Source organism: Bacillus sp. FSL K6-0138 (genome assembly GCF_037982765.1).
GTDB lineage: Bacteria > Bacillota > Bacilli > Bacillales > Bacillaceae > Bacillus > Bacillus glycinifermentans.
Genome location: NZ_CP150286.1, coordinates 3875858 through 3931164, shown reverse-complemented (window position 1 = coordinate 3931164; position 55307 = coordinate 3875858). Strand labels below are relative to the sequence as shown.

72 protein-coding genes and 1 other RNA gene (2 of these 73 running past the window's edge) are annotated in these 55307 nt (G+C 44.2%); 61 read left to right on the top strand and 12 right to left on the bottom strand.

Annotation, left to right across the window (positions count from 1 at the left end; genetic code table 11):
- The 6 genes from MHB78_RS20760 to eno form a co-directional block, all read left to right on the top strand.
- Nucleotides 1–597, top strand: the 3' portion of a protein-coding gene (locus MHB78_RS20760) for a sugar-binding transcriptional regulator (RefSeq protein ID WP_046131101.1). 444 nt of this gene lie to the left of the window's left edge; 597 of the gene's 1041 nt are visible here — the last part of the coding sequence; its start codon lies beyond the left edge, outside the window; the stop codon is at nt 595–597.
- A 34-nt stretch (nt 598–631) separates the two neighbouring features.
- On the top strand, nt 632–1639 hold the full coding sequence (gap, locus tag MHB78_RS20755) for a type I glyceraldehyde-3-phosphate dehydrogenase (RefSeq protein WP_046131102.1): 1008 nt from the start codon (nt 632–634) through the stop codon (nt 1637–1639).
- A gap of 186 nt (nt 1640–1825) precedes the next feature.
- On the top strand, nt 1826–3010 hold the full coding sequence (locus MHB78_RS20750) for a phosphoglycerate kinase (protein ID WP_046131110.1): 1185 nt from the start codon (nt 1826–1828) through the stop codon (nt 3008–3010).
- Between the two features lie 30 nt (nt 3011–3040).
- On the top strand, nt 3041–3802 hold the full coding sequence (gene tpiA / locus MHB78_RS20745; RefSeq protein WP_046131103.1) for a triose-phosphate isomerase: 762 nt from the start codon (nt 3041–3043) through the stop codon (nt 3800–3802).
- Nucleotides 3795–5330 carry a 2,3-bisphosphoglycerate-independent phosphoglycerate mutase gene (gene gpmI / locus MHB78_RS20740; RefSeq protein ID WP_046131104.1) on the top strand — a complete coding sequence of 512 codons (1536 nt, stop codon included), beginning with the start codon at nt 3795–3797 and terminating at the stop codon, nt 5328–5330. The genes tpiA and gpmI overlap by 8 nt, the downstream gene beginning before the upstream one ends.
- A gap of 22 nt (nt 5331–5352) precedes the next feature.
- Nucleotides 5353–6645 (top strand): phosphopyruvate hydratase, encoded by a 1293-nt coding sequence (gene eno / locus MHB78_RS20735; protein WP_046131105.1) that lies wholly within the window; start codon nt 5353–5355, stop codon nt 6643–6645.
- Nucleotides 6646–6682: 37 nt separating this feature from the next.
- On the opposite strand, the gene MHB78_RS20730 is transcribed toward eno, so the two are convergent.
- A complete protein-coding gene (locus MHB78_RS20730; RefSeq protein ID WP_046131106.1) occupies nt 6683–7075 on the bottom strand; it encodes a hypothetical protein in 393 nt (130 codons plus the stop codon).
- 140 nt (nt 7076–7215) lie between these two features.
- On the opposite strand from MHB78_RS20730, the gene MHB78_RS20725 reads away from it, so the two are divergent.
- Nucleotides 7216–8166: an iron-siderophore ABC transporter substrate-binding protein gene (locus MHB78_RS20725; RefSeq protein ID WP_082094109.1), complete on the top strand. Its 951-nt coding sequence runs from the start codon at nt 7216–7218 to the stop codon at nt 8164–8166.
- Nucleotides 8167–8294: 128 nt separating this feature from the next.
- Nucleotides 8295–10085 carry a zinc-ribbon domain-containing protein gene (locus MHB78_RS20720; protein WP_046131108.1) on the top strand — a complete coding sequence of 597 codons (1791 nt, stop codon included), beginning with the start codon at nt 8295–8297 and terminating at the stop codon, nt 10083–10085.
- A 36-nt stretch (nt 10086–10121) separates the two neighbouring features.
- On the opposite strand, the gene MHB78_RS20715 is transcribed toward MHB78_RS20720, so the two are convergent.
- Both MHB78_RS20715 and MHB78_RS20710 read right to left on the bottom strand, forming a co-directional pair.
- A complete protein-coding gene (locus tag MHB78_RS20715; protein WP_065894138.1) occupies nt 10122–11552 on the bottom strand; it encodes an IS1182 family transposase in 1431 nt (476 codons plus the stop codon).
- A gap of 135 nt (nt 11553–11687) precedes the next feature.
- Entirely contained in the window at nt 11688–12467 is a 780-nt protein-coding gene (locus MHB78_RS20710; RefSeq protein ID WP_046132923.1) for a zinc ribbon domain-containing protein, read from the bottom strand.
- A gap of 148 nt (nt 12468–12615) precedes the next feature.
- On the opposite strand from MHB78_RS20710, the gene MHB78_RS20705 reads away from it, so the two are divergent.
- Both MHB78_RS20705 and MHB78_RS20700 read left to right on the top strand, forming a co-directional pair.
- A complete protein-coding gene (locus MHB78_RS20705) occupies nt 12616–13248 on the top strand; it encodes an NAAT family transporter (RefSeq protein ID WP_046132922.1) in 633 nt (210 codons plus the stop codon).
- Between the two features lie 73 nt (nt 13249–13321).
- Nucleotides 13322–14682 (top strand): IS3 family transposase gene (locus MHB78_RS20700; RefSeq protein ID WP_099047013.1). Its coding sequence is split into 2 segments (ribosomal slippage): nt 13322–13793 and nt 13793–14682, totalling 1362 coding nucleotides; the frame shifts between segments, so codons are not numbered across the junction.
- A 50-nt stretch (nt 14683–14732) separates the two neighbouring features.
- Here MHB78_RS20700 and MHB78_RS20695 read toward each other — a convergent pair.
- The gene (locus tag MHB78_RS20695) at nt 14733–15269 is read right to left on the bottom strand and encodes a GbsR/MarR family transcriptional regulator (RefSeq protein ID WP_046129126.1); all 537 of its coding nucleotides are present in this window, start codon (nt 15267–15269) and stop codon (nt 14733–14735) included.
- Nucleotides 15270–15528: 259 nt separating this feature from the next.
- Between MHB78_RS20695 and MHB78_RS20690 the strand changes: the two genes are divergently transcribed.
- The 4 genes from MHB78_RS20690 to MHB78_RS20675 are packed head-to-tail and all read left to right on the top strand — an operon-like array spanning nt 15529 to nt 18966.
- Nucleotides 15529–16671, top strand: coding sequence for a betaine/proline/choline family ABC transporter ATP-binding protein (locus tag MHB78_RS20690; protein ID WP_046129127.1), 1143 nt, complete (start codon nt 15529–15531; stop codon nt 16669–16671).
- A gap of 12 nt (nt 16672–16683) precedes the next feature.
- Nucleotides 16684–17337, top strand: coding sequence for an ABC transporter permease (locus MHB78_RS20685; protein WP_046129128.1), 654 nt, complete (start codon nt 16684–16686; stop codon nt 17335–17337).
- Between the two features lie 49 nt (nt 17338–17386).
- On the top strand, nt 17387–18268 hold the full coding sequence (gene opuCC, locus MHB78_RS20680; RefSeq protein ID WP_231947514.1) for an osmoprotectant ABC transporter substrate-binding protein: 882 nt from the start codon (nt 17387–17389) through the stop codon (nt 18266–18268).
- Between the two features lie 20 nt (nt 18269–18288).
- Nucleotides 18289–18966, top strand: a complete 678-nt coding sequence (locus tag MHB78_RS20675; RefSeq protein ID WP_046129261.1) for an ABC transporter permease — start codon at nt 18289–18291, stop codon at nt 18964–18966.
- A 46-nt stretch (nt 18967–19012) separates the two neighbouring features.
- Here the strand turns inward: MHB78_RS20675 and MHB78_RS20670 are convergent, their stop codons facing one another.
- Entirely contained in the window at nt 19013–19411 is a 399-nt protein-coding gene (locus tag MHB78_RS20670) for a helix-turn-helix transcriptional regulator (protein WP_046129130.1), read from the bottom strand.
- Nucleotides 19412–19567: 156 nt separating this feature from the next.
- On the bottom strand, nt 19568–19972 hold the full coding sequence (locus MHB78_RS20665; protein ID WP_046129131.1) for a transcriptional regulator: 405 nt from the start codon (nt 19970–19972) through the stop codon (nt 19568–19570).
- A 200-nt stretch (nt 19973–20172) separates the two neighbouring features.
- On the opposite strand from MHB78_RS20665, the gene MHB78_RS20660 reads away from it, so the two are divergent.
- From MHB78_RS20660 to ssrA, 7 genes are all read left to right on the top strand, one after another.
- Nucleotides 20173–20358: a helix-turn-helix transcriptional regulator gene (locus MHB78_RS20660; RefSeq protein ID WP_096892181.1), complete on the top strand. Its 186-nt coding sequence runs from the start codon at nt 20173–20175 to the stop codon at nt 20356–20358.
- Nucleotides 20359–20386: 28 nt separating this feature from the next.
- Nucleotides 20387–20671, top strand: coding sequence for an AbrB/MazE/SpoVT family DNA-binding domain-containing protein (locus tag MHB78_RS20655; protein ID WP_046129133.1), 285 nt, complete (start codon nt 20387–20389; stop codon nt 20669–20671).
- A gap of 159 nt (nt 20672–20830) precedes the next feature.
- A complete protein-coding gene (gene secG, locus MHB78_RS20650) occupies nt 20831–21061 on the top strand; it encodes a preprotein translocase subunit SecG (protein WP_046129134.1) in 231 nt (76 codons plus the stop codon).
- Nucleotides 21062–21178: 117 nt separating this feature from the next.
- Nucleotides 21179–21925, top strand: coding sequence for a carboxylesterase (locus MHB78_RS20645; RefSeq protein WP_046129135.1), 747 nt, complete (start codon nt 21179–21181; stop codon nt 21923–21925).
- Nucleotides 21926–21938: 13 nt separating this feature from the next.
- Complete coding sequence (gene rnr, locus MHB78_RS20640) at nt 21939–24242, top strand: ribonuclease R (RefSeq protein ID WP_046129136.1); 2304 nt, start codon at nt 21939–21941, stop codon at nt 24240–24242.
- 112 nt (nt 24243–24354) lie between these two features.
- A complete protein-coding gene (smpB, locus tag MHB78_RS20635; RefSeq protein WP_046129137.1) occupies nt 24355–24828 on the top strand; it encodes an SsrA-binding protein in 474 nt (157 codons plus the stop codon).
- 115 nt (nt 24829–24943) lie between these two features.
- Nucleotides 24944–25301: a transfer-messenger RNA gene (gene ssrA, locus MHB78_RS20630) on the top strand.
- A 72-nt stretch (nt 25302–25373) separates the two neighbouring features.
- Here the strand turns inward: ssrA and MHB78_RS20625 are convergent.
- From MHB78_RS20625 to MHB78_RS20615, 3 genes are read right to left on the bottom strand one after another with little or no spacing between them, the layout of a single operon-like run.
- Complete coding sequence (locus tag MHB78_RS20625; protein WP_046129138.1) at nt 25374–26438, bottom strand: site-specific integrase; 1065 nt, start codon at nt 26436–26438, stop codon at nt 25374–25376.
- A gap of 48 nt (nt 26439–26486) precedes the next feature.
- The gene (locus MHB78_RS20620) at nt 26487–26930 is read right to left on the bottom strand and encodes an ImmA/IrrE family metallo-endopeptidase (RefSeq protein WP_046129139.1); all 444 of its coding nucleotides are present in this window, start codon (nt 26928–26930) and stop codon (nt 26487–26489) included.
- Between the two features lie 22 nt (nt 26931–26952).
- Complete coding sequence (locus tag MHB78_RS20615) at nt 26953–27369, bottom strand: helix-turn-helix transcriptional regulator (RefSeq protein WP_052948489.1); 417 nt, start codon at nt 27367–27369, stop codon at nt 26953–26955.
- A gap of 159 nt (nt 27370–27528) precedes the next feature.
- Here MHB78_RS20615 and MHB78_RS20610 point away from each other — a divergent pair, with 159 nt between their 5' ends.
- The 5 genes from MHB78_RS20610 (at nt 27529) to MHB78_RS20590 (ending at nt 29323) form a co-directional block, all read left to right on the top strand.
- On the top strand, nt 27529–27720 hold the full coding sequence (locus MHB78_RS20610) for a helix-turn-helix transcriptional regulator (protein WP_046129141.1): 192 nt from the start codon (nt 27529–27531) through the stop codon (nt 27718–27720).
- A gap of 36 nt (nt 27721–27756) precedes the next feature.
- Nucleotides 27757–27963: a helix-turn-helix transcriptional regulator gene (locus tag MHB78_RS20605; RefSeq protein ID WP_046129142.1), complete on the top strand. Its 207-nt coding sequence runs from the start codon at nt 27757–27759 to the stop codon at nt 27961–27963.
- A complete protein-coding gene (locus tag MHB78_RS20600; protein WP_046129143.1) occupies nt 27960–28730 on the top strand; it encodes a phage antirepressor in 771 nt (256 codons plus the stop codon). The genes MHB78_RS20605 and MHB78_RS20600 overlap by 4 nt, the downstream gene beginning before the upstream one ends.
- A 70-nt stretch (nt 28731–28800) precedes the next feature.
- Nucleotides 28801–29046: a hypothetical protein gene (locus tag MHB78_RS20595; protein WP_046129144.1), complete on the top strand. Its 246-nt coding sequence runs from the start codon at nt 28801–28803 to the stop codon at nt 29044–29046.
- Between the two features lies 1 nt (nt 29047).
- Nucleotides 29048–29323: a hypothetical protein gene (locus MHB78_RS20590; RefSeq protein ID WP_046129145.1), complete on the top strand. Its 276-nt coding sequence runs from the start codon at nt 29048–29050 to the stop codon at nt 29321–29323.
- Here MHB78_RS20590 and MHB78_RS20585 read toward each other — a convergent pair.
- A complete protein-coding gene (locus MHB78_RS20585; RefSeq protein WP_052948490.1) occupies nt 29310–29708 on the bottom strand; it encodes a hypothetical protein in 399 nt (132 codons plus the stop codon). The two genes, MHB78_RS20590 and MHB78_RS20585, sit on opposite strands and share 14 nt — an antisense overlap.
- Before the next feature lie 52 nt (nt 29709–29760).
- Here MHB78_RS20585 and MHB78_RS20580 point away from each other — a divergent pair, with 52 nt between their 5' ends.
- The 15 genes from MHB78_RS20580 (at nt 29761) to MHB78_RS20510 (ending at nt 36246) form a co-directional block, all read left to right on the top strand.
- Nucleotides 29761–29991, top strand: coding sequence for a hypothetical protein (locus MHB78_RS20580; RefSeq protein ID WP_046129146.1), 231 nt, complete (start codon nt 29761–29763; stop codon nt 29989–29991).
- A complete protein-coding gene (locus MHB78_RS20575) occupies nt 29984–30841 on the top strand; it encodes a conserved phage C-terminal domain-containing protein (RefSeq protein ID WP_046129147.1) in 858 nt (285 codons plus the stop codon). Before MHB78_RS20580 ends, MHB78_RS20575 begins: the two co-directional genes overlap by 8 nt.
- Nucleotides 30825–31658 (top strand): ATP-binding protein, encoded by an 834-nt coding sequence (locus MHB78_RS20570; protein ID WP_046129263.1) that lies wholly within the window; start codon nt 30825–30827, stop codon nt 31656–31658. Before MHB78_RS20575 ends, MHB78_RS20570 begins: the two co-directional genes overlap by 17 nt.
- A gap of 13 nt (nt 31659–31671) precedes the next feature.
- The gene (locus MHB78_RS20565) at nt 31672–31830 is read left to right on the top strand and encodes a hypothetical protein (protein WP_017475015.1); all 159 of its coding nucleotides are present in this window, start codon (nt 31672–31674) and stop codon (nt 31828–31830) included.
- Nucleotides 31831–31981: 151 nt separating this feature from the next.
- Nucleotides 31982–32530, top strand: coding sequence for a hypothetical protein (locus MHB78_RS20560; RefSeq protein WP_046129148.1), 549 nt, complete (start codon nt 31982–31984; stop codon nt 32528–32530).
- A 104-nt stretch (nt 32531–32634) separates the two neighbouring features.
- On the top strand, nt 32635–32784 hold the full coding sequence (locus MHB78_RS20555; protein WP_128748284.1) for a BH0509 family protein: 150 nt from the start codon (nt 32635–32637) through the stop codon (nt 32782–32784).
- Nucleotides 32785–32856: 72 nt separating this feature from the next.
- Nucleotides 32857–33063: an XtrA/YqaO family protein gene (locus tag MHB78_RS20550; RefSeq protein ID WP_046129149.1), complete on the top strand. Its 207-nt coding sequence runs from the start codon at nt 32857–32859 to the stop codon at nt 33061–33063.
- A 34-nt stretch (nt 33064–33097) separates the two neighbouring features.
- The gene (locus MHB78_RS20545; protein ID WP_046129150.1) at nt 33098–33331 is read left to right on the top strand and encodes a hypothetical protein; all 234 of its coding nucleotides are present in this window, start codon (nt 33098–33100) and stop codon (nt 33329–33331) included.
- A complete protein-coding gene (locus MHB78_RS20540) occupies nt 33328–33579 on the top strand; it encodes a hypothetical protein (protein WP_046129151.1) in 252 nt (83 codons plus the stop codon). Before MHB78_RS20545 ends, MHB78_RS20540 begins: the two co-directional genes overlap by 4 nt.
- 73 nt (nt 33580–33652) lie before the next feature.
- Complete coding sequence (locus MHB78_RS20535) at nt 33653–34462, top strand: DNA adenine methylase (protein WP_046129152.1); 810 nt, start codon at nt 33653–33655, stop codon at nt 34460–34462.
- A gap of 33 nt (nt 34463–34495) precedes the next feature.
- Complete coding sequence (locus tag MHB78_RS20530; protein WP_269081994.1) at nt 34496–34630, top strand: hypothetical protein; 135 nt, start codon at nt 34496–34498, stop codon at nt 34628–34630.
- Nucleotides 34631–34744: 114 nt separating this feature from the next.
- On the top strand, nt 34745–34873 hold the full coding sequence (locus MHB78_RS20525; protein ID WP_099047076.1) for a hypothetical protein: 129 nt from the start codon (nt 34745–34747) through the stop codon (nt 34871–34873).
- Nucleotides 34874–34888: 15 nt separating this feature from the next.
- On the top strand, nt 34889–35329 hold the full coding sequence (locus MHB78_RS20520; protein WP_046129153.1) for an ArpU family phage packaging/lysis transcriptional regulator: 441 nt from the start codon (nt 34889–34891) through the stop codon (nt 35327–35329).
- Nucleotides 35329–35871 (top strand): site-specific integrase, encoded by a 543-nt coding sequence (locus MHB78_RS20515; protein WP_046129154.1) that lies wholly within the window; start codon nt 35329–35331, stop codon nt 35869–35871. Before MHB78_RS20520 ends, MHB78_RS20515 begins: the two co-directional genes overlap by 1 nt.
- A 219-nt stretch (nt 35872–36090) precedes the next feature.
- Nucleotides 36091–36246, top strand: coding sequence for a hypothetical protein (locus tag MHB78_RS20510; protein WP_164918132.1), 156 nt, complete (start codon nt 36091–36093; stop codon nt 36244–36246).
- Between the two features lie 129 nt (nt 36247–36375).
- On the opposite strand, the gene MHB78_RS20505 is transcribed toward MHB78_RS20510, so the two are convergent.
- Together MHB78_RS20505 and MHB78_RS20500 are read right to left on the bottom strand one after the other, a co-directional pair.
- The gene (locus MHB78_RS20505) at nt 36376–36792 is read right to left on the bottom strand and encodes a type II toxin-antitoxin system HicB family antitoxin (RefSeq protein ID WP_046129156.1); all 417 of its coding nucleotides are present in this window, start codon (nt 36790–36792) and stop codon (nt 36376–36378) included.
- A gap of 48 nt (nt 36793–36840) precedes the next feature.
- Nucleotides 36841–37023 (bottom strand): type II toxin-antitoxin system HicA family toxin, encoded by a 183-nt coding sequence (locus MHB78_RS20500; protein ID WP_043054107.1) that lies wholly within the window; start codon nt 37021–37023, stop codon nt 36841–36843.
- 361 nt (nt 37024–37384) lie between these two features.
- Between MHB78_RS20500 and MHB78_RS20495 the strand changes: the two genes are divergently transcribed.
- From MHB78_RS20495 to MHB78_RS20400, 20 genes are all read left to right on the top strand, one after another.
- Nucleotides 37385–37609, top strand: a complete 225-nt coding sequence (locus MHB78_RS20495; protein WP_046129157.1) for a hypothetical protein — start codon at nt 37385–37387, stop codon at nt 37607–37609.
- Between the two features lie 2 nt (nt 37610–37611).
- On the top strand, nt 37612–37857 hold the full coding sequence (locus MHB78_RS20490) for a hypothetical protein (RefSeq protein WP_046129158.1): 246 nt from the start codon (nt 37612–37614) through the stop codon (nt 37855–37857).
- Entirely contained in the window at nt 37845–38474 is a 630-nt protein-coding gene (locus MHB78_RS20485; RefSeq protein WP_046129159.1) for a hypothetical protein, read from the top strand. The genes MHB78_RS20490 and MHB78_RS20485 overlap by 13 nt, the downstream gene beginning before the upstream one ends.
- Before the next feature lie 305 nt (nt 38475–38779).
- Entirely contained in the window at nt 38780–38989 is a 210-nt protein-coding gene (locus MHB78_RS20480) for a hypothetical protein (protein ID WP_046129160.1), read from the top strand.
- Entirely contained in the window at nt 38986–39357 is a 372-nt protein-coding gene (locus MHB78_RS20475; protein WP_340033090.1) for an HNH endonuclease signature motif containing protein, read from the top strand. Before MHB78_RS20480 ends, MHB78_RS20475 begins: the two co-directional genes overlap by 4 nt.
- Before the next feature lie 77 nt (nt 39358–39434).
- On the top strand, nt 39435–39839 hold the full coding sequence (locus MHB78_RS20470; RefSeq protein WP_043054550.1) for a P27 family phage terminase small subunit: 405 nt from the start codon (nt 39435–39437) through the stop codon (nt 39837–39839).
- Entirely contained in the window at nt 39836–41590 is a 1755-nt protein-coding gene (locus MHB78_RS20465) for a terminase TerL endonuclease subunit (RefSeq protein WP_099047075.1), read from the top strand. The genes MHB78_RS20470 and MHB78_RS20465 overlap by 4 nt, the downstream gene beginning before the upstream one ends.
- Nucleotides 41591–41602: 12 nt before the next feature.
- Nucleotides 41603–42781, top strand: coding sequence for a phage portal protein (locus MHB78_RS20460; RefSeq protein ID WP_046129162.1), 1179 nt, complete (start codon nt 41603–41605; stop codon nt 42779–42781).
- Nucleotides 42774–43364, top strand: coding sequence for an HK97 family phage prohead protease (locus MHB78_RS20455; RefSeq protein ID WP_046129163.1), 591 nt, complete (start codon nt 42774–42776; stop codon nt 43362–43364). Before MHB78_RS20460 ends, MHB78_RS20455 begins: the two co-directional genes overlap by 8 nt.
- Complete coding sequence (locus tag MHB78_RS20450; protein WP_046129164.1) at nt 43361–44662, top strand: phage major capsid protein; 1302 nt, start codon at nt 43361–43363, stop codon at nt 44660–44662. Before MHB78_RS20455 ends, MHB78_RS20450 begins: the two co-directional genes overlap by 4 nt.
- Nucleotides 44640–44930, top strand: a complete 291-nt coding sequence (locus MHB78_RS20445) for a head-tail connector protein (protein WP_335496492.1) — start codon at nt 44640–44642, stop codon at nt 44928–44930. The genes MHB78_RS20450 and MHB78_RS20445 overlap by 23 nt, the downstream gene beginning before the upstream one ends.
- The gene (locus MHB78_RS20440; protein WP_340034063.1) at nt 44893–45249 is read left to right on the top strand and encodes a phage head closure protein; all 357 of its coding nucleotides are present in this window, start codon (nt 44893–44895) and stop codon (nt 45247–45249) included. The genes MHB78_RS20445 and MHB78_RS20440 overlap by 38 nt, the downstream gene beginning before the upstream one ends.
- Nucleotides 45227–45640, top strand: a complete 414-nt coding sequence (locus tag MHB78_RS20435) for an HK97-gp10 family putative phage morphogenesis protein (RefSeq protein ID WP_052948491.1) — start codon at nt 45227–45229, stop codon at nt 45638–45640. The genes MHB78_RS20440 and MHB78_RS20435 overlap by 23 nt, the downstream gene beginning before the upstream one ends.
- The gene (locus MHB78_RS20430) at nt 45637–46020 is read left to right on the top strand and encodes a hypothetical protein (RefSeq protein WP_340033089.1); all 384 of its coding nucleotides are present in this window, start codon (nt 45637–45639) and stop codon (nt 46018–46020) included. Before MHB78_RS20435 ends, MHB78_RS20430 begins: the two co-directional genes overlap by 4 nt.
- The gene (locus MHB78_RS20425; RefSeq protein WP_340033088.1) at nt 46017–46655 is read left to right on the top strand and encodes a major tail protein; all 639 of its coding nucleotides are present in this window, start codon (nt 46017–46019) and stop codon (nt 46653–46655) included. Before MHB78_RS20430 ends, MHB78_RS20425 begins: the two co-directional genes overlap by 4 nt.
- Nucleotides 46655–47017 carry a hypothetical protein gene (locus tag MHB78_RS20420; protein WP_043054118.1) on the top strand — a complete coding sequence of 121 codons (363 nt, stop codon included), beginning with the start codon at nt 46655–46657 and terminating at the stop codon, nt 47015–47017. Before MHB78_RS20425 ends, MHB78_RS20420 begins: the two co-directional genes overlap by 1 nt.
- A gap of 203 nt (nt 47018–47220) precedes the next feature.
- Nucleotides 47221–51540 carry a phage tail tape measure protein gene (locus MHB78_RS20415; RefSeq protein ID WP_340033087.1) on the top strand — a complete coding sequence of 1440 codons (4320 nt, stop codon included), beginning with the start codon at nt 47221–47223 and terminating at the stop codon, nt 51538–51540.
- A complete protein-coding gene (locus MHB78_RS20410) occupies nt 51537–52364 on the top strand; it encodes a phage tail domain-containing protein (protein ID WP_046129169.1) in 828 nt (275 codons plus the stop codon). The genes MHB78_RS20415 and MHB78_RS20410 overlap by 4 nt, the downstream gene beginning before the upstream one ends.
- Nucleotides 52365–52387: 23 nt before the next feature.
- Entirely contained in the window at nt 52388–54265 is a 1878-nt protein-coding gene (locus tag MHB78_RS20405) for a prophage endopeptidase tail family protein (protein ID WP_340034113.1), read from the top strand.
- A gap of 20 nt (nt 54266–54285) precedes the next feature.
- A protein-coding gene (locus MHB78_RS20400; RefSeq protein ID WP_340033086.1) for a peptidase G2 autoproteolytic cleavage domain-containing protein crosses the window boundary here: on the top strand, nt 54286–55307 show its 5' portion. 1546 nt of this gene lie beyond the right edge of the window; only the first 1022 of its 2568 coding nucleotides appear in the window; it begins with the start codon at nt 54286–54288; its stop codon lies beyond the right edge, outside the window.

Below are 55307 nucleotides of genomic sequence, written 5' to 3'. Positions count from 1 at the left end.
GGAGGCACGACCCTCGAAGCTGTGGCTGAAATGATGACGCCTGACTCGAAAAATCGCAAACTGCTTTTTGTTCCGGCAAGAGGCGGACTCGGCGAAAACGTCAGAAATCAGGCGAACACGATTTGCGCCCATATGGCTGAAAAAGCTTCCGGTACATACAAACTGTTATTCGTGCCGGGGCAGCTGAGCAAAGAAGCCTATTCTTCTATCATCGAAGAGCCTTCCATCAAGGAAGTGCTGCAAACGATTCGATCATCCAGTATGGTCATCCACGGTATCGGGGATGCTAAAACAATGGCTGAACGAAGGAATACGCCGGAGGAAGATTTGCGGAAGATAGAAGAAAACGAAGCTGTTGCAGAGGCGTTCGGCTATTATTTTGACCGCCACGGAGAAGTCATTCACAAGGTGCACAGCGTGGGCATTCAGCTTGAGGATCTCGATTCGATCCCGAACATCATCGCGGTGGCGGGAGGCTCATCAAAGGCGGAGGCCATTGAGGCCTATTTTAAAAAGCCGCGCAACACGGTTCTGATCACTGACGAAGGAGCCGCAAAACAGTTATTAAGGGAAGTTTCTTCCCTCAATATAAATTAAAATATCTCTTACTTACTTAAAGGAGGAAATCATCATGGCAGTAAAAGTCGGTATTAATGGTTTTGGTCGTATTGGACGCAACGTATTCCGTGCAGCGTTAAATAATCCTGATGTTGAGGTTGTGGCGGTTAACGATTTAACAGACGCTAACATGCTTGCTCACCTATTACAATATGATTCAGTTCACGGCAAACTTGACGCAGAGGTGTCTGTTGACGGAAACAACCTTGTTGTTAACGGTCAAACGATCCAAGTAACAGCTGAACGCGACCCTGCTAAATTAAGCTGGGGAGAAAAAGGCGTTGAAATCGTCGTTGAATCAACTGGTTTCTTCACAAAACGCGCTGATGCAGCTAAACATTTGGAAGCTGGCGCGAAAAAAGTCATCATCTCAGCTCCTGCGAGTGAAGAAGATATCACAATCGTTATGGGTGTTAACGAAGATAAATACGATGCTGCAAACCACCATGTCATCTCTAATGCATCTTGTACGACAAACTGCCTTGCGCCGTTTGCAAAAGTGCTTAACGACAAATTCGGCATCAAACGCGGTATGATGACAACTGTTCACTCATATACTAACGATCAGCAAATCCTTGACCTTCCGCACAAAGACTACCGTCGTGCGCGCGCGGCAGCAGAAAGCATCATTCCGACAACTACTGGTGCTGCGAAAGCCGTTTCTCTTGTACTGCCTGAACTGAAAGGCAAACTGAACGGCGGCGCAATGCGCGTTCCGACTCCAAACGTATCACTTGTTGACCTTGTTGCGGAACTTGATAAAGAAGTAACAGCAGAAGAAGTAAACGCAGCGCTTAAAGAAGCAGCAGAAGGCGAACTTCAAGGCGTTCTTGGCTACAGCGAAGAGCCGCTTGTTTCTAAAGACTACAACGGCAACACAAACTCTTCTACAATCGATGCCCTTTCTACAATGGTTATGGAAGGCAGCATGGTGAAAGTCATTTCTTGGTATGACAACGAAAGCGGCTACTCTAACCGTGTTGTAGATCTTGCAGCTTACATTGCAAAACAAGGTCTTTAATAAAATAGAATCGGACTTGGTTCTTTAAGAGAGAAGCGCTATAATGAAAGCGGACAAGGGAAGGGGACAGACACTCCCTTTCCCTTTTTCCGTATGCGGCGCCTTGGAAGTCGAATGAAAACGCCGCATTTGGGGATTTCCGTTTTCGGGCTTGTAAATCAATCAAAGGAGGATCTCCTAAAAGCCATGAACAAAAAATCAGTAAAAGACATTGATGTAAAAGGCCGTGTTGTTTTTTGCCGCGTTGACTTCAACGTGCCGATGAAAGACGGGAAAGTGACGGATGAGACGAGAATCCGCGCCGCACTTCCGACGATTCAATATTTGACTGAGCAAGGTGCGAAAGTTCTTCTCGCAAGCCACCTCGGCCGTCCAAAAGGACAGGTTGTGGAAGAGCTTCGTTTGACTCCTGTGGCGGCCCGCCTCGGAGAACTGCTTGGCAAAGAGGTGAAAAAAGCGGATGAAGCATACGGCGACGCCGTAATAGCGCAAATTTCCGAAATGAAGGACGGAGACATTCTCGTTTTGGAAAACGTACGCTTCTATCCGGGAGAAGAAAAAAATGATCCCGAGCTGTCAAAAGCGTTTGCCGACCTTGCGGATGTATATGTCAATGACGCATTCGGAGCGGCCCACCGCGCCCATGCTTCAACAGCAGGAATCGCTGAGCACCTTCCGGCTGTGGCAGGCTTCCTGATGGAAAAAGAGCTTGAAGTGCTTGGAAAAGCCCTTTCAAACCCTGATCGTCCGTTTACAGCGATCATCGGCGGAGCGAAAGTAAAAGACAAAATCGGCGTGATCGAAAGCCTTCTTGAAAAAGTCGACAATCTGATCATCGGCGGCGGTCTTGCTTATACATTCGTCAAAGCGCTCGGCCATGAAGTCGGAAAATCCCTTCTTGAAGAGGACAAAATTGACCTGGCCAAGTCGTTCATGGACCGCGCCAAAGAAAAAGGCGTGAATTTCTACATGCCTAAAGATGTGCTTGTTGCCGACGATTTCTCAAATGACGCCAATACGAAAATCGTTCCGATCAGCGAAATCCCAAGCGACTGGGAAGCGCTCGACATCGGTACTGAGACTCAGAAAACGTATGCCGACGTCATCAAAAACAGCAAGCTTGTCGTTTGGAACGGACCGATGGGCGTATTCGAACTCGATGCGTTCGCTAAAGGAACAAAAGCTGTCGCTGAAGCTTTAGCAGAGGCAAAAGATACATACTCTGTCATCGGCGGCGGAGACTCTGCAGCTGCAGTTGAAAAGTTCGGTCTTGCTGACAAAATGAGCCACATTTCAACAGGCGGCGGAGCTTCTCTTGAGTTTATGGAAGGAAAAGAACTTCCTGGCGTCAAAGCTTTGAACGACAAGTAAGCAAAACACACAGCATAAGGAGTGGAGCACATGAGAAAACCAATTATAGCCGGTAACTGGAAGATGCATAAAGTGCTTTCAGAAGCTGTCAGCTTCGTTGAAGAAGTGAAATCTTCCATTCCCGCAGCAGATAAAGCAGAAGCCGTTGTCTGTGCGCCTGCGCTGTTCCTTGAAAAGCTGACATCAGCTGTAAAAGGCACCGACCTGAAAGTCGGCGCGCAAAACATGCACTTTGAAGAAAGCGGCGCTTTCACCGGAGAAATCAGCCCTGTTGCTCTGAAAGACATCGGGGTTCAATATTGCGTGATCGGCCACTCTGAGCGCCGCGAAATGTTCGCCGAAACCGACGAGACCGTAAACAAAAAGGCGCACGCAGCCTTCAAACACGGAATCGTGCCGATCATCTGCGTAGGTGAAACGCTTGAAGAGCGTGAAGCCGGTAAAACAAATGCCCTTGTTGCAGATCAAGTGAAAAAAGCGCTCGCCGGACTGACGGCTGACCAGGTGTCTGCTTCTGTTATCGCTTATGAGCCAATCTGGGCGATCGGAACAGGCAAATCTTCAACAGCACAAGACGCAAACGAGGTGTGCGCACACATCCGCAAAACGGTCGCTGCAGAATTCGGACAAGCGGCAGCCGACAGCATCCGCATCCAGTACGGCGGCAGCGTAAAACCTGCGAACATTAAAGAATACATGGCCGAGTCTGATATTGACGGCGCTCTTGTAGGCGGCGCAAGCCTTGAGCCTCAGTCTTTCGTTCAATTATTGGAGGCAGGTCAATATGAGTAACAAATTAGCCGCACTCATCATTTTGGATGGGTTTGGACTAAGAAACGAAACTGTCGGAAACGCAGTAGCCCAAGCGAACAAACCGAATTTTGACCGCTATTGGAACAAGTATCCGCATCAGACGCTGACAGCTTCAGGCGAAGCGGTCGGACTTCCCGAAGGGCAAATGGGAAACTCTGAAGTCGGCCACTTGAATATCGGCGCCGGACGGATCGTCTATCAAAGCCTGACGCGCGTCAACGTAGCGATTCGCGAAGGCGAATTTGAGCGGAACGAAACATTTCTGAACGCGATGAAGCACGTCAAAGAAAAAGGCACAAACCTTCACCTGTTCGGACTGCTGTCTGACGGCGGGGTTCACAGCCACATCAACCATTTGTACGCGCTCTTAAAGCTTGCGAAAAAAGAAGGCGTTCAAAACGTCTATATTCACGGCTTCCTTGACGGACGCGACGTAGGTCCGCAAACGGCCGAGAAATATCTCAAAGAGCTTGAGGAACAAATTGAAGAAATCGGCGTCGGCGAAATTGCGACGCTGTCAGGCCGCTATTACTCAATGGACCGCGACAAACGCTGGGACCGTGTTGAAAAAGCGTATCGCGCCATGGTATACGGCGAAGGGCCTGCATACAAAAATCCGTTTGATGTTGTGAAGGATTCCTATGAAAAAGGCATTTACGATGAATTCGTCATCCCTTCCGTCATCACAAAAGAAAACGGAGAGCCTGTTGCGACAATCAAAGACAACGACGCGGTGATTTTCTACAATTTCAGACCGGACCGTGCGATCCAGATTTCCAACACGTTCACGAATGACGATTTCCGCGATTTTGACCGCGGTGACAAGCATCCGAAAAACCTTTATTTCGTCTGCTTGACTCACTTCAGTGAAACGGTTGACGGATACGTGGCATTCAAGCCGGTCAATCTCGACAATACGGTAGGAGAAGTTTTATCCCAAAACGGACTGAAGCAGCTCCGCATTGCAGAGACCGAAAAATATCCGCACGTGACCTTCTTTATGAGCGGCGGACGCGAAGAGAAATTCCCGGGCGAAGAACGGATTCTCATCAATTCGCCGAAAGTTGCGACATATGACTTGAAACCTGAAATGAGCGCCTATGAAGTGAAAGACGCGCTCGTGAAAGAAATCGAGGCTGACAAGCACAACGCAATCATCCTCAATTTCGCCAACCCGGATATGGTTGGACACTCCGGTAAAGTCGAGCCGACGATCAAAGCGATCGAAGCGGTCGATGAATGCCTGGGCGAAGTCGTTGACGCGATTCTTGCAAAAGGCGGCCACGCAATCATCACGGCCGACCACGGCAACGCGGACGTGCTGATTACAGAAGAAGGCAAGCCGCACACCGCCCATACGACAAACCCGGTTCCCGTAATCGTCACAAAAGAAGGCGTGACACTAAGGGAAGGCGGAATTCTCGGAGACCTTGCACCAACGCTTTTAGATTTGCTCGGTGTCGAAAAACCGAAAGAAATGACAGGAACCTCACTAATTCAAAAATAAGATTCAAAGGAGAGAAACAAACATGCCATACATTGTTGATGTTTATGCACGCGAAGTATTAGACTCCCGCGGTAATCCGACGGTTGAAGTCGAAGTATACACAGAATCAGGAGCTTTCGGACGCGCGCTTGTTCCAAGCGGCGCTTCCACAGGCGAATACGAAGCGGTTGAGCTTCGCGACGGCGACAAAGACCGTTACCTTGGCAAAGGTGTTTTAACTGCCGTTAACAACGTAAACGAAATCATTGCTCCGGAGCTTCTCGGCTTTGACGTTACAGAACAAGTAGCAATCGACAAATTGTTGATCGAACTTGACGGAACTGAAAACAAAGGCAAGCTCGGCGCTAACGCGATCCTTGGCGTATCAATGGCCGTTGCCCGCGCTGCTGCTGATTTCTTGCAAATTCCTCTATATCAATACCTTGGAGGATTCAACTCTAAAACGCTTCCTGTACCGATGATGAACATCGTTAACGGCGGGGAGCATGCGGACAACAACGTTGACATCCAAGAATTCATGATCATGCCTGTCGGTGCGGAAAACTTCCGCGAAGCGCTTCGCATGGGAGCTCAAATTTTCCACAGCTTAAAAGCTGTCCTGAAAGCAAAAGGCCTGAACACTGCTGTCGGTGACGAAGGCGGATTCGCTCCAAACCTTGGATCAAACGAAGAAGCGCTTCAAACGATCGTTGAAGCGATCGAAAAAGCCGGCTTCAAACCTGGCGAACAAGTCAAACTTGCAATGGACGCTGCATCTTCTGAGTTCTACAACAAAGAAGACGGCAAATATCATCTGTCCGGAGAAGGCGTTGTGAAAACATCTGCTGAAATGGTTGACTGGTATGAACAGCTTGTTTCTAAATACCCAATCATCTCAATCGAAGACGGCCTTGACGAAAACGACTGGGAAGGCCACAAACTTCTTACTGAGCGCCTTGGCAAAAAAGTTCAGCTTGTCGGTGACGACCTGTTCGTTACAAACACGAAAAAACTTGCTGAAGGCATCAAAAACGGCGTAGGCAACTCTATCCTGATCAAAGTTAACCAAATCGGTACGCTGACTGAAACATTCGATGCGATCGAAATGGCAAAACGCGCAGGATACACTGCTGTTATCTCTCACCGCTCCGGTGAAACTGAAGACAGCACAATCGCTGACATCGCAGTTGCAACAAACGCAGGACAAATCAAAACAGGTGCTCCGTCCCGTACGGACCGTGTTGCGAAATACAACCAGCTTCTTCGCATCGAAGACCAACTGGCTGAAACTGCGCAGTACCACGGAATTCAATCTTTCTACAACTTAAGCAAGTAAGCATAAAAAGAGCTTGGCCGCATGACGCGGCCAAGCTTTATTTGTTGTTCGATGGTTTTAGCAAATAGGCCGGGAGGAATCCGGTAAGACCAATCATGATGAAGCCTATAATAGATAATACCGCTATCATCATTGAGGAGAGAAAATCATGAAGGATATATGCTGTGCTGGATAACATTATTCCCAACCCTAAGCTAATCAGAATTACTTTTTTATTTTTAAAAAGTAAATGTTCTGATTTCCTGAACTTATGATAAATCAAAGGAAGACTAACATAGCACCCGATCATAAGTGTAAATAGCATTGCTAACATAAATTGCGGTAAAGTTGAAAAATCATTTGTTCCAATTATTTCTCCAAATGAAACCGACCAACTGCTTAACATAACAAATCCGAAAAGGTACAAAACCGACAGCACCAGTTTGAACATTTGCAAATCCCCCAATCTTCATTCATCTTACCATCAAAGATGAATAGTCTGCAGGATTTCATATTGACAATCCGCTTACACATTATATAATCTAATTGATAATGAAAATCATTTGAAAAAGGGGATACTTACATATGCCGATGAAACGAATAAAATGGGTTGCGCTTTTTGCGGCGCTTTTCCTGATACTTTCGGCCTGCGGGAATCAGAAATCTGCAGGTTCGAATAAAGGCTCAGGAAAGGCTGAAAGCTCATATGAGGTCAAGCATGCAATGGGAACGGCGACCATTAAAGGAACGCCGAAAAGGGTCGTCGTGTTAACGAATGAAGCGACAGAGGCCGTGCTTGCCCTCGGCGTCAAACCTGTCGGAGCCGTTCAGTCATGGCTCGGTGACCCGTGGTATAAGCACATCAAATCGAAAATGGACGGCGTTGAAAACGTCGGTACGGAAGTGCAGCCGAATATCGAAAAAATCGCCAGCCTAAAGCCTGATTTGATTATCGGGAACAAAGTGCGCCAGGAAGAAGTGTACGACAAATTAAGCGCAATCGCGCCGACCGTCTTTGCCGAAACGCTGTCAGGGGATTGGAAAGGCAACTTTAAGCTGGCGGCTGAAGCGCTGAATCAAAAAGAAAAAGGCGATCAAGTCATCGCCGATTTTGATAAGCGGGTCGAGGACATTCATAACAAGCTCGGTGACAAGGTGAAGCAAAAGGTCTCACTCGTCCGCTTTACAGATGCCGATGCCCGCATTTATCATAAAGCCTCATTTGCCGGAACGATTCTTGACCAGCTCGGCTTTGCAAGGCCAAAAGGGCAGGAAGCCAACGATTTGGGACAATTGAAAGTGACGAAAGAACAAATTCCGGATATGGATGGGGACGTGCTCTTTTATTACACGTATGAGACTGGAGATGACAAAGCAAGCGCGATCGAGAAGGACTACGTCAATGATCAGCTTTTCAAAAACTTGGGCGTTTATAAAAAAGGCAACGTTCATAAAGTAGATGACGCCGTCTGGAATACGGCAGGTGGCGTACTTGCAGCGAATCTGATGCTGGATGATATTGAAAAGTACTTTCTGAAGTAATCGTGTAACGCCAAACCAAACGGATGATAGACTATTCGTTTGGTTTTTTTATTTATGAAAATACTCCTCCTTTTCATAAATATAGTATAAAATAACTATTATAGAAAGAGAATAATAGGAGGAAAGACATGAATTTTTGTAAAGAATGCGGGCGCGAGCTGGCAGAGCAAGCGCAATTTTGCAAACATTGCGGGACTCCTCTGAATGGCAGGCAAGCTGACGCGGAAGAACCCGTCAATCAAGATCCGGTACATAAGCGAAAAATCTCAAGGAAAAGCATGATGATCTGGGCGGCGATTGCCGCGGTATGCGTCCTCCTGTTTGCGGGCTATAAGGCCGGAGAAGCCTTGACGTCAAAGGAAAAATTAATCGGCGACTTTGAAAGCGCGCTGAAGCAAAACGATGAAAAAAATGTCGCGGAACTGCTTCATTCATCAGACGTGGACTTGACGATTACGAAACAGAACGTCAAACCGCTGATGACATATTTAAACGATCACCCCGATGAGAAAAAAGAACTTATGAAGTCTTTGAAGGATCAGAGCGGGGACGGGCTTGTTTCCATCGAAAAAGCGGGAAAACAATTTTTGATTTATGACCGCTATGTGCTGAATGTGAAGCCGGTCTATTTGACGGTTAAGGCAAGCGAGAAAGGCGCCGGCCTTTACCTAAACAATAAAAAGCTGCTGACAACGGAAAAGGAAAACTTCGAGAAAAAATTCGGCCCGTTCGTTCCCGGTTCGTACGATGTGGAAGCAAAACTGAACTCCGATACCGGCGAACTGAAAAAATCGAAGCATATCAATGCGCTGGACGAGGACGCAAGCGCTGATGTGTCCCTTGATGCGAAAAAAGCGAAGCTCGTCTTTGACGACGGTTATGATAAGCTGAAAGGAACGTTATGGATCAACGGTCAAAAAGTAAAGATCAATCCTTTTCAAGGAACGTCATTCGGTCCCGTTTTGACGGACGGTTCGATGTCTGCCGCTGTCGAAGCGGAGTTTCCGTGGGGGAATCTGAAAAGCGAAAAAACGCCGATTGAAGATGCCGAAATCAAAGTCAATCTCGCTTCTGACCAAGGTTTTATGAACATGATCATGAACACGGTCGTTCAAAATACGAAGGAAACGATGAAGGCTTTTGCAAATGGAAGCGTCAATGGCATGACCGTTGCCGCACCTTCTTTTAAAAGCGATTTAAAAGAGATAATCGGCGGGATGAAGAGCAGCAATACGTATTATAAAGGAACGTACCTATCCACTGCCTTTGACCTTGATTCGTTCCGGCTGTATCACGAGGGCGGCAAGTGGAAAGCGGACGTCAGCGGCATTGAAAAGCACAAATCGGCCTACTATGACGATTACAGCGCGCCGGATTTGGCGGAAAACGAAAACGGCCATACATACACATTGGTATACGCCGAAGACGAGAAAAAGTGGCTGGTCGAAAAAAGCGATTCTGCGTTAGTGTATATCAAAAACAAAAAAGAGATCAAAGACGAAAATCCGAAACAATATACATCAGCATGGGCTTCAGCTAAAGGCACTTCCAAAAACGTTCCGGCGGGCGGAGAACTGACAGATCAAAAAGTGACTCAAGCGATTGAAGGGTATGTTTACGACCTGCAAAACGCCGTCAATGGCAATGATTTCGAGCTTGTCGCAGACGATTTGAAAGCAGGAAGCCAGCTATACGCCGACCAAAAAGCGCTCGTTGCGAAACTGAATCACAGCGGCACAAAAGAAGAAGTCGCCGATGTCAGCGTGAAAAGCTGGAGTCAGGACGGCTCAGACGTGACGATAAAAACGCTTGAGAAAATCAACATTATCAAAAACGGAAAAGAGCAGCTGAAAACCTATAATTGGACATATCATGCTGTTGTAGAAAACGGTGAGCTGCTTCTGACATCAATTGAATAATATAAAAAAAGCCTTTTTTCCTAAGCGAAAAAAGGCTCAGACCGTTGACAAAACAGGTCGGATTTTAAAAATCCGACCTGTTTTTGTCCATTTTATTCTATTATTTCGATCAGAAGGCTGGCGATTAGGACCCTTCCAGGTCCAATTCGCCAGCTTTTTCAGATTCATGGCAGCGAAAACAAGCATCGCCTGCATGGACAATTTTTTCTTTCCCCGTAGGGTTGTCCAGCGCAGGCCATGCTTATGTTTTAAATCGGCAAAAACTCGCTCGATCGTCTCTTTACGTTTGGCATAGATTTGTTTATTCTCTTCCGTATGCCGAAGATGATCAGCTTCGTCTAAATGATCCTGCCAGATATGTCTGTGAATCATCTTTCGATGATCTCTACTTTCTGTACATGTATGTAGTAATGGACATGGTTTACATCGTTTTGGATCTGAAGCATACTCTCGATAACCTTGCCGATTGGTTGTGCGATAGGAGAGAATATGGTCTTGCGGGCAGATATAGACATCATAAAATTCATCGTAAACATACTCGTGTTTTCTCATGAATCCTTTTTTGGTTTGCGGACGCGTGTAAGGCATAACAGGGCGAACGTTTTCTTCATGAAGAAATTTTGCGATAACCGGTGTTTTGTATCCGGCATCAACTGCGACCGTATGAGGCTTGGCAACGCGCTCTTTTACTTGTTGAAACAGCGACGCGAACACTTGGCTGTCATGGATATTGGCAGGCTCAACAACCGTTCCCAGCACAAATCCGTTCCGATCACAAGCTGTATGAAATCCATAGGCAAAAAGACGTTCTCGTTCGCCTTTGACAAAATATCCGCTCTCAGGATCAGTTGTACTTTCCTTTACTTCTCGTTCCTCTAAGCATCGCCTGGGCTTTAAGGGCTTTTTTCCGTTCGCTTCGCGATCGGCATTAATTTCTTGATCTAGCTGCTCCTGATAAGCTCTTGTTTCTTTTCTTACGATCTTTTTCACAAACTTTTTCTTATTGGCATTCGCTTTGACATGTGTGCTGTCGATGAAGGCGACCGAAGGATCGACGAGGCCGAGATCCATGGCTTGACGTAAAATCTTATAGAAGATTGTTTCAAATAGGTCTGTGTCATGAAAGCGACGTTCATAGTTTTTACTGAAGGTTGAAAAATGAGGGATTTTTTCAGAGAATCCATATCCAATAAACCAGCGATAGGCTACATCAGTTTCGATTCGCTTAATGGTTTCGCGCATGGAGCGATGACCAAACACGTATTGAATGAGCACCATTTTAATCAGTACAACAGGATCAATACTTGGACGCCCTTTTGAAGAATAAAGAGGGGCAACTTTTTCATAAATAAATGAAAAATCAATGGCTTCTTCCATCTTCCTGACCAAATGGTCTTCAGGTACAAGCTCACTTAAGGCAAAGACTTCAAGCTGTTCACGCTGATCTTTAGAGTGTTTGGTCAACATGGTAAAACCTCCAAAAATTAGATTCCACACACATTTTAACAAAAAAAGCTTGTCGATCAAGCCACTTTTTTTGTGACTTTGTCGACAAGCTGAGCCTTTTTTCCTAAGCGAAAAAAGGCTTTTTTTCTGATTGATTTAAAACAGCGATCCTAACAGGGAGCGCAAGATATCTATTACGTATTCAAGAAACAGATTTCCCATGATCCGGACGGCGATAAACGTCGCCAGGTAAACGAGAAGCGTCGTGTAGATGAAATCGATGGAGCCCGCTGCTTTCTCGCGGTAGCTGAACAGCACGGCCGGCGGAATGAGAAACGCGATGCCGCAAAAAGCGAAAAATAATAGATATAAAAATAAGTCTGTTTTCAAAAGCGATAACAAGAATGAGCAAAGCAATAAAGCCGTAAAAGGAATGAGGGCGGCGCCGAAGCGGCCCATCACTTCCCTAAATGAAGCCTGAATCCCTTGAATTCGCACTCCTGCGTATGTAAACACAAATAATAAGAAAATATAAATAGCAAACGTAAAAGCAGGCTTTACCACGATGTCAAAAAATCCGGGCATGACGCCGGTTCTGCCGAATATTCCGGAATATGTGCCCATAGAAGCGTAAAAACTTTTTAAACCGAAATAAAACATGAGCGGCACGGTCAATGCAAAGATCACCATCGTGATGATGCTGTTCAGCATATGCTCTTCTCCGGCCTTTTTCGTTTCTGCATACGGGCGCTTCATGACGCGCACAAAGAAAGAAAAATACATCGAAGAGGCTTTTTTTGTCGCATCAACGTATTGCTTGGCCTGCACTGATTCTCCGGCCGGCTGCCCGCCGTCGTGTTCAGCGGAAAGGCTTGCTCCGCAGTTTTCGCAAAATTTTCCGCCATCTGTTTGATGGCCGCATTTGGTACATGTCATCAAATATTGTCTCCCTTTTTAAAAAATAGTTATTTTGTACTATGTTGCATTATAAATGAAAAAGATGCTGGTTGTATAGACCTGATCAATGTTTAAGCAAGCACGTCCCGAGGTAATGATCGAATATCTTTACGAAAGGAGAGAACCTATGTTTTCTTTTATCATCCATGTTTTCGTCTCATTGTTTGCCGTCACAAATCCAATCGGCAATGTTCCGCTCTTTTTGGCTCTGACTGAGGGCTATCAAGCGGAGGAGCGCACCGCTTTGGCGAGAAAGGCTGCCATTTTGTCATTTCTTATTTTACTTGCGTTTCTCATCTTCGGCGGAATGATCTTTCGCATTTTTGACATTAACATCCACGCCCTGCGGGTCGCAGGCGGCATCTTTATTTTCGGAATCGCCTACAATCTGCTCAATGCCAAGCAATCGCACGTTCAGTCGCTCCACAAAAATGAGCATCAGGAAAGCAAAGAAAAAGAGGATATTTCCGTGACGCCTCTCAGCATTCCGATTATTTCCGGACCGGGAACGATCGCCACTGTAATGAGCCTTTCGGCGGGAAGCCGCAGCCTGATTCATTTCGGCGGAATGATCGTCGGGATCGCCGCCGTACTGTTATTAACCTTTATAGCTTTTCATTATTCCACGTTTATCGCAAAAAGGCTCGGACAGACGGAGATGAACGTCATCACGCGGCTGATGGGCCTGATCTTGGCGGTAGTCGCCGTCGGCATGATCGGAACGGGGCTGAAAGGAATGTTTCCGGTTTTGGCGGGATAAAGCAAAAAAGCTGCACGGTTGAACTGCACCCCAATTGTTAGACACCATCTAACAATCGGAGGTGCAGTTTTTTATGGCTAAATTTACAGCTGAGGAAAAAATACAAGCGGTCAAAAGGTATCTTGCGGGTAGGGAAGGGCATAAAACAATCGCCAGAGAGATCGGTGTTTCGTCAGGTGTGTTTCAGGTATGGATTCGCAAATACCATTACCATGGAGAAAGTGCGTTTCAAAAACTCTATACAACCTATTCTGTAGAAGATAAACTGAAGGTACTTCACTATATGATCGAAAATGGGACGTCGATCCGTGAAACAGCCGCCATCTTCAATATTCAAGCACCTTCTACGGTGGCTCAATGGCAGAAACTGTTCGAAACCGGAGGAATCGATGCCCTAAAACCGATGAAAAAGGGGCGGCCGTCAATGACAAAGAAAAATCAAAAAAGAACGAAGAAACAAACACCGCAAGAAGGATCAGTGGAAGCCATGCAGGCTGAAATTGAACGTCTGCGAATGGAGAATGCCTACTTAAAAAAGTTGAATACCTTAGTTCAAAACAAGGAAAAATTACAAAACAAGAAAAGGCCCAAGTAGTATTTGAACTAAGGACTGAATTTCCGGTAAAAGCCCTGCTTAAACTGGCTGGAATTCCGCGCAGTACGTATTATTACTGGGTCAAAACCTTCGGTCTTCCAGACAAAGATGCCAAATTAAAAACACTGATTCAATCGATTTATCATGAACATAAAGGCCGTTACGGGTACCGCCGGATACGCGACGAGCTTAAAAACCGGGGATATCAAATGAATCATAAAAAAATATATCGCCTCATGAAGGAACTGGGGTTGAAATGTCTCGTACGGATGAAAAAATACCGTTCGTATAAAGGAGAAACCGGCACGGTGGCACCAAACAGGCTAGAGCGGAATTTCAAGGCGGAAAAGCCGAAGATGAAATGGGTAACAGATATCACGGAATTTAAATTATTTGGGGAGAAGCTCTATTTATCGCCAATGCTTGATTTATTTAATGGCGAAATCATTGCTTATACAATTGGATCCAGGCCAACGTATTCATTGGTATCCGAGATGTTGGAAAAATCATTTGAACAGCTGACAGATAAAGAAAATCTGTTGATTCACTCCGATCAGGGCTGGCACTATCAAATGAAACAGTATCGCCACGCCCTAAAGGAACGAAATATTATTCAAAGTATGTCTCGTAAGGGAAACTGTTACGATAACGCGGTCATTGAAAGTTTCTTTGGTATTTTAAAATCAGAGTTTATCCATTTCAACGAATTTCAAAGCATCGAGCATTTTAAACAAGAGCTCGTAACATATATCGATTACTATAATCACAAACGGATCAAGGCAAAATTAAAAGGCATGAGCCCAGTACAATACCGGATTCATGCCAGTCATGTTACTTGAGAAAATAAGCTGTCTAACTTTTGGGGGTCACTTCAGGTCTGCAGCTTTTTTTACGGCTTGGGTACGTATTTGAAGATGTCTTCGCTTTCAAGGAATTCAATCAGGTTGTCAAGCCATTGGCAGTAATCGAGCCATTTTTTCGTTTCCTCTAGCAGGTCGTTGATCTTCTCCTCTGTTTCAGGTGAAAGACTTTCCTCTTCAAGCGCATCCAGCAGCTCTTTTCTTATCTTTTTTCCGATCATCCGGTTTTTTTTGACGACCTTGCTCCAATTGGCGGTGAACAGTGAAATAAACGTCTGGTAGTAATCCTGTTCGACATCGTACAAGTCTTTGCGGACGCCTTTTTCAAAGACCTTTTCCGCTATATTTAAGTCGAGCATTTCGCGTACGACCTGGCTCATTCTCGTTTTGCTCATGCCCGTCGCCTCGGACAGTTCGTTTAACGTCAGCGGCTTTCTGTTCATGTAGATGATTCCCAAAACGCGGCCGACAGTTGATGATATACCGTACGTATTCATATTTTCAGCGATTTTTTTGATAAAGTGCTCCTTCGCTTGTTCAACCGTTTGCAAAGCTTTTTCTTCCAAAGCATATCATCCCTTCAGACAGCCAATTTTAATGCCAATATATCATAAATGACTTTCCTCTTGAAAACAATAAAACATCAGTAAATGAAAGAAAACGGCAGTTATTTTAAGAATGGCCGATCTCATCAATACTGAATATATTTTTTTATGTCTTATTCAAATAATATGAACACATTGTAAACTTTTTATTTTACAAAGTGTATTTTATAATGGATGAGATGTTGCAATTTTTAAAAAACATTCAAGCGGAGGTGTGCTGATGCTGAAGTTAGACAATGTATCCAAGGTTTATAAAGGCGGCAAAAAGGCCGTCAGCAATATCAACCTTGATATAGAAAAGGGTGAATTCATCGTCTTTATCGGGCCCAGCGGATGCGGGAAGACGACGACGATGAAAATGATCAACCGGCTGATTGAGCCGACTTCAGGAAGCATTTACATCGATGGAGAAAACATTTTGGATCAGGATCCCGTCCAGCTGCGCCGGAAAATCGGCTATGTTATTCAGCAAATCGGGTTGTTTCCTCATATGACGATCCAGCAAAATATTGCCCTTGTGCCAAAGCTTTTGAAATGGCCGGAAGAAAAAAGAAAACAGCGGGCGGAGGAATTGCTTCAGCTCGTCGATATGGGACCGGAATATTTGAACCGCTACCCGCACGAATTAAGCGGCGGACAGCAGCAGAGAATCGGGGTGCTGAGGGCGCTTGCGGCAGAGCCGCCGTTGATTTTAATGGATGAACCTTTCGGAGCGCTTGACCCGATCACACGCGATTCGCTTCAGGAAGAGTTTAAAAAACTGCAGAAAACGCTGAACAAAACGATCGTGTTTGTCACCCATGACATGGATGAAGCGATTAAGCTCGCCGATCGGATCGTGATTTTGCGGGCGGGTGAAATCGTTCAGGTCGGAACGCCTGATGAGATTTTGCGCCAACCGGCAAACGAATTTGTCGAGGAGTTTATCGGAAAGGAACGGCTTCTTCAGTCGCGGCCCGATGTCGAGTTCGTCGAGCAGGTAATGAACCCGAATCCGGTCACCGTCACAAGCGAAAAAACCCTTTCAGAAGCGATTCAGATCATGAGGCAGCACCGCGTCGATTCATTGCTGGTCGTTGATGAAGCCAATGTGTTAAAAGGCTATATCGATGTCGAAATCATTGACCAAAACCGCAAAAAAGCCGGAACGGTCGGCGAGGTTCTCAATCAGGACGTGTATTCGGTGCAAAAAGACACGCTTATCCGCGATACTGTCCGAAAGATTTTGAAAAGAGGCTTCAAATACGTCCCTGTCCTCGATGAAAACAAGCGTCTTGTCGGCATTGTCACAAGGGCGAGTCTCGTCGATATCGTCTACGATTCGATTTGGGGCGAAGAAAAAGACGTCGTCATGAATAACTAAGGAGGCGGAAGGATGTATCAGGTGATTCAATTTTTGCAGCAGAACGGCGGAGAGATGCTTTATAAAACATGGGAGCATTTATACATTTCCATCTTGGCGGTGCTCTTCGGCATTGTTGCGGCTGTTCCGCTCGGCGTGCTTTTGACGAGGATGAAAAAGGGAGCGGAGGTCGTAATCGGCGCCGTCAATATCGTGCAGACATTGCCGAGTTTGGCGATCTTAGCGTTTTTTATTCCGCTGCTCGGCGTGGGGAAGGTTCCGGCGATCGTCGCATTATTTTTCTATTCAGTCCTACCGATTCTAAGAAATACGTATACCGGTGTAAAAGGGGTCAATCGAAATTTGTTGGAGTCTGGAAAGGGAATCGGTATGACTGCATGGGAACAGATCCGCCTCGTCGAACTGCCCTTGTCGGTTCCGGTAATCATGGCGGGAATCAGGACATCGACCGTCTACTTGATCGGATGGGCGACGCTCGCCTCGTTTATCGGCGGCGGGGGCCTCGGCGACTACATTTTTATCGGGCTCAACCTGTACCAGCCTGAATATATTATCGCCGGAGCGGTTCCCGTTATCATATTGGCCGTGCTGATCGATTATATCCTTCAGAAAACCGAAAGCAAAGTCACGCCTGAAGGATTAAAAGGGATGAAGGAAGTATCGTAAGGAGTTGGCTTATATGCAGAAGAAAACATTGAGGCTGATCTGTGCCGTTATGCTGGTGTTCTCGCTTTTTGCGAGCGGCTGTGCGCTCCCGGGACTGGGCGGGGCGTCTGACAAAACGATTAAAATCGGCGCTCAAAGCATGACGGAATCCGAGATTCTCGCCAATATGCTCTCCCAGCTCATCGAGCATGATACGGATTTAAATACGGTGCTGGTGAAAAACCTCGGTTCAAACTATGTGCAGCACCAGGCGATGCTCAGCGGGGATATCGATATTTCCGCAACGCGCTATTCCGGAACAGACCTGACGAGCACGCTCGGCAGAAAAGCGGAAAAGGACCCGGGAAAAGCGCTCAAAATCGTCCAGAAGGATTTTAAAAAGAAATTTAATTATAAATGGTTTGATTCCTACGGATTTGATAATACGTACGCGTTTACGATCACGAAGAAACTGGCCGAAAAAGAACACTATGAAACGATTTCTGATTTGAAAAAAGACGCGGACACGCTCAAGCTCGGCGTTGACAATGCCTGGCTGAAACGAAAAGGCGACGGTTATGAAGGGTTTAAAAAAACGTACCGCTTCGGGTTCGGTTCAACGTTTCCGATGCAGATCGGGCTTGTCTATGACGCCGTCAAAAACGGCAAGATGGATATCGTCCTCGCTTATTCAACGGACGGCAGGATCAAAGCCTATGATCTGAAAATATTGAAGGATGACAAGCGCTTTTTCCCGCCGTACGACTGCTCGCCCGTCGTTCCGGAGAAAGTGCTGAAGGAGCATCCCGAACTTGAAGGCGTCATCGGTAAATTGATCGGAACAATCGACACTGAGACGATGCAGGAGCTCAATTACGAGGTCGACGGAAAATTGAAAGAGCCGTCTGTCGTCGCCGAAGAATTTTTAAAGAAACACAACTATTTTCAGTAAAAAGGATGGTGATGCAGCAGATGGAAGTCCTTCAACAGCTTTGGACATACTACGCGCAAAACGGAGGCTATGTTCTTCAGGAATTTTTCCGCCACTTTTTAATGTCGGCGTACGGCGTGCTGTTCGCCGCGATCGTCGGCATCCCGGCAGGCATTTTGATCGCGAGGTACCGAAAAATCAGCGGCTGGGTTTTTGCCATTACAAACGTGATTCAGACGATACCGGCGCTGGCGATGCTTGCCGTGCTCATGCTCGTCATGGGGCTGGGGGCAAATACGGTTATCCTTTCTTTATTTCTGTATTCGCTTCTGCCGATCATCAGAAACACCTATACGGGAATCGTCAGCATCGAGCACGCCTATCTCGAATCGGGCAAAGCGATGGGCATGACGAAGCTGCAAGTACTGCGGATGGTTGAACTTCCCCTGGCGATGTCCGTGATCATGGCCGGCCTTAGAACCGCTTTGGTGATCGCGATCGGCATCACCGCCATCGGAACGTTTGTCGGCGCCGGCGGACTCGGCGATATCATCGTCAGAGGATCGAACGCCACGAACGGAACGGCGATCATTCTCGCGGGTGCGATCCCGACCGCGCTGATGGCCGTGATCGCCGATCTTTTGATGGGCTGGGTTGAGCGCGTGTTAAGCCCGGTGAAAAGCAGCAAAGGACGTTCGCCAGGCCCTGGAACCGCATAACCACAGTAAAAAGCCGAAATTTCTTTTAAAAAGGAAATTCGGCTTTTTACTGTTTTCGTTTCTTGGCTTCAGCGACAAGAAAGTGAAAATACTGCTCAAGATGTAAAATATCCTCGCGGGAAAGGCAGTCCCACTTTTCCGCGTCAAACAGCCACAAATCCTCTGCATCCAGCTCATCTGCGATATCGCAAATGGTGCGGTAGCCCGGCGGCTTTTCTCGGATTTCGCCCGCGCTCATGTAGCCTGCGATGTCCATCAGCTGTTCATAAGGAATCTTTAAGGCTTCTGCCAATTTTTTGATCGTCGCGGGTTTCGGGACTCCGCGGTGCCCGTTTTCGATTCTGGAGATCGCGGCAGCGCTCACACCGGCATACATCGCCAGCTGATTAACCGATAATTTCCTTTGTTCCCGCAGTTTTTTAAGCTGCTCTCCAAACGTCGTCATCGCCATAACCTCTCAATCTTATGATATGTACATTTTAAAGCAAATGTTGACTAAAGGAAACAGTTTAACAAGAAAAATATTGACAAAAGTTAACGTAAGGGATAAAATAGCAGCAAGAAATGTGTACGGGCTAAAAAGAGGAACGATGGCAGAGGATCAGGATTTGCCGTCCCGGCTTTTTGCTTCCTGAACGAGAAAGTCAAAATATTTGTCAAGGTTTTCAATGTCTTTTTTCGAAAGGAGCTTCCATTTTTCGCTGTCGAACAGAGACAGATTCTCCAAGCCGTGCCTTGAGACGACATCATGGATGGTATCATAGCTGCTCCTTGATTCCTGCACCGTTGAGGCGCTGATATAGCCGGCTGATGCCATCAATTCCTCATACGGAATCTTCAGAGCGTCTGCAAGCTTCCTGATCGTCGCCGGTTTGGGGACACCGCGCTTCCCGTTTTCGATTCTCGAAATGCCGGCGGAGCTGACGCCGGAATACATGGCAAGCTGATTGACGGTTAGTTTTTTTCGTTCTCTTAATTGTCTTAAATGGCTTCCAAAGTTTGTCATGGATAAAACCTCGCAATCTCTTATTATCAAATATTTTAGTATGAATATTGACTATAGGAAACATCTGGATGATAAAAGTATTGACAAAAGTTAACAAAGTGTATATGGTGGATGTAGATAAAAAGAAATATATATTCGCATGAGGGGGAGGTAAAGTGGTAAAGAAGATCCATATCAAAAGAGATTTTGTCCTTCAGTATATGATCGAACATAATCTTTCCTTAAATCAGCTTGCCATCGAAATCGGCGTATCCCCGGCAACACTGAGCAGAGTGTTAAATGGAGAAAGGAGGCCTGGCCAGCTTGTCATCGGCAAAATGATTCATTACTTCAACAAGAAATTCGAAGATCTCTTTTATTATCAGGACGTTGACAAAAGTCAATAAAAAAGGAGAAAAGGAGGCATTTCACAAAGTGAAAAATACCGGAATCGTAAGGAGAATCGACGAGCTTGGAAGGGTGGTCCTCCCGGTTGAAATGCGCAAGGTGCTGAATATCAAGGAAAAGGACCCGCTTGAAATATACAGCGACGGAGACAGCATCATTCTCACGAAGTACGCTGCCAACATGGCATGTCTGATGACTGGAGAAATCACAACGCAGAACAGAGCGTACGCCGGCGGCAAAATCGTGCTCAGCCCGCGCGGTGCAGAGCTGCTTCTGAAAGATATGATGGAGGCGCTGTCGAAAAAGAAATAATGTTACATATCATGAAGCGGCGTTCTTTCCGCTTCTTTTTGGTTTAGGGCACAACGGAGCCGCAAAAAATAAAAAAGACGCACGGACAGCTCGTGACATGCACTTCGTTTTCATGTAAAATAAAAATATTGTCAGCCAGTTTGTCTGGAGGTGTAGGGAATGGCCACATTTTTAACCGTCTTATTAGTGATTGTCAGCATCGTACTAATCATTGTCGTTTTGCTGCAATCCAGCAAAAGCGCCGGGCTGTCTGGTGCAATTTCCGGGGGAGCTGAGCAGCTTTTCGGAAAGCAGAAAGCAAGAGGGCTCGATTTGATTCTTCACCGCATTACGGTCGTATTGGTCGTGCTTTTCTTTTTCCTAACGATTGCGCTTGCTTACTTTGTATAAGGCAATGAAGCATGAGGTCTGATGTTGAAGTCAGACCTTTTTTCTTATTTAACGGATGAAAGTTTGTTTCCATTTCAAACGTGGAAGAATAGATATGAAAAGGAGAGACTGTAAATCATGAAAATCGTCAAACCACAACCTTTTACATTTAAAGGCGGAAAAAAAGCCGTCCTTCTTTTGCACGGATTTACCGGAAACACGGCCGATGTGCGCATGCTCGGAAGGTATTTGAATGAAAGGGGCTATACGTGCCACGCCCCGCAATATAAAGGACACGGGGTGCCGCCGGAAGAGCTTGTACATACAGGTCCGGAAGATTGGTGGAAAGACGTCATGGAGGGCTATGACTATTTAAAATCGGAAGGATATGAACAAATTGCGGCTTGCGGACTGTCTCTCGGAGGGGTTTTTTCGCTGAAATTGGGTTACACTGTACCCGTGAAGGGAATTGTCCCAATGTGCGCGCCGATGTACATCAAAAGCGAAGAAACGATGTATCAAGGCGTCCTTGATTATGCCCGGAATTATAAGAAGTTCGAAGGAAAATCCGCAGAACAAATTGACGCGGAAATGGAAGAATTCAAAAAAACGCCGATGAACACATTAAAAGCATTACAGGAGCTGATCGCAGATGTCAGACATCATGTCGACATGATTTATTCGCCGACATTTGTGGTGCAGGCCCGCCATGATCATATGATTAATACGGACAGCGCGAACATCATCTACAATGAAGTCGAGACGGATGATAAGCAAATCAAGTGGTATGAAGAATCAGGACATGCCATCACTTTGGATAAAGAGCGGGACACGTTGCACGAGGATGTGTACAGGTTTTTAGAAACGCTGGATTGGCAGACATAAGGAGGTCTGGTTAGTGGAAAAAGAAGAATTTATGGATAAGCTTCTCGCCTTTATGAAGGAAGAAGCGTATAAACCTCTGACAGTACAGGAACTGGAGGAGATGCTTGAAATTACGGATGCAGATGAGTATAAAGAGCTTGTCAAAGCCCTGGTTACTTTAGAGGAACAAGGGCTTATTGTCAGGACGAGAAGCAACAGATACGGGCTGCCGGAAAAAATGAATTTAATTAAAGGGAAGATTTCAGCGCACGCAAAGGGCTTCGCGTTCCTCCTGCCCGAGGATTCTTCCCTTGACGATGTCTTCATTCCGCCGTCCGAGCTGGGGACGGCAATGAACGGCGATACCGTCCTCGTCCGTCTCAGCACACAGACCGGCGGAACAAAAAAAGAAGGAACCGTGATCCGTATCGTTGAACGAAATATCGAGACGGTTGTCGGAACTTATACTGAGACGAAAAGCTTCGGCTTCGTCATTCCGGATGACAAAAAAATTACGAATGACATCTTCATCCCGAAACACGCCAAAAACGGCGCAGTCGAGGGGCACAAAGTCGTCGTCCGCCTGACAAGCTATCCTGAAGGCCGGATGAGCGCAGAAGGAGAAGTCGTTGAAATTCTCGGCCATAAAAATGATCCGGGAATTGACATTCTCTCCGTCATTCATAAGCACGGGCTGCCGGGAGAATTTCCCCCGGAGGCGATGGAGCAGGCAAACGAAACGCCGGAAACGATCGATGAGAACGACCTTAAAGGAAGACGGGATTTGCGCGATCAAACGATCGTGACGATCGACGGAGCAGATGCGAAAGATTTGGACGATGCGGTCACCGTCACAAAGCTGAAGAACGGCCACTATAAGCTCGGCGTCCATATTGCCGATGTCAGCCACTATGTCACAGAAGGCTCGCCGATCGACAAAGAGGCGTATGAACGGGGAACAAGCGTCTACCTCGTCGACCGTGTGATCCCGATGATTCCGCACAGGCTGTCAAACGGGATCTGTTCATTAAACCCGAAAGTAGACAGGCTGACGATGTCCTGTGAGATGCTGATTAACAAGCAGGGCCAGGTTGTCGAGCATGAAATTTTCCAAAGCGTCATCAAAACGACCGAGCGGATGACGTATTCAGACGTCAACAAAATTCTGGTCGATGATGATGAAGAACTGAAGCAGAAGTATGAAGCGCTTGTGCCGATGTTCAAAGATATGGAAGAGCTTGCCGCCGTTTTGCGCGAGAAGCGGATGGCGCGCGGAGCGGTCGATTTTGACTTTAAGGAAGCAAAAGTGCTCGTCGATGAAGAAGGAAAGGCGAAAGACGTTGTGCTGCGGGAGCGGTCAACGGCAGAAAAGCTGATCGAGGAGTTCATGCTTGTCGCCAATGAAACAGTCGCTGAGCATTTTCACTGGATGAACGTTCCGTTTATTTACAGGATTCACGAAGATCCGGATCAGGAAAAGCTGCAAAGGTTTCTCGAGTTTGTCACGACGTTCGGCTATGTCGTTAAAGGAACAGCGGGGAACATCCACCCGAAAGCACTGCAAAAGGTATTGGATGATGTCAGGGACACGCCTGAGGAAGCCGTCATCTCAACGGTGATGCTCAGATCGATGAAGCAGGCCAAATACGACCCGCAAAGCCTCGGGCATTTCGGGCTGTCGACGGAATTTTACACGCATTTTACATCACCGATCCGCCGCTATCCCGATTTAATCGTTCACAGGCTGATCAGGACGTATTTAATTCAGGGGAAAACGGATGAGGCGACACGGGAGAAGTGGGCTCATCTTTTACCTGACATCGCGGAGCATACCTCCAATATGGAGCGCAATGCGGTCGATGCAGAGCGGGAAACGGACGATCTGAAAAAAGCCGAATATATGATGGATAAGATCGGCGAAGAATTTGACGGCGTCATCAGCTCGGTCACAAACTTCGGGATGTTCGTCGAACTTCCGAACACAATCGAAGGGCTGGTGCATGTCAGCTTTATGACCGACGATTTTTACCGTTTTGACGAACAGCACTTTGCCATGATCGGCGAAAGAACGGGCAACGTCTACCGGATCGGCGACGAAATCACGGTGCGCGTCGTCGATGTCAATAAAGAAGAGCGAAACATCGATTTCGAAATCGTCGGCATGAAAGGGACGCGCCGCCGGAAGAAACCGGATGCCAAGAAGAAGTCAGACGTCAAGAAAAAACCGGCTTCCGAAGAAAAAGGCGACTGGTTCACCCGGCCGAAAAAGAAAAAAGTGAAGAAAAAACGCGGGTTTCAAAACGCGCCGAAGCAAAAAAGAAAGAAAAAGAAAAAATAGCGGCACACTTCGGAAAAGGCGGCGAATTGTAAGACAGACGCCGATTTGGTAGAATAATACGTATTCGCTGCCTTTTCAGGAAGGAAAGAAGCAAGCGGGAGGAGGTTGCCGTATGCCAAAGGGAGAAGGGAAAGTCGTTTCCCAAAATAAAAAAGCAAATCACGATTATTTTATAGAGGAAACATACGAAACAGGCATCGTTCTGCAAGGAACCGAGATCAAATCGATCCGCGCCGGCCGGGTGAACTTAAAGGACTCTTTCGCCAAAATCGAGAGGGGAGAAGTGTTCCTGCATAATATGCACATCAGCCCGTACGAGCAGGGAAACCGCTACAACCACGATCCGCTGCGGACGAGGAAGCTTTTGATGCACCGCAAGCAGATCAACAAGCTCATCGGCTTAACGAAAGAGCAGGGGTATTCGCTCGTGCCGCTCAAATTGTATTTGAAAAACGGCTTTGCCAAAGTGCTGCTCGGTCTTGGAAAAGGGAAAAAGAAATTCGACAAGCGGGAAGACCTGAAGCGGAAAGACGCGAAGCGCGAAATCGAAAGGGCTTTTCGCGACAGGCAAAAAGGGTTGATGTAAAGCCTGGATGTATGTTATCATATTTGAACGTGATCACAGAGATTACCATTTCAATCTCGCCGTGATCTTGTTATAATAATGATGCAGCCAGTTTTTCCGTATACCTTGTTTACAAGGGGACGTTACGGATTCGACAGGGACGGATCGAGCTTGAGCTGCGAGCCGAGAGGCGATCTCGTAAAAACGCACCTAAATATAACTGGCAAATCTAATAACCAGAACTTAGCTTTAGCTGCCTAATTAGCGCAGCGAGCTCTTGCCCGCATCGCCTATGTGCCGGTACAGAGCCCATAACCGAGTAGGCTACGCTTGCGCCTCCGTCTGAGGGCGCAGGAAGAGATTCATCAGACTAGCTCTCCGAAGGCCCGCCCGCAGGCACGACGATGAGCGAATCTAAATATGCAGGGCTACGCTCGTAGACGCTGAAGTATCGACGTTTCTGGACGTGGGTTCGACTCCCACCGTCTCCATACTTATTTTGCAACCCCAGTGTTATCAAGACATTAGGGGTTTTAATTTTTTTTATGGTAACACTATGGTAACATTTAAGAAATTTTATCGTTTTCCATGAGTGATACAATTTCACTTTGTTGAGAAGGATAGAGATGACTGTAAGTGTTTAAAGTTTCGGCTACATCCTTATGCCCTAACCTTTGTGATATTATCAACGGGTTGCAATTTTTATTAATCAGGTAAGAGGCATGTGAATGACGAAACTCATGTAGAACAATTCTTTTTACCCCGGATGCTTTAATATATTTTTCGTATCTTCTGTCTATGGTGCTGGTAGACAGGCTACTATAAAAAGAACCAAAAACCCTATAATCTGGTTTTAATGGTGCTGTTTTTTCGGCGTCCTTTTTAAGTTTTTTTAACAACTCCATTACATGCGTTGGCATCAAAATAAACCGAATTGATGACTTTGATTTTGGTTTGGTTATTTCCCTGTTATATTCGGTTTTTGTTATGTGAATAGTGTTATCCTCAAAATTTACATCATTCCATTGAAGCGCAAGCAATTCTCCTTTTCTTGCGCCTGAAAAATACATTGTAGTGAAAAATGCTTTATACATTAGATCATCAACAACAGATATAAACTGTTTAAACTCTTCAAAAACCCAGTAGTTAAGACGTTTATTAGGTTCTACCTCAAAATTACCTGCTATTCTGGCGGGATTACTCTTTACTCCATAAAATTTTATTGAAAAATTAAAAACAGCCGATAGCGTTGTATGTATTTTCATTAAGAAATCGGGAGAATATTTTTTTATAATTTTGTTTTGGTATTCCATGATGTTTTTAGGGGTTATTAGGTTCATTTTTGATTCCTCAAATTCAGGAATTAAGTGGTTGTAAAGAATATTTTTAATCACTTGTATTGATGATTTTTTTCTTCTTACTTTGTACCAATCAAAATAGCCTTCTGCTGCTTGTCTAAATGTTATATTTGAGCTTGTTTCTGTTTGGATAAGAGCTTTTGCTTCGGCTTCCTTTGCCTCTTTTTTAGTTTTGAATCCGCGCCTTTTTATTTGTTTGGTACTACCATCATTTTGCTTTACTCTGACTACAAAAAAATATGTCTTCCTTTGTTCATCTTTATATACGGGCATTGTCTAACCTCCAATATAAGAATATACGTTCGTATTCGAAGTAAAAAATTAAAGGTTTAAAGATGATAAATCTTTCAAATGACAAACCTCCGGAGGGACATTATTCAACTTCGCAACGTCCTGGAGCGTCATTCTCGTATATCTATATTCCTTTAGCTTCTTATCAGGCAACAAGAGTTCGACAGCGTATATGTTCGCTTCAATTTCCATTTTATCAACGGAAAAAAGGGTGTTTTCACGCATAAAAGGTGTGTTTGCTCTAGGATGTTCTTGGGAGTGACCGAACTCATGAGCGCATGTGAAGATTTGTTGTGGTTTAGGTAAGTTTGAATTAATTACAATAAATTTGTTTTTTCTTGAATATTTATAAAATCCTCTAATCTCTTCATGAAGGTCCCAAAATAAAACATTAATGTTCAAAATTGAAGCTAATTCGAAAGGATTATTTGTTTTGTATTTTTCTATAATCATTTCCACATGTTCTTTAATCATTTAATTGCCCCCGCCCCTAAATTTATTCTTTCTCTCTATACTTTTTAGGAGTGAATTTTCTATTTATTATTTTCGTTTGCCTTTCAATGTACTCCATAGCCTCCATTAATGATTCAATCGCTTCTGGACTCATCGGTTCCCCTGAAAAACTAAGCCCATCACTGTGCATTAAATCATTTCTTATTTGTTCCATACGTTTAGCTATATCCTTTTCTTCTTTTGGGGAAAGGTCGTCTTTAACTTGATTTCCAAGTAATTCATCGATACTGACATCATATAATTCCGCCATTTTTTTTAATGTTTCTGTATCTGGATCTCGGTAATCCCTTTCATAACCTGACAGAGTTCCATTGGAAATACCAAGTTTTTTTGCAGCTTCAATCTGCTTAAGACCTTTTTTCTCTCGCGCTTCTTTTAATTTAATTCCTAATTTTTTCATTGTTAGCACCTCGCATAAATAATTTAACATTTTTAAGCGTTACGTTAAATATTTTATGCGAAAAGCATAAAAAAATACACAAAAATATTGACTTAAGCGAATCGCTTAATTTATAATTAGAATCAGTTAAGCGTAACGCTTATTGAAAGGATGATGCAGGTGCCTTTATATAAGGAGATAGAGAAAATACGCAAGGATAAAGGTATTACAAAAACCCATATATCGAGATCATTTAATAAAACTCCGGCTTGGTATTCTGCAATATCAAAGGGGAAAAGACAGCTTAAGGCAGATGATCTTGAAAAAATGGCAGAAATTTTGGGAGTTGCTCCGAAAGATTTTTTTAAATAAAAATTAAGCGTTACGCTTAAAAAGGAAGGTGTGAATATGTATTCAACTTTATTTATTACTCGAAAAGAAAAAAGGAAATCTCAAAAAGACATTGCAAAAGTGCTTAATATTCATACTCAAAGCTATCACTTAAAAGAGGCGGGGAAAAGAGAATTCACTCTATCAGAAGCCAAAAAACTGGCGCACTATTTTAATACCTCGCTTGATAATCTTTTTGGGGACAATAGGAGGTCAGTAGAGTGAACGAATTACAAAAAGTTTTTAATTATCAAAATCACCAAATCAGAACAGCCGTGAAGGAAGGCGAACCTTGGTTTGTTGCAAAAGATGTCTGTTCTGTTTTGGAAATTAAAAACAATCGTGATGCACTTGCCCGACTTGATGAAGACGAAAAGGGGGTAGTTTTAACCGACACCCTGGGCGGGACACAAGAACTGACAGCAGTTAATGAACCTGGTCTTTATACTTTGATCCTTGGCAGCCGCAAACCGGTGGCAAAACAATTCAAACGCTGGATAACTCACGAGGTCATCCCAACAATCAGAAAAACAGGCGGCTACGTCGCAAATGACGATCTTTTCTTACAAACATATTTGTCGCATGCCGACGAACAGACAAAGTTGCTTTTTAAAACTACCCTACAAACTTTAGAAAAGCAAAACAAACAAATTGAAACGATGAAGCCTAAAGCTCTTTTTGCCGATGCGGTTGAAACGTCTGAATCATCTGTACTTGTTGGCGAATTGGCAAAAATCCTCCAACAAAACGGTGTGAAGATCGGGCAAAATAAATTGTTTCAATGGCTCCGGGAGAATGGATATTTGATCCGTAAGAATGGTGAATCTTATAACCTTCCGACTCAACGTAGCATGGACATGGGTCTGTTTGAGATCAAGAAAAGGACCGTGAATAATCCGGATGGATCAATCAGGGTCACGCGGACAACAAAAGTAACTGGTAAAGGCCAGGTTTATTTTGTGAATAAATTTGTATCATCGCATTCGGCATAAGTGCCGCAGATTCCCCCAAAGGTGGGGGAAGGAAGCCGGTAAAACTGGATACCCTGGGAGGAGAAAGAAAATGAAGCCTTTTAGATTGGAAATGCAAAAAGTAAAAATCAAATCAATTGAGTATGAAGAGGGTTTGGAGAATACAGCAAAAGACCTTATTAGACAACTCAAATCATTTTGTCAGACATATGGAGATTTACTGCATTGTTTAGATCAATTTAGATATAAGCCAAAGACTGAACAAGTAATTGCCGAGTATGCTAAGAGACTTGTTAAACAAGAGATAAACAGAATCCCATTAGAAAGGAATTTGTGAAATGAACAAACAAAATAAGTCAACCCCTGCGGCAACAGAGGTTGAAATTGAAAAACATTTAAAAGAGTTACCTGAATCTGTACGGATAGCTATCTTGGCAAATATTGAAAAAGCCAAGAAAACTGAAATAACTATTGGTATTGATCCAGAAAGCTATTTGGCTAAAGAAATCCTTTGGCAATCCAGAAAAATGATAAAGATTGAGCAAAAATTAGGTGAATTGAATATCGCAATCAACCATTTACGAAATCAGATAAATAAAATTAATCAACAATAAATGGTTTGAGCTCAAATATTTCAGGAAGCTCATTATAATTCTTGACTAGCTCTCTGAATTCAATGCCTGTCCATTGGTCAGAATGGTCCGTTGAAATACTGTCTAACAACTCATCATTAAATACTTGGAATTGGTGGAAAAAGCGTTCTATTTCTTGGTTTTCTCCCGGAGTTTCCAATTGATAAACGGTTTGAGCTGCTGTAATAAAAATATTCGCTTGGTTAAGGTGAGCTAAAGCGATTGTGATTCGGCGATCATCAGAGATCTTTAATTTACTAATTAGCCCTGAATTTTTGAGAGTTTTATAACTCTTTTCAGCAGCGTACATTCCATTAATTAAATGAGTACGCATTGCTTTTATCGTGTCTGGAAAAGTTTTATTCATAGTATCACCCCCTATCCTACAGGGACATTATACCAAAAAAGGAGGAGCAAGCATGTTTTTAGTTGGCCATGTATGGCTACATAACCAAATTCATGTCGTAATCAGTGAATCTATCCATACGCATAATCAGGCTTTGTACAGGTTAATGCAGCAGGGCGGCTCAATCATCCAAAATGAGTGCAAAAACAATGCTCTCGGCTCTGTGATCGTAAACGGGAAAAAATCAGTTTGGCCTTTGACCAAGTCGGAAGGGCGTGTAATTGGAGGTAAACAACATGGCTAAGTATCGTCACGTTCATACTGAGTTTTGGCAAGACCCAAAAGTTCTTGAAGAGATGACACCGGAAGATAGGTACTTTTATCTTTACCTACTTACAAACCCTAATACATCTCAAATAGGCATTTATTCAATTACAAAAAAACAAATGGCTTTTGATTTAGGGTATTCCATTGAATCAATTAACAGCCTTATGGAAAGATTTTTAAAACATCATAAACTGGTGGAATTTAATCCTACGACACGAGAAATTGCAATTATCAAATGGGGTAAATACAACCTGACAAAAGCGGGTAAACCGATGCTCGATTGCATTCAAAAGGAGCTGCGGCAAGTCAAGGACAGATCATTGATTCAATTGATTTATCCTCACATTCCAAATGAATCTATAAAACAACTATTCTTACGATACGTTAACGATACGTCGACGACAAGTGACCAAAAAGAAAAAGAAAAAGAAAAAGAAAAAGAAAATAATATATTGTCGGGCAAGCCCGACGACGCATCTCCTGAAAAAGATGAAATTCCTTACAAACTGATCATTGACCTTTTAAACAAAGTCGCTGGAACAAAGTACCGTCATACTACACCAAAAACCAAGACCTTAATAAAGGCGAGATGGAACGAAGGTTTTAGATTTGATGATTTCAAACATGTCATTCTAGTCAAATGCGAAGAATGGCGCGGTACTGATCTGGACAAGTATCTAAGGCCTGAAACGCTGTTCGGCACTAAATTTGAAAATTATCTTAATCAAAAGCCAAAAGGAGGTAGACCTCATGACAGAAACATTCACCAAAGACCGGGCGGAAAGAGTCAAGGCAGAGTTATCACGGAGGATGACATTCCATACTGATGAGAACGGAAAGCCTGTCTATTGCAACAAGCATACAAGGATCATCGGCGGTGAAGAAAAGCCTTACCCGGTCCAACTCATGAAACTCCGAGACGGTTCAATAAAATGTCCTATGTGCGAAAGAGAACAACGTAATAAGGAAATCGAGCATGAAGCCGAGATATGGCGCCGTCAGGTAGAACGACAGATTCTATCGACTTATTCCCTTATTGCCGATCCTACCCTTAAAAAAGCAACGTTCGAAACGTTCCGCAGCTACAACCAAGAGGACGAGCAGAATAAACGGAGGATGATGGAACTTGTCAGCCGAATCAAGGCAGGCGCTGTGATGAACATCTTTTTGACAGGAGAATCTAACGCCGGAAAAAGTCATCTTGCAATGGCCGCCCTTAAAGAACTGAACAAAAATGATTCCGAAGAGTACGCGAAGTCAGCCCTCTTTGTTAACAGTGATGCCCTCATGAGGCGAATTAAAAAATCATTTAAAGATGATTCCGAAAAGCTGACAGAAGCTTTTGCAATCGAGCTACTTACAAGGGTTGATTATCTCGTAATCGATGACCTGGGCGCCGAAGTAGGGGACACAGACAACGAAAACAGAGCCGCAAATGATTTTATTCATCGTGTATGGTATGGGGTTTCTACTGGACGTCAAGGAAAAGTGACAATCATCACGACGAACCTTTCAGGCGTAGCGTTAACAAAACTATATGACAAAAAGACTGTTAGCCGATTGACAGCACACCTTGAGGCTATCAAATTTTTAGAAAAACAAACGGAGAAAAAGGGGCGGACGGCTCCGGCTCTAACCTTTTAGGAGGTGAAAACAAGTGAAGGACACCAACTTAAAACCGATCATGCCGGGTGTCTGGGGGCATGTGGAAACCAATAAAACACCCGAGGAACTCAAACAAGGATTAAAGGAACTAGAAACGAAGCTCGAAAACTTGCTGGCCTATTGGTCAAATGTACGGAGGGATAACGCATGAAACATGGTAAGAGACCAACGCGCGCGCAAAAGCAAATCATCAAAAAGAACGGTTTAAACCCTGAGAACTGGCTTATATCAAAGAATCTACAGCATGAGCAAAGATTGATCATCGTTCATCGTCACACCGGGACCGTGCGGGAGTGTTGGGCATGAAAATGGCTGCCCACGCTGATCGTTTAGAAATTGCACTTGATAACTTGAATTATGAATGGTCATATGTCCAGCTTTGTAAAGTGATAGATTACTGGTACGACGGCAAGTCATTGTATGACGCTGCCGATCTTCTGAAAAGAAACCCGGACGAGCTTTTAATTCTGATTGTGGACCTTGCAAAAAGAACCATTCTGCCGCACCGGAGAAACGGAATAGGGCCGAATGAGAGAATATGTATTTTCCCATCGAGAATGAAAGCCAAAAAGAATGGGTTGCGGCAGCTTTTCGATGACAGCCCTGTGTATATCCCGTTCTTAGACAATAATTTCATTTGGTATAACAGTGACATTCTTAAATTCAGAGCTTTGTGGAATAACGGCCAGTCTATTATCAAAATGGCAAAAGTCTTTAAGAGAGAGATTGAAGAAGTTTTATTCCTTGTGATCGATCAGGGGAACAAGGAAATGATTCGGCCGCGAAATGGGGGACTTTTAGGTGCGGAAGCGTCAGAAAACGAAAAAAGGCAGTTCAGGCTTATCGTTTGATAAAGCATCTTTACAGCAGCTTTTAGTCATTATCAGGTTTGAATCTTGTCCCAAGCATTTAAAAAATGCTGCTATGAAAAATCTTTTAAAGAGGTGAAATCTTCATGACGGAACAGGAGCGTTTGGAAAAAATCGAATGGATCAATTTGATTGAAAGGTACGGCAAGGAGTCGCTTAAGCAGAAGAGCGATGAGGAAATTGAAAAGCTTTATAACCTGGCAATGCTCCGGCAAACGGATGATGTGTTTGCATAAAAAAACCAGAGCTATTAAAAGCCCCGGAAAATAAAAACCTGACACTTTTATTTTATCACGGGGGTGCGGCTGGTGAACAGTCCTAAAGAAATCAAAATCAATCAAGATGTATCAATTACAAGCAAACTTCGAGATGGAAAGGTTACCGTCATCGTTTTAGATGGCCTTTACGGAAAGGTATATGAAGCAGAGGCCCCGGAACACGGCAGAACGATCATAGAAACATTTAAAGGTGACTTTTCCCGGATTCATCTTGAATCATCACACAAATTCAATTAATAGCAGGGGTTTCCCCTGCGGGGGAGTGAACGACATGTTTAAAGCAAAGTCAATAACTTTTAATTCTGAAACTTTTATGCTTGGTCAAATATATAAGCCGCCAGGTTTCACAAAGATGGCGACTGTCACAAATATTGTAGATAATCGGAATACTTATTCACATAACGAGGGCGGTTTTGAGGTCCGCTTTGATTCAGGGGATTTCTTACGGATTCATTCAAACGATGTAATTATCCATTGGGAGCCGATGGGCGGTGATGCGGAATGACACTTTTACAATCGTCTTTACTCCATACAATCAAGGCACAGCCGGATAACATGATTACAATTGACGAACTGGCTAATAAGTACGCACTTCACCCGGATTACGTTAAGTCGATCATTGAACGCACTGACGGGCTGGCGATTAAGGGGAACGTCGTCTATGCTCCAAAACAATCGTTTCTGCTGCCGTTGCTGGGGGTTGCTGGGGTGTTCGCGGCAATCGTGATTCTGCCGATGCTGATAGGGGGATAACCGGACACCCGGGGAAAGAATGGACCATCTCAAACATGAGTAAATAACAAGAAAAGGGTAAGGAGGTGCTTTTATGGCCAGATCACCTTTAATCTGGTTCGGTGGCAAGGCCAAATATGCCGAACACATCATAAACAAAATGTCCGCCCATAAGGTTTATGTCGAGCCTTTCGGCGGTGCGGCCCATGTCATAGCAAATAAGCCGCAAATATCCCATGAAGTGTACAACGATATTGACGGAAATGTGGTCAATTTCCTAATGCAAGTCAGAAAGGATCCAAAGGCAATGCAAAAGGCTTGTGAGTCCATCCCGTACAGCCGGGCGCTTTACGAGAAATGGAAGACTGAGGATTACCCAACAGACGACTTTGACCGGGCTGTCCGGTGGTTTTATATGAACCGGTCCGGGATCAGCAAGGGAAACGCGGAGAATGTTCCACAAACCGGTTGGCGTCACAGTACGAAAAGCGGTCAGAATCCGGCGGGCGGCTACATAAGCGCCTGTACAGCTTTTCAATTATTCGCCAACCGTATGAAAGGTGTCATGATTGAGTGTAAGGATTTCCGGACGATTATTGAAAAATACGATAGCCCGGATACTCTCTTTTATGTTGATCCTCCGTATGTCGGCCGAGAACAGTTTTATGCCGGCGGGTTTACAGAGCAGGATCACCGGGATCTGGCGCGGCTGCTGAATCAAGTAAAAGGAAAAGTGGTTCTCTCCTATTATGACGATCCTTTGATACTCGAGCTCTATCCGACTTGGGAAAGGGAAACTTTTTCAGCATATAAGCAGGTTGTCGGTGGATCCGGAAAAGGGAACCGGGCCGAAGAAATGCTGTTGTTCAATTATAAAATCACTCAGCTTAGTCTATTTGATTAGGAGGCGCGGCGGGCGCCGGGAAGGGGAAATGTTATGATACAGGATTACAAGCCATTTCTGCGGCAAGCCATCGATATTTTTGATCAAAAGTATGGAGTGAACGGCAGATTATACCTCATGTTCTGGCTGCAAGACAATTTGATGAAAACCGTCGGCGGACGGAAATAGAATAATGTCCTAGATGGAATGCCTGCGGACACTGAACTTTCAGCTTTTACGCTGTTTGTTTGGTGTCCGTTTTTTATTTGACCCGACGGCAGTTTAGTGAAAGGAGAAATAGACATGAAACCCAACAAAAGAAAACGCCCTGAAAAAGCGCAGGAGCGCTCTGAGCGCTTTTGGCGAGAGATTATGGGGCAAAATAAGCAGATTCTTAAACGAGGCAAAGGCGGCGCTTATAAGCGCAAATAAAAGGAGGAATAAACCATGCTATTTCAATTACCCGAAATCGATAGAGAAGCGACGAAAAAGAAAATTGAAACCATTCTCGATAATTACAGGGTGGTTCTCTTACAAGTGCCGGATGATCTGCTGCCGAAAGTAACGGCAGGGTTCAACATCGTTCCACCGTCAAATACAAACGCGTTTCATTCATCTACCGAAGATACGGCCATCAAAAGAGTCGAAATGGAACAGGAACGACATGCCTTTCTTTCAAAAATTCAAAAGGCCGTGAATCGTTTACCAGCCAATGAACGGCAGATCATCATCATGAAGTATATGTCCCAAGATCACCGTTTTGATTATGAAGTTTACAACGAAATAGGGATGAGCTCACGCACATACTTCCGGATAAAATCGCGCGCTTTTTATAACCTGGCTTTTGCATTGAAAGAGGAAGTGTACGTGAAGGGAAGTGCTTCATAATGAATTTTGTGCAGCCTATCAGGGACAAGGACCAGATTTATTATATTAAGAAATTCCTGAGAGAACGGAGTGAAAGAAACTATCTGCTTTTCGTCACCGGCATAAACTCGGGCTTGCGTATATCCGATTTACTTCGTTTAAGAGTCCGTGACGCGAAACGAATGTACATCGATTTACGCGAGAAGAAAACCGGCAAGCAGAAACGGATCAAAATAAATAAGGCCCTAAAAAAGGCCCTGGCCGACTATATTAAAGGTAGAGATGACCAGGAATTTTTATTTAAGAGCCGCGAAGGACTAAATAAACCGATCAGCAGAAGCACGGCATACAACATATTGAAAGAGGCGGCGGAATACGTCGGGCTTGATGGCATCGGCACCCACACCATGAGGAAAACGTTCGGTTATTGGCACTATAAAAAATTCAAAGACGTGGCCCTGCTGCAAGAGATATTCAACCATTCCAGCCCTGACGTCACGCTTCGATATATCGGGATTACTCAAGACACAATGGACCAAACAATGGACTCATTCAGCTTGTAAGCTCATCTGTCTTCAAAACGGATGAGTTTTTTTCTGGATATTTTAACGAACTAACCATAATGAGAAAGTGTCCAACTCATTTTGACAAAATGGCTTGAAACTATGCAGGGCAAAGGGTACAGCGGTTAGGTGAATTGGACACAATATAAGATATGGCTAATTCGTGGATAATGTGGATAACGTGATATTATAATCTCAAAGATGAAAGGAGGGATAAGTTTGATCGAGGAAGATTATTGCACTTGTGAAGAAAATTCTGGTGTTTCCCCGGATCAAAATGATGAGGGGCATTGGTTGGTATGTAGTGGCTGCGAGAAAGTTATTGAAGATACTTTTGAGTACTTTAATTACAATTCAAATGATTATTACGGATGAAATGATTTTGGCACAATTTTGGCGCAACGTTGGCACTCTCTTTTGTTTTAGATCGTTTAATATGGTATTAGGTCAAAAACAAAGAAAGTGAAATTTAAAAAAGAGCAACCGGCTGGCTGCTCTTTTGTCTTATGATCTAGGATTTTTGTAAATACCAAGATGTTCTTTAATAGCATCTTGAAGAAGATGCGAATAATTAATTTTATGCTCTTTTGCAATGTCGTCCATCCAGCGCGGGATAGTTAATGTTTTCTTAACTGCTGCATTCTCCATTTCATGACGGAAAGGCGGCATCCATGTTTCGATTAATACGATGCTTTGGCTATCTTCTGTTTCGATATCTTTTGAAGATGTCGGCTGAGGAATTTCATCACCATCTTGTTCAAGGCCATATAGATGGAGTGCCATAGCTTCTTTAGCCATAGTGAGAGCTTCCTCATCTGTATTACCGAAAGTGATGCAGCCAGGCAGATCAGGAAATGTAACTGTGATTCCGTCATCGTCGTAATCGAAAAGGGCTGGATAAATGTAACGATCTTTTTTCATAATCTATAACCCCTTTATATTTTTATGATAGTTCCTTTACAAGCAGGGCTATTCAAGCCCCGCCTGTTTAAGGATTGATTTTACTGTTTTCTTTGGGAAGTCTTTCTTAGGATGTGGGATGGTAACCGTTCCGGGTTTTGTTGGGTGTTTAAACTGATGATGACTACCTTTTACCCTTACTTGGTACCAACCATCTTGCTCAATTTTCTTGATTAGCTCTCTTGAATTCATTTGATGGTTACCATCTCCTTTCGACATATTTATTATAACACGTATAAAAATACGTATCAAGTATCTTTTGTTATTTTTTATTTATTTCAATGGGCATCCTATGGGGTGCTTTTTTATTTGGGTAGCTACTGACCACGGAAGGCGTTCGGGTGCACACGGATAGCCGGATGAAAGCAAGCGTTTCAGGGGGTTCAGTCTTAAACCCCTTGGTTTTATGTTCTCTGTAAACCGGGTTCCAGTGAATCTCAGAATAAACGATTGGCGGCCAATGAGAGCCTCTGAGTATGGGCCCGGTTTAGAAAGAATATACCAGACGCTTTCCCAAACGGGAGGGCGTTTTTTATTTGAGGGAGGGCTACGGATGAAAGTTATTGTGGAGAGCATTGAGACAAAAGGAGAGAATTTGTTTGTCGTTGGGAATTTAAAGGCGTATCAAGTCTATGGATATTTGATTGATGCTGACGTTTACTTTGAGTTAGGACCTTCATTTAAAGGGAGATTTTATTTTCCGGGTGAACAGGAAATGAGCTTTTCAAAAGCTGAAAAGAAAATACGTGAGTTGTTCACCGAACAAAAGGGGGACTGACCTTGTCAGAGGATGAATTGTACGTCAAACAATTTAAAGCCTGGCGTACTGAACAAGAGCTACTTTTAAAACAAATCAATTATGATATTGAAGTCAGCCGGAGAAAAATTGAATTGAATGAGAAACAAAAGGAACTCCATTTAAAACGGGTGAACATAGGAATTCAGGAGTTTAATAATTGGGTGGAAACAACCAATCGGAAGGAAAGATTGGAGCTCCTAAAGGAGGTAGAAGCATGTTTGAATTGAATTTAGCGCATACGAGTATTTTAGAGTTGTTAGAAAAGGCTGCTGAAAAGAATGAACTAATTTATGTAAGAGCGAGGCAAAGACGTGTTGGTAAAACAACTGCCCTATTGGAGTTTGCCAGAAAAAATAATTATCCTGTCCTGGCAAAAAGAGAGGTAGCAAGAAGTTACCAGCGAAGATATCCTGATCTGAATATTATCGGATATGTAGACGGATCAGAACTCGATGGGCTTTATAATGTCGTTTGTGATGAAGGCATACCAAAGGATGCTGTTAAAAGGCTTCACAAACGCGGAATTCTGTTAACCGGATTTATATTAGAGAACGTTTACGAAAATATAGGAGTTGACCAAGGCGTTTCTCTTGGTTATTCTGCACCATCGAAAAAAACAACTCCTTTGCTGCAGATTGAGCTTGATGATATTGATTCGATCCCGCACGTTTTCTATAAAGGCGAAAGGATCACCAAGCGTATTGCGATTGATTTTGAGTGGCGCACAGGGGGAGCCGATAAGGTTGGTTCTACCTATATTCGTATCAAGCATGCTAACAATCCCGATGAGAGGTTGGCGGTTGAGACGAAGGAACTGGCGATTGGCGAGAGGGCGTATGAATAGGGAACGTAAGCAGCGTTATAGATACCTACGAGAGCAACGAAGAGAACGCGACTATGAGCTTGGACTTATACAACTTGCTGGCCGTCCGTTCTGTAAGCCCAGACTAGTACGACTGGGGCCGGCGCTAACCCTATCGAGATTCATGGCGGGGGCAAGGCGATGAATACTGACCGTAAGAAGGAGGAATAGCATGGACGCAGTTTACGAACATCCGTTTATGACAATGTGGTTTATATTCTGGTTTGCTTTTTGTTTGCACGGAATAACCGTCAAAATAAAAAAATGGTAACTAAGGAGGAACAGTGATGAGCAAACGAGTCATTCAAAGGTTAGCACATGGCGCATTGGTGTGGGACAAAGGAGAAATGAAGTCTCATTTTGTAACACATGAGGAAGCCGCAAAGCTTGAGCAAGGGACGGTAGCCGAAGAAGCAGCAGAGGATAAGGCAGAGCCAAAACCAAAGGCAACCAAATCGAAAGGGACAAAGAAGGATGAAAAGACTGATACCAAATGAGATATTGCATTCATGACGGCTGCCAGACTCTCTTAGAGGAAGGCAGCTATTATTGTGATCAGCACAGGCCAAGGAAGAAAGGCCGAAAGCAAAACAAATTTCAGTCTGCAAACAAGTCTTTCTATCGATCTGATGCTTGGAAGGCCATGAGAGAGTACATTTACCAACGTGAAGGCGCCACTTGCAAAGAGTGTGGTCGTTTTGTTTTTGGACAGAACGCGCACATTCACCATGTCATTCCGATTTCCAAGCAGCCAGAATTGAAGCTTGATGAAACCAATTTGATTCTTCTTTGTCCAAAATGCCACGCAAAAATAGAAAACAAGGAAAAACAATCCCCCCCATCCGTTTTTACAAAATTTTTTTGATTTGGGGACAGGGCAGGGGGAGTCACGTGTATACAAAAATGAAATTTTAAAGGGGGGTGTGAGGGAATTTGAAGGAAATGACACCACAGCAGCGGTCGGCCCGGACTCGAAAATTGAAAAAAATACGAGCTGATGAAGAAGGGAAAATTTTAGCCTGGCTGAAAGAGGCGGGGACATATTCTGAAACCCTTACGCCTCTGATCAATACCTATCTGGATGCTCATGTGATCTATACCCAAATGTATGAAGAATGGCGGGACGAAGGTTTTCCGGCCACGCGGCTGCATCAAAATAAAGCTGGTGCAGTAAATGAAATGAAGCACCCTCTTGCTCAACAGGTAGCCGATTGGAACACCAAAAAAAGCAAGCTGCTGGAACAGCTCGGTCTTACGCCGAAGCTTCAAAAACAAGTTGGCGGCCAGCCTAATTCTAATACCGACAGTTTCCAAACCTTTAAATCGAAGTGGAGTGCTGACGGGTGATAGAACGGGGTGTGAACTATGCTGATCTATACGCTGATCAGGTATTGAAGAATAAAAAGGAGCATTGTAAATCGGTTATAAAAGTTGTTGAGCGCTACAAGAGGATGAAAAAGCGAAAAGACGTTTGGCTTGATGTCGATGAAGCAAATAAAGTCATGGATTTTATAGAAACCTTCTGCAAACATTCAAAAGGAGAGCTTGCCGGCGAACCCATTGAATTGGAATTGTGGCAAAAATTCATTTTCACAAACATATACGGCTTTTATAAAAAGGATGACAAGGGAAGGACTGTCCGGGCTGTTCGGACTGTTTATATTCAGATTCCACGGAAAAACGGCAAGACTGTTTTGGCGGCCGGTGCTGCCACATATGCAATGTACGCAGATGGAGAAAAGGGCGCCGAATGTTTTACAGCGGCGACCGATGCAGAACAAGCGAACATTGCCGCAAAACAAATTGCGGCGACCATTCAAAACAGCCCAGACCTTAACACTCGGACCCAAATTTATAAAGGTCCGAAGGGGCACATTAACGCTATCATTTACCGGTACACAATAAACGGTACACGGTTTGAAAATAGCATCCTGCCTCTGTCTAAAAATACACAGGGCCTTGATGGTAAAAACCCTCATTTCGTATTGCTAGATGAAGTACACGCGCAAAATAATGCCGACATGTACGACGTTTTAAAATCCGGTATGGGTTCGCGGTTGCAGCCGTTAATGTTCATCATTTCGACAGCAGGAAAAGGCACGACTTCCGTCGGCCTGCAAATCTATGATTATGCGCGGGGCCTATTGAATAACAAAAATGAGGAAGAAGAGGACATTTCCTATTTCACGTACATTACTGAACCCGACAAGGGAGATAAATGGGATGATCGGAAAGTCTGGAAAAAGGTGAACCCAAACTGGGGAATCAGTGTCCAACCCGACTTTTTAGAAAGTGAGTTTAAAACGGCTCAGATGAGCGCGGAGCGAAAGGATGAGTTTTTGGCCAAGTATCTGAATATTTTCGTCCGCAGCACCGGCACGTATTTTGATAAAGATATTGTCCAGAAAATGATCGAGGACAAGGAAGGGAACCTGATCAAAGACCTGGGCGATTTATCCGGCGAACAGGCAGTCATTGGCCTTGATTTATCCAGAACGACAGACCTCACATGCGTGTCTATTAATATCCCGACCCATGATGAAAACGGAAAATCTATGTTGAAAGTCAAACAGATGTATTTTATCCCGGATCATAACCTGGAAGCACGCGAAAAAATGGAGAACATCCCGTATCGGAACTTGGCCGAGCGGGGTTTTTTAACGTTATGCCCTGGTAAAACGATTGACTATGATATGGTTGTCGAATTCATTGTGGAATGTTCTCGGATTTATGATGTTGAACAAGTCAATTATGACCCTGCTCTTTCTCAAAAAGTGGTTGAAGCGCTTGAGGCTGAGGGATTGACTTGCGTGGAGACAAAACAATATTCTACCGTCCTTAATGCACCTTTTGATGATGCAGAAATTTTAATGTTTGAAGAACGAATCAAGACGGATAATCCTCTTTTTATCTACTGCACAGAAAACGTCGTAGCAGATAAAAACTTTCAAGGCTTGAAGCGGCCTTCCAAAAAGCAAAGCAAAGCTAAAATTGACGGCTTTGTTGCTTTTTTGAATGCCCATAAAGAAACCATGATGATGCTGGTTGATTACGATGAAGACGAATATGACGCAATGCTTAATGAATTGTACAGATAGGGGGTGGTGAGAGTGGGGTTTATCCGTAAATTAGCGGGACGGTTCAGCAAACGTAGTTTCAATTGGTTTCAAAACTCATATTTTAATTATGGTGCATTTGTCAATGACGATAATATCCTGAAATCCAGTGACACATACAATCTGATGAAGCTGATCAGCGACCAGGTCGCATTGACAGATTTCGTTGTGGAAGATGAAACGACAGGTAAAAACTCAAAAGACCCGCGGGCCGATCGTGCTTTGCGGGTTTTAAATTGTCCGAATGATTATTTAACCGGATTTGAATTTAAGAAGCTGCTGACAAATGTATATTTGCTGCGCGGTGACGTGTATCTTTTCTACGATCAAAGCCAGCTACACATTTTGAATAATGCTTATAGCGAGCTGACCAACGCCGGAACGGAGAAAATCACTGTGTCCGGTGAAGTCGTTCCGTCCTACATGGTAAGGCACATTAAAAATATAGGCTTGAGCCATTTGGAGGGTGTTGGCCTGTTAGAGTTGGCAAAGGAAACGCTGGAAGGCGTCATGAACGCTGAAAAGGCGCTGACTGAAAAATATAAAAAGGGAGGGCTTATGGCGTTCCTTCTTAAATTAGAAACGCACCTTTCCCCGACCAACACGAATCAAACCAAAACCGTAAAAGCGATACTTGACCAGCTTGAGGGGATTAAAGATTCAGGGAAAACAAAATTGATTCCTTTAGGCCGAGGATACGAAATTGAAGCGCTTGAATCCCCTGTGGATGATGAAAAAACGCTCAAGTATTTGAATATCTACAAAAAAGATTTAGGTAAGTTTTTCGGGATGGATAAGGACTTGCTGGACAAGCTCGAAGAAAAAGACATGGAACAAGCCATGATGAAGCTTTACACGAGTTGTCTAAAGCCTATTTTTCGCAATATCGAAGAACATTTGACCATTTTATTCTTTGGGAAAAATAGCGGGCTGCGCTTAAAATTCCGTCACAATCTATTAGACTTCGTAGGCATGAAAACCAAAACGGAGATTGCTTACAACCTAGTGCGGACTTCAATCGCCGTTCCTGACGACGCTCGGGAAATGCTCGGATTCAAACGATTGAATACAGAAGAATCCACCAAACTTTATATCAGCAAAGACCTTGTGGGCTTGGACAGGTTGGAAGATGTTCTGAAAAGCAGCCTGAAAGGTGGTGATGAGGATGGATAAAGAGCAGCGGACTTTTCAAATCAAGGGGCTGGAAATTCGGCAGCTTGCAGATCAGGAAGAGGCACCACAAATAACCGGTTATGGGGCTGTTTTTAATAGTCCGGCCGATATTGGCGGGATGTTCACCGAAGTGATCGCGCCCGGAGCCTTTCAAAAAGCGTTATCAAGGCAGGCCGATGTTCGTGCCCTTTTTAATCACAATTGGGATTATGTGCTTGGGCGGACACGCAGCGGCACCCTCCAACTCGAAGAAGATGACAAGGGTTTGAAATTTACTGTTACGCCGCCAGGTACCTCTTGGGCAAATGATCTGCGCAGGAGCATGGAACGCGGTGACATCAATCAATGTTCTTTTGGATTCAACGTAGTAAAAGACGAATGGAATTATGATACATCACCGGCGACACGCACGATTCAAGAGGTAGAACTCTTTGAAATTAGCGTTGTCGCCTTTCCTGCTTATGAGGATACAGAAGCGTCACTTGTCCGATCTGGTGACATTTATCAGAGGGCAAAACAAAAAAATGAGCTGCGGCAAAAAAAGCAGCAACTAATTAATAAAATTCAGGAGGCTATGAAATGAAACTACGCGATATTTTAGAAAAACGTAAAGCGACGATTGAAATTCGTATGAAGGAGCTGCGGGCTGATTTAGAAGGAGACCAAACGGAATCCTCCTCTATCGAAACAATAGAAAAAGAGGTAGCCGAACTGGCCGCGGAACTTGATGCCGTAAAAGCGGAGCTTGAAAATTTAAAAGGCGACGAAGAAAAGCAGCCAGAAGAAGAAGGCGAAAGAGACGGCAACGAAAGCGACGAAGAAAGGGAATCAGATGAAACAGAACAGCGCGGCCAGCAGTTTTTCGATACAGAAAAGAGAGATGCTATTGTCAGCAATATCCTGAAATCTCTATCCTCTGAAAGCCGCAAACAGGCAAAAAAAGGGGAGCAGCGCAAAGCCTTCGCAAACTATCTTGTCGGGCGTATCAGCGAGAACGAAGCGCGGGCGATGGGTGTTGAGACAACTAACGGGAAGGTTTTAATTCCAGAATCTCTATCAAAAGAAATCATTACCTATGCCCAGGAAGAAAACCTGTTGCGGAAATACGGAACCCGCGTTCAGACAAAAGGGACACAAGGTTATCCGGTTCTGGTGAAGAAAGCAAAAGCCCAACGGATTAAAACTGAAAGAACATTGGACAATCCAATTCCGCAGGCCGACATCAATTTTGATGAAGTATTCCTGAACCCTTCTGAAATTGATGCGCTGGTGTTGATCACCAAAAAATTGCTTGCCATGACTGATATGCCTGTTGAACAAACGGTTATTGAAGAGCTGAAAAAATCCTATGTAGAAGAAGAGGCAAATTTCTTCTTCAACTCAACAGATAATCCGGGTTCCTTGATTCAAAAAGCTGTTGCATTTAATCCGGGGAATATGGAGGTTTATGACAAGCTTGTTCGATTGAAAAATTCAGTTCCAACGTCTAAACTCAAAAATTCTCGTTGGATGATGAATAGAGCTGCCCTTACAGCTATTGAAACCTTAAAAGATAAAGATGGAAAGCCATTGTTGCGCGAGGCTTATATTGAAGGGTCCTTCGGTTACAGGATTCTGGGTTATCCGGTTGATGTAACTGATTATGTGGACGGCAGCACGCCGGATGTACCGCGCCTATACTTTGGTGATTTTAGTTCATTCCACATTCAAGATGTCATTAATTCTTTAGAAGTCAGCAAGCTTCTGGAAAAATACAGCGATACAAACCATGTCGGCTTCAAAATCTGGCACTTAAATGACGGCCAATTGATCTACTCACCATTTGAGCCAACAGTATTTAAATTGGAGTTGACGACTGATGGCGGAACTGCATCGGCTTAATGATCGCTTAAAAGAGCATTTAAGGATTGAAGACAGTGAGGAAGATTCCTTGCTGTCTTTTTATTTGCAGTCGGCTGCAAATTACATCAAAAGGGCAACAGGGCACGAGGATGATCATTTGATTATTCTGGCGGCCGGCATCTTTTATGAATTTAGGGTGACGGAAAAAAGCATGAGCCTTGCCCTGGATGCCTTAACCCCGTTAATCCTTCAAGCGGAAATGTGTGGTGATGACAATGCCAGTGAATCCGGGGATGCTCAAGCATAAAATTGAGATTCAAAAGCGGGTGCTAGGGCGCAATCGGGAAACGATGAAGCCGGAATATAATTGGTCAACCTTCACAAAAGCATGGGCCGAAATTATGCAGCCGCGGGATCGTTACATTATCCAAGCATCTGCGGCACACCAGGAGAAAACTGTGTGGTTTCGCATCCGTCATCGGAAGGATATTGAATCAGGCTCTATGCGTGTTGTGTACAAGGGGCAGCCCTTTAAGATCGAAGAGGTCATTCCCGATTTGCAAAATCAGGAGCTTATGACATTGCAATGTGTGGGGTGGGATCATGAGAATAGCAGTTCAAGTTGATGGCTTTGACGATGCTCTTCGCCGTCTTGAAAGGTTTGGGCAAGATGTTGAAAAACGTCAAGTCAGAGCATTGCGAGCCGGCGGGAACGTTTTAAGAGACGGCATGAGGGCGGAGGTTCCTGTATCAGAAATTGATCACAAACACATCAAAGATGATATTAAAGTACGGCAGACACCGAAGAAAGACAGACCGATTCCAAACGCAGTCAGCTTTGATATTGGCCCCGGAAAGGAAACGGCTTGGCGGGCGAAGTTTGTTCATAACGGCTATGTTGCAAAAAACGGCCGGTTCGTACGAGGCAACCCGTTTGCTGTTCGGGCTTATCGGCTTAAACGCGTGGCAATCAACCAGGCTGTCATGAATGAAATGCGGAAAGGGGCAAGGTCATGATTAATTATGAACCGTACATCGTAAAAGCCCTTTTAGATGATCCTGACGTATTTCAGATGACTGACGGCCGGATATATGCCGGAAACTTCCCTTTAGAGGAATCTCGTGAATATCCTCACATTTTAGTTCTGGAGATGGATAACGTTGATAAGGACTATGAGGACAATAAAGCCGTATCAGCGGAAATTGATATACAGATCAACCTATGGGTGAAGGCTGACGACAACATAGGGCCTTTACAAACCGCGGTGGATAAAAAAATGAAAGCTCTCAATTGTAGACGTATCACTGTTTCTTCCTTTGATGAAGATGATCGTTCTGCTTTTAGAAGAGCTTTTTTATATCGAACAATTGTGAAATTAAAGGAGGAAGATCAATGAGCAGTGTTATTGTAGGTCTTGAAAATTTAGTATATGCCAAGCTCATCAAAGACGAAAAAGGAAATATTCAATATGGACCTGTGCAGCATTTCGCGCCAGCTATTTCAGCAAACGTTGATACATCCAACGAAAACAGCACGTTATACGCAGATAACGGGCCGATTATCGTCAATTCAAATACCGGTGAAACAAAAGTGAAAATAGGGACTTCTGAAATCCCTCAGGCCGTTCTTGCGGAGATTACAGGGCAAAAGATGGTCAAAGGGGTTATTGCATGGAGACAAGACGCTGTTCCGCCATATGTTGCCCTCGGGTTTACGGGAACAAAAGAGGACGGAAATGTGCGCCATGTATGGTTAACCAAAGGCCGTTTTGGCATTCCGGGTACTGATTGGAAAACCAAAGAAGACAAAACAGATTTCCAGACAGAAGAAATTGAAGGCACATTTGTCCAACGAAGTGACAAGGTTTTCAAAATCACCGGTGACAGCAGCGTGGAAGGATATGAAGAATACAGAGATACATTCTTTGATGAAGTATTTGACGTCTCTAAACTTGATAGTTCTTCAACGGTTACGGCTTCAACTTCAACAACAACCACAACTAAAACAAGTACAAGCGAGGGAGCAGCATAATGTCTAAACCTTTGGAAATTACATTACGAATTGACGGTGAAGATGTAGCGTTTACGCAGGAATTTATCCCTTTTAAATTTAAGCGTAAAGCACTTGAAATTGAGAAGTACGCGAGAAGCGATGAGGCAGAACCAGAGGAAGTTGAAAACAGACAGTTGAACCTTATCGTTGAAATTTTTGATAAAAAATTCACAAGAAAGCAGATTAATGACGGTCTGAATACGATCGATCACCGGAATGTGATTTATGACATTATCGGGGTCGGGGTTCTCGGCTACCCAACCCGTGAGGAAATCGAAAAAGAAAAAGAGGATTTTGATCTGGGAAAGCTGCTGGAAAAGGTACAGAAAGAGTCACAATAGATCAGGCATTAGACAACGTCAAAGATATATACATTCAATTGATGGACGAAAGAGGATGGACGCTAAATGAAATTGATAATAGCGACTATCCTTTTTTTATTGAATTGCTAGAGCATCGGGAAAAACTCAAGAACCCGAAAGAGCAACGCAAGCGGGCAAAAACTGTGCCGATAGATCATGTGTTTTAGGTGGGAGGTGAGACTGTGGCAACGGAAAGCTTAGGAAATATGATTTATCGCTTAGGGTTTGATGATGGCGGTTTTTCAGCCGGAATGGACAACGTGGCGGAAAAAATGGCGTTGGTTCGAAGTGAAATGAAGGCTTCTGCATCGCAGTTTGGAGAGCTTGGAGACGCATCCGACAAGCTGCGCCAAAAACAGGAAGGTTTGTCCAAACTGTATCAGCTACAAGGTTCAAAAATCGAACAGTTGCGGGCAAAATATGAAGAGCTCGCGCGTGAAAAAGGAGAAAACTCACAAGCTGCTTTACAACTGGCCCAAAGGATCAACAATGAAACGGCCATGTATAACCGTCTCGGCCGGCAGTTAAGGGCTACGACATTAGAAATTAACACCCAAAATTCTGCATGGACCCGAGCAGGCAGAAGCTTGCAAGAATATGGGGAACGCCTTCAAACCCAAGGCGAACGGCTACAGATGATAGGAAAGGTAGGATTCGCCGGGATTACGGCTCCTATTGGAGTACTCGGGGGTTTGGCTCTTAAATCCGCAGCAGATTTCCAAAAAGCCCAGGGTAAAATCTCATCTTCCTTAAACATGACGAAAGAAGAGGCGCAGGAAGTAGCCAACATATCAAAAGATGTGTGGGTTAGCGGCTTCGGTGAATCACTCGAAGAAGCAAACCAGGGCGTTATTGATGTCAGAAAAAATCTTCAGGGCTTAAAGGGCGAGGAACTTGAGCAGGCCACAAAACGGGCTTATGTTCTCAGAGATACTTTTGAATTTGAAATACCTGAAAGTACTCGGGCAGCCAAAGCCTTGATTGATAACTTTGGTGTGGATGCAGGGAAAGCTTTTGATTACATCACCGTTTCTGCACAAAAAGGCGGCGATTATTCAAACGAGCTTTTAGATACGATCTCAGAATATTCAGCTCAGTTCAAATCAGCGGGGCTTTCCATTGACGGCATGTTTAACATTATGATTCAAGGCGCGCAAAATGGCGCTTGGAACATGGATAAGGTTGGGGATGCGGTCAAAGAATTTAATATCCGCGCTCAGGACGGTTCAAAAACGACTGCCGCAGGCTTTAAAGCTATCGGCCTGGATGCTGACAAGATGGGGGCAGCCATCGCCAAAGGCGGAAAAGAAGGGGAACAAGCCTTCATGGCAACCGTGTCCGCCTTAGCAGCCATGAAAGACCCAATGGAAAAAGATCAGGCCGGTGTCGCTCTATTCGGTACCCAATGGGAAGACTTGCGGGGTAAAGTGGTAACTGCATTGAATCCTACCAAGGATATGCTTGGTGATGTTAAAGGTGCCACAGACAAGGCAGGAAAGGCTTTAAAAGATAACTTCGGGGATCGTGTGGCAAAAGATTTTAGACTATTGCAGACTAATTTACTCCCAGTCGGTGAAATTTTACTTGATAAGATCGAACCAGCTTTGCAAGCGGCAGGAAAGACAGTCAAAGACTTTACGAATTGGTTTCAAGGTCTATCGCCGGCCATGCAGAACACAATCGTTATCGCAGGATTGGTTGCTGCGGCGTTTCCTCCTGTTGTCATTGCTTTGGGTGCAGTTGTATCAAGCATTAGCACCCTCACTGGTGCCCTGGGCAGAGGTGCCGCAGCATTCGGTAGATACAGAGCCGAAGCAGCACTGACCCAACGATCAACGGCACAATTAGCGGCCGCAAACACAGCGGCAGCCGTACAAATGAACGCAAGCGGTGCGGCATTATCTCGGAATACTCGGGGCCTTCGCGGGTTCAGGGGCGCTGCCGGACTTGCTGGCGGGGCTCTTGCGATGTTTGGCGGCGAATGGGGGTCCGTTCTTGGGGTCGCAACAACATTCGCGCCTGAAATCATAAAGGGCACCAAATCACTCTTTAATTTCCGCGGAGGCGCACGAACAGCAACAGCGGCGGCGGAAACTTTGGGCGGCGGTGCGGCTCAAGCGACTGGCAAATTTGCCGGGTTTGGAGCAAAGGCCCTGGGCCTTGTTAGAAGCCTCGGAAGTGTGTCGCGAATTGCTGGGATTGCCCGGCTTGGTTTCAGTGCATTAGGTGGCCCAATCGGGCTTACGATTACCGGGATCAGCCTATTGGCAGAAGGCGGATACCACCTGTATAACCACATGAAACAAGAACAAATTCCGACGCTGGACAGCTTTGGGAAAAAGGTTTCTGAATCCACGACAAAAGCTGTTTTGGGCTACAAAAAATTAAATGATCAAGCAACTGTCCAGCTTAACAAGCTGCAATGGTCTGGTGAAACCGTCTCTAAAAAAACGGCGGACAGTATCGTTCAAAACTTTGATCAAATGGGCAGCAAGATCAAAACAAGCATCGAGACAAAAGGAAACCAAAGTTACCAGACCCTTAGTAAATTCCTTTCATCCAGTAAAAGCCTGAGTCAGAGGGAACAAAATGCCATTTTAAACAACGTGAAAAAGAAGCAAAGTCAAGAAACTCAGGCTGTTGATAAAGGGCAGAAACAGATCAAAGAAATCTTAAACAAGGCTAGCGCAGAAAAACGCCAGCTTACACAAAAAGAACGGACCCAAATCAACAGCATTCAAAAGAAAATGATGCATACGGCTGTTCAAACCATGAGCAAGAGTGAAGTCGAGCAAAAGGCCATCATGAGCAAGCTCAAAAACGAGTCGAAAAATATTACAGCTCGGCAGGCAGCCGATACAATCAAAAACAGCATAAAAGCCCGTGATGGCTCGGTGAAAGAAGCGAACAAAAAATATGATCAAACTGTGGCAGCAATCGTCCGGGAACGGGATGAGACAGGTTCTATCAGCAAGAAACAAGCTGATAAGTTGATCAAAGAGGCAAAACGGCAGCGCGACGGCTCTGTTAAAAAAGCAGAGGAGATGCACAAAAATGTTGTAAAGGAAGCAGAGAAACAAGCAGGCGGGCATATTGATCAAGTTGATAAAGAAACAGGCGATGTCCTCACAAGATGGGATAATTATGTTATTGATCAGGCAGTCATTGTCAATACCGTCACCGGCGGAATTAATAAGATTCTTGAATTTATGCATATCCCAACCATTCCAGAATGGACACCAAAAGGCTACAATAGCAAAAAAGGTAAAAAGCTGAATGGTAAATATGCAAAAGGAACAAATTTTCACCCTGGTGGGGCGGCATTAGTCGGTGAGGAAGGTTGGGAGCTGGCGCATTCGCCGGGAATCGGTACGTATGTTGTCGGTATGAGCGGCCCACAAATTTGGGATCTCCCGCGTGGAACTTCTGTACTTCCTCATGATGAATCTAAAAAGCTAACATCTATGACGCAGATGCCTGGCTATGCCGGCGGGGTCGGCGACTTTTTCAAAAAGGCTGTGGATGGCTCTAAAAAGATGGTCAATGGGGCTGTATCTTTTGGAAAAAGCGTCGTAGATAAAGTCGGGGATGTCAGCGCGGCTGCAATGGATTTACTTACCAACGGTCCAGGTAAATTAATCAAAAAATTGTTTAATGGGCTGATCCCATACAAATCAGGGAAAGGCATTGACTCATTTGCAACCGGTATAATCAAGATTTTAAAAAATGGGGCTACCGAATTTCTAAAAGGGGTTATGCCGGATCAGGAAACATTCAAAGGAACTGGCGGGACGAAAGCCGTCAACCAATGGGTAACGGAAGCGGTCGGCATCGCGGGCGTGCCTATTTCGTGGATTCCTGGGCTTGTTACAATCGCCATGAAGGAAAGCGGCGGAAATCCGAACGCTATCAACCTATGGGATTCTAACGCAAAAGCCGGACATCCAAGTCAGGGCCTAATGCAAACGATCCCATCCACCTTCAACGCCTATAAGTTCCCGGGACATAATAACATATTAAACCCTATAGACAACATTCTTGCAGCCATTAACTATATCAAGGCGCGATATGGAAATATATCAAATCATCCAGGTTTAAAATCGATGGCCCGAGGCGGCGGATATGTTGGATATGCTGCGGGCGGAGTATCACCGGGCGCAGGCGGCACAAAACTTGCGGCTTTGAACGAAAGAGGGTATGACGAGCATATCATTACGACGGACCCGAAATATCGCGAAAGAAGTATCGGGATTTGGGCCAGAGCCGGGCAAGAATTAGGCATCCCAGCGCAGACCGTTCCGCAAATGCCGTCCATTGAACCGATCACACAGCGTCAGGATCAACAAATTGCATTGCTAATAGAACAAAACGCTCTTTTAAGAGAAATTGCAGCAAAAGAGGGCGATGTGATCATGTACGGTAAGAAAGTTGGCAAGGTCTTAACGGCTATCAGTACAAAAGAATTCAATGATAGAAGCTCATTGATTGGAGGGATTTCATGAGGGATTTGGATTTGATCATAGGTGATAAACCCATAAGCGAAATTCTGCCCGGTGTGTCTCTCCTATCATTCGTCCCTGAATCTCCGGGTTTTGAACGTCAGACCGTTACCGTGAAAAATAGAAACGGTCTGATTATGCCATCAAAAAACAATCCGGGACGGTACAAAGAAAGAAAAATAGCGGCTGAATTTGCAATCGAAGCCCACAACGCAGAGCAATTCTATTTGTATCGTTCGAATTTATATAGCTTGCTTGTCACTCAAGACCCGTATTATGTGATTCACTCATATGAGCCAAATAAACGATGGCTTGTGACGGCAGATGATGTGTTTTCTATTTCCCAAGATAGTGGGAAACTGGCAAACACTTTTTCTGTTACATTTACGGCTATTCAAGGATTGGCTGAATCTGTTTATGACAGTACTATTCCTGTGAACTTACAGGGAGAACGATTTAATCTAGGGATGAATATAAGCAAATTCAGCGAGCAGCCTTTTCAATTTAAAAACAAGAACCGTTTCAGCGTATACAATTTTGGGGATGTCACCCTATCCCCTATTGAGCATGATTACAAAGTGCAAATGTACTTTGAAGGCAAAGACATTAAGATCACAAATAAAACAACCGGGGACAGCATAACGCTTTCCGGGAGCCATTCAAAAAAGAATCTTTTGACGGTGGTCAAACAATATATCGTCAAAGGAAGTGAGGTCATTTCTACCCGCGGCCGGTTCCCGGAACTTGCGCCAGGAGAAAATGAAATTTCAATTGAAAATGCAGATTATAGTGACCTTCATTTCATTACACGATTTTACTATAAGTAGGGGGGCGGTAAAAGGTGAATCAAATGTATGTTCAAGATCGGTTTACAGGTCAAAAATATGAAATTGTAGATGCCGCCCCACGTGTAACGGATGGAGTTGACGGGAAAAAAATTCTGGATTTTACTCTTGAAAATAGTTTAAGTGACCCATTGGCATTTAATGCGTTAACTGGCCGTAATCTTATCGTTATCGATGAGAGGGTTTTTAAAAATCAAAAATATGTCATTCGAAATGTTCAAATCTCTCAAGATGGAGAATGGCTATCAAAGTCGATCTCGGCCAATCATATTTACGTCTTTTTGCTTGGAAAAAATCGCGTAGATGACGTGATAACGGGGGAAATTTCTCTTGATAAAGCCCTTAGACACGCCCTGAAAGGCAGCAATTTCACTTTTGAAATTATGGCTGATGCCAGAGACATCAAGCCCGTAAAAACTGATAGTTTTGGGGATTCTTTTTCCATTGACCTGATGGACTCTATCGCCTCTAATTACAATGTTGAATTTGATGTGAATAATAAGCATATCTACGTGTATAAAAAGATGGGCCGTAGAATTAATAAAACCCTTGATACTAGGGCAAATATACAAGGACTACAGATTCAAATATCCGAAGATAATACGGCCACACGCGGGCGCGGCTATGGGAAACAAAAAGAAGAAAAAGACATGTTGGGTGACGAATCAATCGGATACGAATCAAAAACGGGTTCATGGACTTATGATGAGTCATTAAAAGCTGATAAAACATCAAAAATTGGTTCAGCTTTTACTTTCTCTTTTACAGGCACAGGATTCAGGTTTAAAACTCTGACTTCGAAGCTTGGCGGTAAATGGGAATTTGTCATTGATAAAGATACAACGAAGACGATTTCAGTTTATAAAGACAATGATCCGAAAGAGGAAGTTATAGAAGTGGTCCGGGGCTTGGACCATAAAAAGCATAATGTCGTGGCAACCTTTAAAAGCAAGGACAGCAAAAACCCAAACACAAAAGGCACAAAAGGTGCTGCGCCAGTTATGTACTTGCTTCGCGGAAATATATTTGAGATTTACAGAGAATTTAAAAATGAAGATGAAAAATATGTGTTTCCTCCCGTCCTTTTTGTTCATCCGAATGAAAAGGATTTTTTAATTGAAGGGCAGCCGACATGGGCAGAAACCATAAGAGACGAATCGATTACAAAGGCGGAAGATATGAAAGCCCTCTTGAAACAAAAAGTTAATCCGTTTCCAGAGGTCACAGTTGATATTGATTTTGAAGAAATTGAGGTCCCTGAGTTGAAAGGCATAGAAGACAAGATCACAAAAGGGGATACCATCCACGTCATTGCGGATACGCCTCAAAACGGCATTACATTTGAGGATGATCTGCGCGCGGTGAGTATGGTCTATAATCCGTTGGATGACATCGAAAAGCCAGAAGTCACTTTCTCCAACTTTAGAAAAGACCTGATTGATATTCAACTGGACAGCAGGCGCCGCATTAAAAAACAAGAAAGGTATCTGATCGAACAAAAAAATCAGATACTGGCCCAAATACAGGCGGCCAAAGCGGAGCTTCTTAATGTGGTGAACGCAACACAAAGCAAAATCCCCGGAAACTTTACGTATACACTGACCTTTAATTCTGGTGTTTGGGCGGTCACGGGCGGTCCGGGGAATGTTTCTGTCAGTTCTTCTGCCCTCCTTTTGGAAACTGATGATGATTTTCAAATTAAGTATGTAACAGCTGAGAGCTCAATTGTCATGAAACAAAACAACGTTTCTGCCTCTGTTGATTATGAAGAAAATCAAACTGACAGCTTTACAGTTTCCCTTCTTCAAAACGGAAAACTATTGAATCCAGTAAACGCCCCGGAAGGTTCAAAAATAACAATTCTGATCGTGGGATACAGTTAAAAGGAAAGTTGGTGATAGTCATGTTTCACTTGGAAAAGCAGCATAATCCTGTCCCTAATGGAAAGCTTCTTTCACAATTGGACGAAAATGCACGGTTGACGGAAGAGGCAATTAACGGCAATATCAAAGCTTTAAATTCCCATAAGAAAGCAGCAACAGCCCACAAGTCGGATCAGATCGATCACGGCGGGTTTACAGTTGCGAACCGATTAGATAATTTAAATGCGCGGTTCGGTAACCTGGTTGTAAACCACGACGGGAAAGATGTAAAAGAGGTCGTGGATGCCAGAGTGACAACTGACGGGAAAATCGCACAAACGTTGAAAGACCGGCTGGATTTTGAATTTAATAAGCTTGAACAGAAAATAAAAAGAGAAGTAAGTGTGGACGATTTCGGTGCTGTTCCGGATGGGGAAACCGACAGCACGGAAGCATTCAGAAAGGCCGTAGGGGACGGCAATGTAAGGGTCCATTTAAGTGCTGGCACTTATGTGGTTCGAGGGGCTAAATTGCCATCCTGGACCTATCTGATTGGTCAAGGGAAAGGTGTTACCATTCTCAAACTGCATGAGGACACACCGGCCAGCGAATGGGTCATCACAAATGCCGATTATGAAAACGGGAACCGAAATATTTTTGTACAAGGTATGTCCCTTGATTGGAATCCGGACAGGCAGGGAGGCGTCGGGGCTACCGGCGGCCAGCATTCAAGCTGTTTGACCTTTGCAAATGTGAAATTTGGATGGGTGAAAGACGTTGAGGCCATTAACGCGGGTTTGCACGGATTTGATATAACAGCGCCCACATATGATCATCTTGCATCTACACAATATACAAAAGACGGATGCCGATATATATGGCTGGACAACTGTGTCGCTTATGGGGCTGGGGACGATGGGATTACCACGCACTACAGTGAATACATTTTTATTTCAAATTCTTATTCGTTTGATCAACGCGGTACAGCTCACCCGAAAGGGCAGTCAAACTCAAACGGCATTGAAATTGATGACGGATCAAAACATGTTTGGCTAATCAATAA

Bases quoted from the DNA above. Each gene is read 5' to 3' on its own strand.
- MHB78_RS20425 (WP_340033088.1), top strand. From the start codon at position 46,017: ATGAGCAGTGTTATTGTAGGTCTTGAAAATTTAGTATATGCCAAGCTC.
- MHB78_RS20530 (WP_269081994.1), top strand. From the start codon at position 34,496: ATGATACAGGATTACAAGCCATTTCTGCGGCAAGCCATCGATATTTTT.
- MHB78_RS20485 (WP_046129159.1), top strand. From the start codon at position 37,845: ATGTTTGAATTGAATTTAGCGCATACGAGTATTTTAGAGTTGTTAGAA.
- secG (WP_046129134.1), top strand. From the start codon at position 20,831: ATGGCCACATTTTTAACCGTCTTATTAGTGATTGTCAGCATCGTACTA.
- MHB78_RS20710 (WP_046132923.1), bottom strand. From the start codon at position 12,467: ATGACATGTACCAAATGCGGCCATCAAACAGATGGCGGAAAATTTTGC.
- smpB (WP_046129137.1), top strand. From the start codon at position 24,355: ATGCCAAAGGGAGAAGGGAAAGTCGTTTCCCAAAATAAAAAAGCAAAT.
- MHB78_RS20495 (WP_046129157.1), top strand. From the start codon at position 37,385: ATGAAAGTTATTGTGGAGAGCATTGAGACAAAAGGAGAGAATTTGTTT.
- MHB78_RS20470 (WP_043054550.1), top strand. From the start codon at position 39,435: ATGACACCACAGCAGCGGTCGGCCCGGACTCGAAAATTGAAAAAAATA.
- MHB78_RS20665 (WP_046129131.1), bottom strand. From the start codon at position 19,972: ATGACAAACTTTGGAAGCCATTTAAGACAATTAAGAGAACGAAAAAAA.
- MHB78_RS20455 (WP_046129163.1), top strand. From the start codon at position 42,774: ATGGATAAAGAGCAGCGGACTTTTCAAATCAAGGGGCTGGAAATTCGG.
- eno (WP_046131105.1), top strand. From the start codon at position 5,353: ATGCCATACATTGTTGATGTTTATGCACGCGAAGTATTAGACTCCCGC.
- MHB78_RS20675 (WP_046129261.1), top strand. From the start codon at position 18,289: ATGGAAGTCCTTCAACAGCTTTGGACATACTACGCGCAAAACGGAGGC.
- MHB78_RS20615 (WP_052948489.1), bottom strand. From the start codon at position 27,369: ATGAAAAAATTAGGAATTAAATTAAAAGAAGCGCGAGAGAAAAAAGGT.
- MHB78_RS20620 (WP_046129139.1), bottom strand. From the start codon at position 26,930: ATGATTAAAGAACATGTGGAAATGATTATAGAAAAATACAAAACAAAT.
- MHB78_RS20670 (WP_046129130.1), bottom strand. From the start codon at position 19,411: ATGACGACGTTTGGAGAGCAGCTTAAAAAACTGCGGGAACAAAGGAAA.
- MHB78_RS20515 (WP_046129154.1), top strand. From the start codon at position 35,329: ATGAATTTTGTGCAGCCTATCAGGGACAAGGACCAGATTTATTATATT.
- MHB78_RS20555 (WP_128748284.1), top strand. From the start codon at position 32,635: ATGACGGAACAGGAGCGTTTGGAAAAAATCGAATGGATCAATTTGATT.
- MHB78_RS20535 (WP_046129152.1), top strand. From the start codon at position 33,653: ATGGCCAGATCACCTTTAATCTGGTTCGGTGGCAAGGCCAAATATGCC.
- MHB78_RS20420 (WP_043054118.1), top strand. From the start codon at position 46,655: ATGTCTAAACCTTTGGAAATTACATTACGAATTGACGGTGAAGATGTA.
- opuCC (WP_231947514.1), top strand. From the start codon at position 17,387: ATGCTGGTGTTCTCGCTTTTTGCGAGCGGCTGTGCGCTCCCGGGACTG.
- MHB78_RS20590 (WP_046129145.1), top strand. From the start codon at position 29,048: ATGAACAAACAAAATAAGTCAACCCCTGCGGCAACAGAGGTTGAAATT.
- MHB78_RS20730 (WP_046131106.1), bottom strand. From the start codon at position 7,075: ATGTTCAAACTGGTGCTGTCGGTTTTGTACCTTTTCGGATTTGTTATG.
- MHB78_RS20750 (WP_046131110.1), top strand. From the start codon at position 1,826: ATGAACAAAAAATCAGTAAAAGACATTGATGTAAAAGGCCGTGTTGTT.
- MHB78_RS20430 (WP_340033089.1), top strand. From the start codon at position 45,637: ATGATTAATTATGAACCGTACATCGTAAAAGCCCTTTTAGATGATCCT.
- MHB78_RS20660 (WP_096892181.1), top strand. From the start codon at position 20,173: ATGATCGAACATAATCTTTCCTTAAATCAGCTTGCCATCGAAATCGGC.
- MHB78_RS20570 (WP_046129263.1), top strand. From the start codon at position 30,825: ATGACATTCCATACTGATGAGAACGGAAAGCCTGTCTATTGCAACAAG.
- MHB78_RS20715 (WP_065894138.1), bottom strand. From the start codon at position 11,552: ATGTTGACCAAACACTCTAAAGATCAGCGTGAACAGCTTGAAGTCTTT.
- MHB78_RS20520 (WP_046129153.1), top strand. From the start codon at position 34,889: ATGCTATTTCAATTACCCGAAATCGATAGAGAAGCGACGAAAAAGAAA.
- MHB78_RS20605 (WP_046129142.1), top strand. From the start codon at position 27,757: ATGTATTCAACTTTATTTATTACTCGAAAAGAAAAAAGGAAATCTCAA.
- MHB78_RS20580 (WP_046129146.1), top strand. From the start codon at position 29,761: ATGTTTTTAGTTGGCCATGTATGGCTACATAACCAAATTCATGTCGTA.
- MHB78_RS20585 (WP_052948490.1), bottom strand. From the start codon at position 29,708: ATGAATAAAACTTTTCCAGACACGATAAAAGCAATGCGTACTCATTTA.
- MHB78_RS20595 (WP_046129144.1), top strand. From the start codon at position 28,801: ATGAAGCCTTTTAGATTGGAAATGCAAAAAGTAAAAATCAAATCAATT.
- MHB78_RS20625 (WP_046129138.1), bottom strand. From the start codon at position 26,438: ATGCCCGTATATAAAGATGAACAAAGGAAGACATATTTTTTTGTAGTC.
- MHB78_RS20685 (WP_046129128.1), top strand. From the start codon at position 16,684: ATGTATCAGGTGATTCAATTTTTGCAGCAGAACGGCGGAGAGATGCTT.
- MHB78_RS20480 (WP_046129160.1), top strand. From the start codon at position 38,780: ATGAGCAAACGAGTCATTCAAAGGTTAGCACATGGCGCATTGGTGTGG.
- MHB78_RS20445 (WP_335496492.1), top strand. From the start codon at position 44,640: ATGGCGGAACTGCATCGGCTTAATGATCGCTTAAAAGAGCATTTAAGG.
- MHB78_RS20450 (WP_046129164.1), top strand. From the start codon at position 43,361: ATGAAACTACGCGATATTTTAGAAAAACGTAAAGCGACGATTGAAATT.
- MHB78_RS20405 (WP_340034113.1), top strand. From the start codon at position 52,388: ATGTATGTTCAAGATCGGTTTACAGGTCAAAAATATGAAATTGTAGAT.
- MHB78_RS20440 (WP_340034063.1), top strand. From the start codon at position 44,893: ATGACAATGCCAGTGAATCCGGGGATGCTCAAGCATAAAATTGAGATT.
- MHB78_RS20725 (WP_082094109.1), top strand. From the start codon at position 7,216: ATGAAACGAATAAAATGGGTTGCGCTTTTTGCGGCGCTTTTCCTGATA.
- MHB78_RS20525 (WP_099047076.1), top strand. From the start codon at position 34,745: ATGAAACCCAACAAAAGAAAACGCCCTGAAAAAGCGCAGGAGCGCTCT.
- gpmI (WP_046131104.1), top strand. From the start codon at position 3,795: ATGAGTAACAAATTAGCCGCACTCATCATTTTGGATGGGTTTGGACTA.
- MHB78_RS20720 (WP_046131108.1), top strand. From the start codon at position 8,295: ATGAATTTTTGTAAAGAATGCGGGCGCGAGCTGGCAGAGCAAGCGCAA.
- MHB78_RS20435 (WP_052948491.1), top strand. From the start codon at position 45,227: ATGAGAATAGCAGTTCAAGTTGATGGCTTTGACGATGCTCTTCGCCGT.
- MHB78_RS20500 (WP_043054107.1), bottom strand. From the start codon at position 37,023: ATGAATTCAAGAGAGCTAATCAAGAAAATTGAGCAAGATGGTTGGTAC.
- MHB78_RS20560 (WP_046129148.1), top strand. From the start codon at position 31,982: ATGAAAATGGCTGCCCACGCTGATCGTTTAGAAATTGCACTTGATAAC.
- MHB78_RS20705 (WP_046132922.1), top strand. From the start codon at position 12,616: ATGTTTTCTTTTATCATCCATGTTTTCGTCTCATTGTTTGCCGTCACA.
- MHB78_RS20575 (WP_046129147.1), top strand. From the start codon at position 29,984: ATGGCTAAGTATCGTCACGTTCATACTGAGTTTTGGCAAGACCCAAAA.
- MHB78_RS20410 (WP_046129169.1), top strand. From the start codon at position 51,537: ATGAGGGATTTGGATTTGATCATAGGTGATAAACCCATAAGCGAAATT.
- MHB78_RS20505 (WP_046129156.1), bottom strand. From the start codon at position 36,792: ATGAAAAAAGATCGTTACATTTATCCAGCCCTTTTCGATTACGACGAT.
- MHB78_RS20475 (WP_340033090.1), top strand. From the start codon at position 38,986: ATGAGATATTGCATTCATGACGGCTGCCAGACTCTCTTAGAGGAAGGC.
- MHB78_RS20645 (WP_046129135.1), top strand. From the start codon at position 21,179: ATGAAAATCGTCAAACCACAACCTTTTACATTTAAAGGCGGAAAAAAA.
- gap (WP_046131102.1), top strand. From the start codon at position 632: ATGGCAGTAAAAGTCGGTATTAATGGTTTTGGTCGTATTGGACGCAAC.
- MHB78_RS20540 (WP_046129151.1), top strand. From the start codon at position 33,328: ATGACACTTTTACAATCGTCTTTACTCCATACAATCAAGGCACAGCCG.
- MHB78_RS20690 (WP_046129127.1), top strand. From the start codon at position 15,529: ATGCTGAAGTTAGACAATGTATCCAAGGTTTATAAAGGCGGCAAAAAG.
- tpiA (WP_046131103.1), top strand. From the start codon at position 3,041: ATGAGAAAACCAATTATAGCCGGTAACTGGAAGATGCATAAAGTGCTT.
- MHB78_RS20545 (WP_046129150.1), top strand. From the start codon at position 33,098: ATGTTTAAAGCAAAGTCAATAACTTTTAATTCTGAAACTTTTATGCTT.